At 64.8% G+C, this 57671-nt stretch carries 51 protein-coding genes (2 of these 51 cut by a window edge); 38 read left to right on the top strand and 13 right to left on the bottom strand.

Annotated elements, in window-relative coordinates; translation table 11 throughout:
- The 16 genes from AC0MRV_RS18130 to AC0MRV_RS18055 form a co-directional block, all read left to right on the top strand.
- Positions 1-684 carry the end of a hypothetical protein gene (locus AC0MRV_RS18130; RefSeq protein WP_472765923.1) on the top strand. It extends 1125 nt beyond the left edge of the window, so the window shows 684 of its 1809 coding nt (coding positions 1126-1809); its start codon lies off the left edge, out of view; the stop codon is at positions 682-684.
- The gene (locus AC0MRV_RS18125) at positions 681-2495 is read left to right on the top strand and encodes a hypothetical protein (protein ID WP_472765922.1); all 1815 of its coding nucleotides are present in this window, start codon (positions 681-683) and stop codon (positions 2493-2495) included. Before AC0MRV_RS18130 ends, AC0MRV_RS18125 begins: the two co-directional genes overlap by 4 nt.
- A gap of 33 nt (positions 2496-2528) precedes the next feature.
- Positions 2529-4514, top strand: a complete 1986-nt coding sequence (locus AC0MRV_RS18120) for a DUF1800 domain-containing protein (RefSeq protein WP_472765921.1) — start codon at positions 2529-2531, stop codon at positions 4512-4514.
- Between the two features lie 20 nt (positions 4515-4534).
- A complete protein-coding gene (locus AC0MRV_RS18115) occupies positions 4535-5932 on the top strand; it encodes a DUF1501 domain-containing protein (protein WP_472765920.1) in 1398 nt (465 codons plus the stop codon).
- An 87-nt stretch (positions 5933-6019) separates the two neighbouring features.
- Positions 6020-7081, top strand: a complete 1062-nt coding sequence (locus AC0MRV_RS18110; RefSeq protein WP_472765919.1) for an NAD-dependent epimerase/dehydratase family protein — start codon at positions 6020-6022, stop codon at positions 7079-7081.
- Positions 7082-7114: 33 nt separating this feature from the next.
- A complete protein-coding gene (locus AC0MRV_RS18105; protein WP_472765918.1) occupies positions 7115-7735 on the top strand; it encodes a hypothetical protein in 621 nt (206 codons plus the stop codon).
- On the top strand, positions 7732-9534 hold the full coding sequence (locus tag AC0MRV_RS18100) for a matrixin family metalloprotease (RefSeq protein ID WP_472765917.1): 1803 nt from the start codon (positions 7732-7734) through the stop codon (positions 9532-9534). Before AC0MRV_RS18105 ends, AC0MRV_RS18100 begins: the two co-directional genes overlap by 4 nt.
- 37 nt (positions 9535-9571) lie before the next feature.
- On the top strand, positions 9572-10192 hold the full coding sequence (locus AC0MRV_RS18095) for a hypothetical protein (RefSeq protein WP_472765916.1): 621 nt from the start codon (positions 9572-9574) through the stop codon (positions 10190-10192).
- Between the two features lie 133 nt (positions 10193-10325).
- Positions 10326-11402, top strand: a complete 1077-nt coding sequence (locus AC0MRV_RS18090; RefSeq protein WP_472765915.1) for an NAD-dependent epimerase/dehydratase family protein — start codon at positions 10326-10328, stop codon at positions 11400-11402.
- A 12-nt stretch (positions 11403-11414) separates the two neighbouring features.
- Positions 11415-12194 (top strand): glycosyltransferase family 2 protein, encoded by a 780-nt coding sequence (locus tag AC0MRV_RS18085; RefSeq protein ID WP_472765914.1) that lies wholly within the window; start codon positions 11415-11417, stop codon positions 12192-12194.
- Positions 12195-12242: 48 nt separating this feature from the next.
- Entirely contained in the window at positions 12243-13118 is an 876-nt protein-coding gene (locus tag AC0MRV_RS18080) for a sugar nucleotide-binding protein (protein WP_472765913.1), read from the top strand.
- Positions 13119-13128: 10 nt separating this feature from the next.
- A complete protein-coding gene (rfbB, locus tag AC0MRV_RS18075; protein WP_472765912.1) occupies positions 13129-14181 on the top strand; it encodes a dTDP-glucose 4,6-dehydratase in 1053 nt (350 codons plus the stop codon).
- 10 nt (positions 14182-14191) lie between these two features.
- Positions 14192-15079, top strand: coding sequence for a glucose-1-phosphate thymidylyltransferase RfbA (rfbA, locus tag AC0MRV_RS18070; RefSeq protein ID WP_472765911.1), 888 nt, complete (start codon positions 14192-14194; stop codon positions 15077-15079).
- A 19-nt stretch (positions 15080-15098) separates the two neighbouring features.
- Positions 15099-17711 carry a glycosyltransferase gene (locus tag AC0MRV_RS18065; RefSeq protein ID WP_472765910.1) on the top strand — a complete coding sequence of 871 codons (2613 nt, stop codon included), beginning with the start codon at positions 15099-15101 and terminating at the stop codon, positions 17709-17711.
- Position 17712: 1 nt separating this feature from the next.
- The gene (locus AC0MRV_RS18060; protein WP_472765909.1) at positions 17713-18477 is read left to right on the top strand and encodes a class I SAM-dependent methyltransferase; all 765 of its coding nucleotides are present in this window, start codon (positions 17713-17715) and stop codon (positions 18475-18477) included.
- A 266-nt stretch (positions 18478-18743) separates the two neighbouring features.
- The gene (locus AC0MRV_RS18055; protein WP_472765908.1) at positions 18744-19313 is read left to right on the top strand and encodes a hypothetical protein; all 570 of its coding nucleotides are present in this window, start codon (positions 18744-18746) and stop codon (positions 19311-19313) included.
- A 34-nt stretch (positions 19314-19347) separates the two neighbouring features.
- Here the strand turns inward: AC0MRV_RS18055 and AC0MRV_RS18050 are convergent, their stop codons facing one another.
- Positions 19348-20991 carry a hypothetical protein gene (locus AC0MRV_RS18050; protein WP_472765907.1) on the bottom strand — a complete coding sequence of 548 codons (1644 nt, stop codon included), beginning with the start codon at positions 20989-20991 and terminating at the stop codon, positions 19348-19350.
- Positions 20992-21146: 155 nt separating this feature from the next.
- Between AC0MRV_RS18050 and AC0MRV_RS18045 the strand changes: the two genes are divergently transcribed.
- The 3 genes from AC0MRV_RS18045 to AC0MRV_RS18035 are packed head-to-tail and all read left to right on the top strand — an operon-like array spanning position 21147 to position 24316.
- The gene (locus tag AC0MRV_RS18045) at positions 21147-21845 is read left to right on the top strand and encodes a glycosyltransferase family 2 protein (RefSeq protein ID WP_472765906.1); all 699 of its coding nucleotides are present in this window, start codon (positions 21147-21149) and stop codon (positions 21843-21845) included.
- A gap of 19 nt (positions 21846-21864) precedes the next feature.
- Complete coding sequence (locus AC0MRV_RS18040; RefSeq protein WP_472765905.1) at positions 21865-23070, top strand: glycosyltransferase family 4 protein; 1206 nt, start codon at positions 21865-21867, stop codon at positions 23068-23070.
- A gap of 49 nt (positions 23071-23119) precedes the next feature.
- Positions 23120-24316, top strand: a complete 1197-nt coding sequence (locus tag AC0MRV_RS18035; RefSeq protein ID WP_472765904.1) for an aminotransferase class I/II-fold pyridoxal phosphate-dependent enzyme — start codon at positions 23120-23122, stop codon at positions 24314-24316.
- Between the two features lie 29 nt (positions 24317-24345).
- Here AC0MRV_RS18035 and AC0MRV_RS18030 read toward each other — a convergent pair whose 3' ends face one another.
- The 5 genes from AC0MRV_RS18030 to AC0MRV_RS18010 all read right to left on the bottom strand — a co-directional run bounded on the left by AC0MRV_RS18030 (position 24346) and on the right by AC0MRV_RS18010 (position 30547).
- Positions 24346-25359, bottom strand: a complete 1014-nt coding sequence (locus tag AC0MRV_RS18030) for a glycosyltransferase (protein WP_472765903.1) — start codon at positions 25357-25359, stop codon at positions 24346-24348.
- Positions 25356-26585 carry a glycosyltransferase family 4 protein gene (locus AC0MRV_RS18025; protein WP_472765902.1) on the bottom strand — a complete coding sequence of 410 codons (1230 nt, stop codon included), beginning with the start codon at positions 26583-26585 and terminating at the stop codon, positions 25356-25358. Before AC0MRV_RS18025 ends, AC0MRV_RS18030 begins: the two co-directional genes overlap by 4 nt.
- A gap of 39 nt (positions 26586-26624) precedes the next feature.
- Positions 26625-27863 (bottom strand): glycosyltransferase, encoded by a 1239-nt coding sequence (locus AC0MRV_RS18020; RefSeq protein ID WP_472765901.1) that lies wholly within the window; start codon positions 27861-27863, stop codon positions 26625-26627.
- Between the two features lie 212 nt (positions 27864-28075).
- The gene (locus AC0MRV_RS18015) at positions 28076-29347 is read right to left on the bottom strand and encodes a beta-ketoacyl-[acyl-carrier-protein] synthase family protein (RefSeq protein ID WP_472765900.1); all 1272 of its coding nucleotides are present in this window, start codon (positions 29345-29347) and stop codon (positions 28076-28078) included.
- Between the two features lie 213 nt (positions 29348-29560).
- Positions 29561-30547 carry an ApeI family dehydratase gene (locus AC0MRV_RS18010; RefSeq protein WP_472765899.1) on the bottom strand — a complete coding sequence of 329 codons (987 nt, stop codon included), beginning with the start codon at positions 30545-30547 and terminating at the stop codon, positions 29561-29563.
- A 230-nt stretch (positions 30548-30777) separates the two neighbouring features.
- Between AC0MRV_RS18010 and AC0MRV_RS18005 the strand changes: the two genes are divergently transcribed.
- Both AC0MRV_RS18005 and AC0MRV_RS18000 read left to right on the top strand, forming a co-directional pair.
- The gene (locus AC0MRV_RS18005; protein ID WP_472765898.1) at positions 30778-31938 is read left to right on the top strand and encodes a glycosyltransferase family 4 protein; all 1161 of its coding nucleotides are present in this window, start codon (positions 30778-30780) and stop codon (positions 31936-31938) included.
- A gap of 31 nt (positions 31939-31969) precedes the next feature.
- The gene (locus tag AC0MRV_RS18000; RefSeq protein WP_472765897.1) at positions 31970-32377 is read left to right on the top strand and encodes an acyl-CoA thioesterase; all 408 of its coding nucleotides are present in this window, start codon (positions 31970-31972) and stop codon (positions 32375-32377) included.
- A gap of 145 nt (positions 32378-32522) precedes the next feature.
- On the opposite strand, the gene queG is transcribed toward AC0MRV_RS18000, so the two are convergent.
- Positions 32523-33656, bottom strand: coding sequence for a tRNA epoxyqueuosine(34) reductase QueG (queG, locus tag AC0MRV_RS17995; protein ID WP_472765896.1), 1134 nt, complete (start codon positions 33654-33656; stop codon positions 32523-32525).
- Positions 33646-34224 (bottom strand): shikimate kinase, encoded by a 579-nt coding sequence (locus AC0MRV_RS17990; RefSeq protein ID WP_472765895.1) that lies wholly within the window; start codon positions 34222-34224, stop codon positions 33646-33648. The genes queG and AC0MRV_RS17990 overlap by 11 nt, the downstream gene beginning before the upstream one ends.
- A 380-nt stretch (positions 34225-34604) precedes the next feature.
- On the opposite strand from AC0MRV_RS17990, the gene AC0MRV_RS17985 reads away from it, so the two are divergent.
- The 4 genes from AC0MRV_RS17985 to AC0MRV_RS17970 are packed head-to-tail and all read left to right on the top strand — an operon-like array spanning position 34605 to position 39291.
- Complete coding sequence (locus AC0MRV_RS17985; protein WP_472765894.1) at positions 34605-35669, top strand: threonine aldolase family protein; 1065 nt, start codon at positions 34605-34607, stop codon at positions 35667-35669.
- Positions 35670-35720: 51 nt separating this feature from the next.
- Positions 35721-36620 (top strand): transglutaminase family protein, encoded by a 900-nt coding sequence (locus tag AC0MRV_RS17980; protein ID WP_472765893.1) that lies wholly within the window; start codon positions 35721-35723, stop codon positions 36618-36620.
- A complete protein-coding gene (locus tag AC0MRV_RS17975) occupies positions 36617-38755 on the top strand; it encodes a transglutaminase family protein (RefSeq protein ID WP_472765892.1) in 2139 nt (712 codons plus the stop codon). Before AC0MRV_RS17980 ends, AC0MRV_RS17975 begins: the two co-directional genes overlap by 4 nt.
- Positions 38752-39291 (top strand): hypothetical protein, encoded by a 540-nt coding sequence (locus AC0MRV_RS17970; protein WP_472765891.1) that lies wholly within the window; start codon positions 38752-38754, stop codon positions 39289-39291. The genes AC0MRV_RS17975 and AC0MRV_RS17970 overlap by 4 nt, the downstream gene beginning before the upstream one ends.
- Here the strand turns inward: AC0MRV_RS17970 and AC0MRV_RS17965 are convergent.
- Entirely contained in the window at positions 39242-40378 is a 1137-nt protein-coding gene (locus AC0MRV_RS17965; protein ID WP_472765890.1) for a glycosyltransferase family 4 protein, read from the bottom strand. The genes AC0MRV_RS17970 and AC0MRV_RS17965 overlap by 50 nt on opposite strands.
- An 80-nt stretch (positions 40379-40458) precedes the next feature.
- On the bottom strand, positions 40459-41241 hold the full coding sequence (locus AC0MRV_RS17960; RefSeq protein ID WP_472765889.1) for an FKBP-type peptidyl-prolyl cis-trans isomerase: 783 nt from the start codon (positions 41239-41241) through the stop codon (positions 40459-40461).
- Between the two features lie 100 nt (positions 41242-41341).
- Here AC0MRV_RS17960 and AC0MRV_RS17955 point away from each other — a divergent pair, with 100 nt between their 5' ends.
- The 12 genes from AC0MRV_RS17955 to AC0MRV_RS17900 all read left to right on the top strand — a co-directional run bounded on the left by AC0MRV_RS17955 (position 41342) and on the right by AC0MRV_RS17900 (position 54203).
- Entirely contained in the window at positions 41342-43273 is a 1932-nt protein-coding gene (locus AC0MRV_RS17955; RefSeq protein WP_472765888.1) for an LOG family protein, read from the top strand.
- A gap of 49 nt (positions 43274-43322) precedes the next feature.
- Entirely contained in the window at positions 43323-43550 is a 228-nt protein-coding gene (locus AC0MRV_RS17950) for an addiction module protein (protein WP_472765887.1), read from the top strand.
- Positions 43547-43852, top strand: a complete 306-nt coding sequence (locus AC0MRV_RS17945) for a type II toxin-antitoxin system RelE/ParE family toxin (protein WP_472765886.1) — start codon at positions 43547-43549, stop codon at positions 43850-43852. Before AC0MRV_RS17950 ends, AC0MRV_RS17945 begins: the two co-directional genes overlap by 4 nt.
- Positions 43853-43862: 10 nt before the next feature.
- Positions 43863-45158, top strand: coding sequence for a phosphoribosylamine--glycine ligase (purD, locus tag AC0MRV_RS17940; RefSeq protein ID WP_472765885.1), 1296 nt, complete (start codon positions 43863-43865; stop codon positions 45156-45158).
- Positions 45155-45775 carry a hypothetical protein gene (locus AC0MRV_RS17935; RefSeq protein ID WP_472765884.1) on the top strand — a complete coding sequence of 207 codons (621 nt, stop codon included), beginning with the start codon at positions 45155-45157 and terminating at the stop codon, positions 45773-45775. The genes purD and AC0MRV_RS17935 overlap by 4 nt, the downstream gene beginning before the upstream one ends.
- Before the next feature lie 63 nt (positions 45776-45838).
- Positions 45839-46324: a low molecular weight protein arginine phosphatase gene (locus tag AC0MRV_RS17930; protein WP_472765883.1), complete on the top strand. Its 486-nt coding sequence runs from the start codon at positions 45839-45841 to the stop codon at positions 46322-46324.
- Positions 46325-46357: 33 nt separating this feature from the next.
- Positions 46358-47620 carry a serine hydroxymethyltransferase gene (glyA, locus tag AC0MRV_RS17925; RefSeq protein ID WP_472765882.1) on the top strand — a complete coding sequence of 421 codons (1263 nt, stop codon included), beginning with the start codon at positions 46358-46360 and terminating at the stop codon, positions 47618-47620.
- A gap of 97 nt (positions 47621-47717) precedes the next feature.
- Entirely contained in the window at positions 47718-50360 is a 2643-nt protein-coding gene (locus AC0MRV_RS17920; RefSeq protein ID WP_472765881.1) for a CHASE domain-containing protein, read from the top strand.
- Positions 50361-50504: 144 nt separating this feature from the next.
- Complete coding sequence (locus AC0MRV_RS17915; RefSeq protein ID WP_472765880.1) at positions 50505-51128, top strand: hypothetical protein; 624 nt, start codon at positions 50505-50507, stop codon at positions 51126-51128.
- 53 nt (positions 51129-51181) lie between these two features.
- Positions 51182-52501, top strand: a complete 1320-nt coding sequence (argA, locus tag AC0MRV_RS17910; RefSeq protein WP_472765879.1) for an amino-acid N-acetyltransferase — start codon at positions 51182-51184, stop codon at positions 52499-52501.
- Between the two features lie 4 nt (positions 52502-52505).
- Positions 52506-52961, top strand: coding sequence for a D-aminoacyl-tRNA deacylase (gene dtd, locus AC0MRV_RS17905; protein ID WP_472765878.1), 456 nt, complete (start codon positions 52506-52508; stop codon positions 52959-52961).
- Positions 52962-52964: 3 nt separating this feature from the next.
- Positions 52965-54203: an MFS transporter gene (locus tag AC0MRV_RS17900; protein ID WP_472765877.1), complete on the top strand. Its 1239-nt coding sequence runs from the start codon at positions 52965-52967 to the stop codon at positions 54201-54203.
- Here AC0MRV_RS17900 and AC0MRV_RS17895 read toward each other — a convergent pair.
- Positions 54172-54402: a DUF3253 domain-containing protein gene (locus AC0MRV_RS17895; protein WP_472765876.1), complete on the bottom strand. Its 231-nt coding sequence runs from the start codon at positions 54400-54402 to the stop codon at positions 54172-54174. The two genes, AC0MRV_RS17900 and AC0MRV_RS17895, sit on opposite strands and share 32 nt — an antisense overlap.
- Before the next feature lie 133 nt (positions 54403-54535).
- On the opposite strand from AC0MRV_RS17895, the gene AC0MRV_RS17890 reads away from it, so the two are divergent.
- Positions 54536-55474 (top strand): histone deacetylase family protein, encoded by a 939-nt coding sequence (locus AC0MRV_RS17890; RefSeq protein WP_472765875.1) that lies wholly within the window; start codon positions 54536-54538, stop codon positions 55472-55474.
- 62 nt (positions 55475-55536) lie between these two features.
- Here AC0MRV_RS17890 and AC0MRV_RS17885 read toward each other — a convergent pair whose 3' ends face one another.
- On the bottom strand, positions 55537-57495 hold the full coding sequence (locus AC0MRV_RS17885; protein ID WP_472765874.1) for a phospho-sugar mutase: 1959 nt from the start codon (positions 57493-57495) through the stop codon (positions 55537-55539).
- A 42-nt stretch (positions 57496-57537) separates the two neighbouring features.
- Positions 57538-57671 carry the 3' end of a GxxExxY protein gene (locus AC0MRV_RS17880; protein ID WP_472765873.1) on the bottom strand. 259 nt of this gene lie beyond the right edge of the window, so 134 of the gene's 393 nt are visible here — the last part of the coding sequence; its start codon lies beyond the right edge, outside the window; the stop codon is at positions 57538-57540.

The raw sequence follows: 57671 nt of genomic DNA, 5'->3' as shown, positions 1-57671 counted from the left end.
TTGCCGCTCTTCAAACAGCGGGTCGCGCTGCAGGAGGCCAACACCCGCGCCTTTCTCGCCGATCCCCGCCCCGAGCTGCTGCAAGGCAAGGGCCCCCATGACTTGCCCCATCCGTCGGGCGACGTGCTCTGGCTGCGTTGGCAGTATCCGGAAATTCGTGACATCCTGCCGGCGGCGGTGCGGCCGCCCATTGCCATCCCGGCGGTCGATTCCGCGCTGCTGACCGGCCTGCCCCCCGCCCCTTACCCGGTGATCGCAGCCTCACCGACCGGCACCCAGCAGGAACCCTGGATCTGGCGCAGCGAGCGGCAGTCCGCCGATACCCTGCCCATCCTCCGCTTCCGTTTCAGTGGCGAACTGGGCGATCCCCGCGCCGCCCTGGGCCTGCGGGTCGTCAGCGACGCCTGGGCGGTCGAGGTGCGGCCTGACGGGCCCGCGCCCAACCGGTGGAAAACGATCAACGTGATCCGTCCGCCGGGCGAATGGTGGATCGAGGTCAGCGATCGCGACAGCGCCGCCAACGTGGCGCTGACCGCGCCGGTGGCGATGGGGTGGTTCTCGTGGTCGACCGAGAAGGCGATCAAATACCACTGGTGGTGGATGGGCGTGGGCCTTGCGCTCTTGTTGGCCGGCTTGCTCGGCACCATCCCCGCCCGCGTCACCCAAAACCGCGCCACGGAATGAAGTCGGCCGGCAACGCCCGATGGTGGGACCGCTTGTTCCTGCTCGGCCTGGTGCTGGTGGTATTGGGAGCGAAGTTGACGCTGATCGATCGCGCCGGCAGCAGCTTGCCCATCATTGACCAGATCGACGCCGAGGGCGAGGTCGTGCTCCGGCCATGGCTCGAGGGTCAGCTCTCGTGGCGAAATTTCTGGCATCCGCACAACGAACACCGGGTGGTGCTCACCAAACTGCTCGCGCTCGGTCTGGTGAAACTCAACGGACAGTGGGACGCCTACCTCGAACAGGTGGTCGGCGCCGTCATGCATGCCGTGTTGCTGCCCTGGTTGCTCTGTCTGCTGCGGCCCCTGCTCCCGGATCGGCGCGCCTGGTGGTGGCTGGCCGCCGTGATGACGCTGCTCTGGTCGCTGCCTTTGAATTGGGAGAACACCCTCATCGGCTTTCAAAATCAGTTCTACTTCGTGCTTTGGCTGGCGGTGCTGCAACTGCAGGGCGTGCTGGGCGCCTCCACCTTCTCCTGGCGCTGGGTGGGGGGCAATTTGTGCGGATTGCTGGCGCTCGGAGCGATGTCCTCCGGCTCGGTCGCCTCCGCTGCGGTCGCAGTCGTGATGATGATCGACATCCTGCGCGCGCGCCGTTTCGCGGCCTTCCCCGTGGTCACCCTGCTGGTTTCGCTGCTCTGGGTCGGACTCGGGTCGTGGTGGCGTTTTCACTTCGCCGGCCATGACGCGCTCATGGCGCAATCGGCCGGGCAATTCTTGAACCAAGCCTCACACCTGCTCGCCTGGCCCTACCCGCTCACGGTGCTCGGGCTGGCGTGGTGGCTCGTGACCGTGCCGCTCGCCGTCCTGAAATTCCTGCGGCAAGACCAACTCAACGGCACCGAACGCGTCTTCCTTGGCCTGGCGGCTTGGACCACCCTCATCGCGATCGCCACGGCCTACTTCCGCGCCAACGGCGATGTCTGGGCTTCGCGTTATGTCGATCAACTCAACCTCGTCCTCGTCCTGCAAGCCGTCGCCCTCACGACGATGCGCGCACCACGCTGGCGCTGGACGCTGATCGGCGTATGGTCCGCGGCCTCGGCCTTTCTCCTGATCGGGGCCACGCGGACGATCTGGCGCGAGGAGCTGGCGCAACGTGGGGAGCTCATGCGCCAACAGGAAGCGCACGTGCGGACGTTCCTCGCGACCGACGACCCGACCGTTTTGCGCCAAGCCCCGCCCGCCGAGCTTCCCTTGCAATGGCCCGAGGTCATCATTGATCGCTGGTCGCATCGCTCCATCCAACAGATCATGCCCGCCGCGGTGCGCCGCACCGTGCCGATTGCGCCGGCGCCATCGACCGACGTCAGCGACCTGTCCCCTTCCCCCTATCCGGTCATCGTGCGCACACCGACCGCGGACCAGCGCGAAACGTGGCGCTGGCAAAGCAGGCCCCAAACCGACACCACCCTGCCCGTGCTGCGCTTCCGCTTTTGGGGTGAACTCGGCGCCGACAGTGCCCCCCTGCGCTTTCGCGTCGTCAGTGACGCTGGCAACGTCGAAGTCACGCCGGACCAGCCTTCGCGGGATCGCTGGAAAACCATCAATGTCATTCGCCCAGCCGGCACGTGGTGGCTCGAGGTCAGCGACTCCGACGATCAGGCGTTCTTCGCGCTCACGGCCCCGGTCGAACTCGGCTGGTGGTCCTGGGCGAGCGAAAAACTCATCAAACACCACACTTGGTTCCTCACCGGAGGGGTCGGATTCGTGCTCCTCTCGCTCGCGCTGCTCCGCCCCCACCGGAACGAGCCAAGTCTTGCTACGCCCTAGCTGGGCTGCTGTTTTGCGAACCCTTCGCCGACCATGGGAACTCCCCGCCGATTTGCCCCGTATCTCCTGCTGCCAGCCGTCGCGCTGACGCTTTCCGCCGCTCCAACCCAATCCGTCATCATCGACCTGAATGGCGACGGCGTAAACGACCTCTGGACGCTCTACCACGACGCGGCCCACTTGCCGCCCGATCTCGATGACGATGGTGACGGCGTCGACAACCTGACCGAAAGCCGGCAGTGGTCCGACCCACGCGACCCAGCCGATGCGGTCGCCCACGCCGAACGCCTGCTCGATGGCGATCGCGACGGTCTGAGCGACTTTGAGGAAGGCCTGCTCGGTTTCGACCCCGCGCGCCCGGCGTCCGACGCCACCTTCGCCGGCGGCGATGCGGCCCATGCCGTCGCACTGCTTTCGCAATCGAAATCGTTCCACTTCGCTGGGCGCGATGTTTCCGGCACGGCTCCGACGCCCATCGCCGCCGCCCGTTTCCTGATGCAGGCCACCCACGGTGCCGACATGGCCGAAGTCGACGAAGTCACGGACCTCGGCTTCGCCCCGTGGATTGACGCGCAGGAAGCGATTCCGCCCAGCAACACGTGGCAGGAAGTCCACGCCGTCATCGCCACCGGCAAACATTTTGACCTCCACCACGCGTGGTGGCGCGCGCAACTCACCGCCCCTGACCGCCTGCGCCAGCGCCTCGCCACCGCCTTGACCGAGATCTACGTCATCTCGGAGCAGTCGATCAACTTCGCCCCGTGGGAGATGATGCAATACTACGACAACCTCGGCGGTTTCGCGCTCGGGAGTTGGCGCGAAATGATCGAGCACATTTCGCTCGATCCGCTGATGGGGTATTACCTCAGCCACCTGCGTAACCAGAAGGCTGATCCCGGGCTCGATCGGTATCCGGACGAAAACTACGCCCGCGAAATCATGCAGCTCTTCAGCATTGGCCTCTGGGAGCTCAACGAGGACGGCAGCCATCAACTCGACGACGCGGGCAACGAGATTCCCACTTACGACAACACCGACATCACCGCCTTCGCCCGCGTCTTCACCGGGCTGAGCTACGGCGGTGACCTCGCGGACAACACCAAACCCGCCGACTTCTTCGACGCGCCGATGGACCATGGTTCACCGATGAAGATGTGGGCCGAGCAACACGACGAGGACGAGAAAGTGTTGCTCAACGGCGTGGTGCTCCCCGCTTTCGCTGACGACCCCGGCCGCACCGCCATGGACGACATCGAGGACGCGCTCGATTGCCTTTTCCAACACCCCAACGTCGGCCCCTTCGTCGGCCGTCTGTTGATTCAACGGCTCGTGACCTCCAACCCATCTCCCGGCTACATTCGCCGTGTGGCGCAGGCTTTCGCTGACAACGGCGCCGGTGTGCGGGGTGATATGGCTGCCGTCGTGCGGAGTATTCTGCTCGACCCTGAAGCCCGCAACGCCGGCGCCTCCGTCGACCGCGAAATCGCCGGCCGCCTCCGCGAGCCCTACCTGCGCTACGTGCGTCTCGCCAAAACCTTCGGCGCCCGTTCCGCGGACGGCAGCTTCAAGGTCAATGACCACCAGACCCTCGTCGACATCAGTCAGATCTTCTACAACTCGCCGAGCGTCTTTAACTTCTTCCTGCCCGACTATCGTCCCGCGGGCGCGCTGGCCCGCCGCGACCTCGACGCGCCGGAGTTCCAGATTCTCACCTCCACCACCGCGATCACCACGCTGAACCTCTACCAGCGCATGATCGAGCACGGCTTTGGCGACGATCCCGACGGGCCGGCCACGCTGCGCCTCGACCTGAGCGCAGAGATCGCGCTGGCCGATGACACCGAAGCGCTGCTGCAACAGCTCAACCTCAAGATGGCCGCCGGCGCGCTCAGCGACGCCACGCTCGACATCCTGCGCACCGCCGCCACGGAACTCCCTGCCGACACCTCGGCACGCGACCGGGTGGTCGCCCTCATGCGTCTGATTGTCGTATCCCCCGATTTCGCCGTCGCCCCGTAGCCCGTCAATTCGACCGCGCCATGTCTTCCCCCGCATCCTCTCCCCGCACCTCCCGCCGACAGTTCCTGCGCCAAGCGAGCTGCGCCGCCGTTGGTTCGACCTCGCTGTATTCGGTGTTGCTCAACCTGGCCACCGCCGGTCGCGCGTCCGCCGAAACCTTGTCTCCGTTTGGTGACTACAAGGCCCTTGTCTGCCTCTTCCTCGATGGCGGTAACGACTCCTTCAACATGCTGACGCCGGGCGAACCCGAGGAGTTTCAGCGTTACGCCGCCGCCCGCGCCAACCTCTCCCTCGCCCAGCCGGACGTCTTGCCGATCACCGGACCGCAGGGTCGGCGCTTCGCCCTCCACCCCGGCATGGCGGAAGTCCGCGACCTCTACGACGCCGGCCACCTGTCCTTTGTCGCCAACGTAGGCACCCTGGTCGAGCCGACCACCCTCGACCAAATCAACGCCTACACGGCCAAGCTCCCGCTCGGTCTTTACTCGCACTCCGACCAGTCGATGCACTGGCAGACCTCGACGCCCGACAAACGCGGCAGCGTCGGCTGGGGCGGACGTATGGCGGAGATCCTTCAGTCGGTGAACGAGCGCAACGAGATTTCGATGAACATCTCCCTGTCCGGCACCAGTGTCTTCCAGTCGGGCGAGAATCTCATCCCCTACGCGATCACCCCGCATGGTTCACCGCTGCTCGCCGGCTACGACGACGCCACGCAGCCCTTCTTCCGCAAAGCCGTCGACAGCATGCTGGAGCAGAACTACCAGAACCTGCTCAAACAGACCTACGCGCGGCTCACCCGCAACGCCATCGACTCCTCGGCGGTCTTTCTCGATGCCTGGAACAAAGCCAAACGCGTCGCCACCCGCTTCCCCAACACTGACCTCGGCCGCCGTCTGCGCGGCACCGCCCAAGCCATGGCCACCCGCGACCTGCTCGGGATGCGCCGCCAGGTTTACTTCGTGCGCTACGGCGGCTGGGACCACCACGACGAGGTGCTCGCCACCCAGGCCGGCATGCTCACAACCCTCTCTCAAGCCGTGGGTTCCTTTTGGACGGCGCTGGGCGAACTCGGCCTGCAGGACGACGTGCTGCTCTTCACCGCCTCCGATTTCGGCCGCACCCTCTCCAGCAACGGCGAGGGCTCCGACCACGGTTGGGGCGGCAACCAATTTGTGCTCGGCGGCGGACACCGCGGCGGCCGGATCTATGGCGACTACCCCGAGGATCTCTCGATCGGCAACAACCTCGACACGGGCCGCGGCCGCCTGATTCCGACGACCTCCGTGGACAGCTATTTTGCGGAACTCGCGCTCTGGCTCGGCGTCTCGCCGGGGGACCTGCCCGCCGTGCTGCCCAATATCGAGCGCTTCTACGACCCCGCCAGCACCAGCGCTCCGCTGGGCATGTGGGCCTGAACCGGCCCGTCGGTCGCAGACGGCGCACTCTGAGCCTTGCCAGCCGGCACTCGCCCGTGTTTCGGTGCCGGTTTCACGTCTTTGTCCATGGCTAAATCGATCCTCGTCACCGGCTCTTCCGGCCTCATCGGCTCCGAAGTCTGCACCTACTTCTCCCGCGAACTGGGCTACACCGTCCACGGCGTCGACAACAACCAGCGCGCCGTCTTCTTCGGCCCGCAGGGTGACACCCGTTGGAACCAGCAACGTCTGGCCGAGGGCCTGCCCGGCTTCGAGCACCACGAGGTCGACATCCGCGACCGCCAGGGCGTGCTCGACCTGCTGAAAAAGGTGCAGCCCGACGTCATCGTGCACACCGCCGCCCAGCCCTCGCACGACCGCGCCGCCGCCATTCCCTTCGACGATTTCGACACCAACGCCGTCGGCACACTCAACATGCTGGAGGCCGCCCGCCAAGCCTGCCCGGAGTCGCCCTTCGTGCACATGAGCACCAACAAGGTCTACGGCGACGCCCCGAACCGCATCGAACTCGCCGAGCTCGAGACCCGTTGGGACTATGCCGATCCCGCCTACGAGCACGGCATCGCCGAAACCTTTTCCATCGACCAGTCCAAGCACTCGCTCTTCGGCGCCTCCAAGGTCGCGGCCGACGTCATGGTGCAGGAATACGGCCGCTACTTCGGCCTGCCCACCTGCTGCCTGCGCGGCGGTTGCCTCACCGGCCCCAACCACAGTGGGGTCGAGCTCCACGGCTTCCTCTCCTACCTGGTGAAGTGCAACCTCGAGGGCCGCGAGTATCGCGTTTTTGGCTACAAGGGCAAACAGGTGCGCGACAACATCCACTCGCTCGATGTGGCCCGCTTTATGGCCGCCTTTGTTGAAGCCCCGCGCGCCGGTGAGGTTTACAACCTCGGCGGCGGCAAGGCCAACAGCTGTTCCATCCTCGAGGCCTTCAAGATCGCGGAGTCCTTCTCGAGCCAGGCGCAAAAATACACCTACGTCGACGAGAACCGCATCGGCGACCACATCTGCTACTACTCGGATCTGCGCAAGATGCGGGAACACTATCCGAATTGGGATATCTCAGTTTCGCTGGAGGAAACGATCCGCCAGATTGTCGAAGCTTGGCGGACACGTTCCGTGAAATAAAACCCCTCTTACGCGCGTTCTATTTGGTAGCCCATGAAATCAATCCTCAAGCGGCTGCCAGCCGCGCTATTCCTCCTTTCCGTCGGCCTGCTTGCCAGTGCGCCGACGGTTCACGCCATTTCGGTCCTGCCGCCGAGCTTTGAAGGCTTGGTCGAGAAGTCCGACACCATCGTGCAAGGCACCGTGGTCGATCGGGAAAGTCGCTGGGTGACCAACGCCGCGGGCAACCGGGTCATCAAAACCTATTACACCGTGAGAGTGACGGAGACAGCCAAGGGCATCGCTGCGCACCAGGTCACCCTCGAGTTCCTCGGCGGAACCGTCGGTGACGAAACCCTGGAGGTCGGCGGCATGCCCACCTTTCGCAAAGGGGAGCGAGCTTGGTTCTTCATCAAAAGCAATGGCCGCGTTTTCTGCCCCCTCGCCTACGCCCATCATGGCGCCTATCTGGTTCGAACCGACCCGGTCGATGGCAGCCAGCGTTTGGTGCGCTTGAACGGCTCGCCGCTCGCCAGTGTCGACGCGATCAAACCTGAGACCACTGGAGCGCAGCGCAGGGTCGAACTCCATCAGGCCCTGACCTCGCAGGCGTTCTCCAGCGCGATCTCCCGCGAACTCCTGCGTCAACAAAACCGTCAGGAGGCCGACCGATGACCCGCCGCTTGCTCATCCCGGTGCTCGCCTTCGCAACGCCGCTCTTCGCCTGGGTTTATCGGGGAGCCAGCTGGCCATCGGGCGAAGTCCCCTTGGTCTTGCATGCCGATTCCGCCGGAGCGCCAACCATCACATCCGCCTTGCTGGATGGTTCCACCAGTTGGAATGCCATTCTGCGTGAGTCCATGGCAGAGTGGAACGAACACATGGATCGGACGCAGCTCGTCGAAGCTGAATCCAACGAGCCGCACGCCCGGGCCAACGGGCTGAATGAGATCTTTTTCTCCGATAGCGTGTATGGCGAAGATTGGGGTGAGTTTGCCATCGGGGTCACCCTCTCCTTCAGGAACTCGGCCCGGCCTTTCGAATACTTCGAAGGCGACATCATCTTCAAATCAACCGGCGTGGTCTGGAATTCCTACCGCGGCAACGATCGCGTTTTCTCCAACGACCTTCGCCGGGTCGCGACACACGAGCTTGGTCACCTCATCGGCCTCGACCATCCCGATGAGGACGTGCCCGCCCAGACCGTCGACGCCATCATGAACTCGACCGTTTCGGACACCGACCTGTTGACGGCGGACGACATCGAAGGCGCGGCCACCATCTACGCGATTGGTTCGGCAGTTCCCGTTTTCACCCTGCCGCTCCAAGACCAGACGGTGGACGTCGGCGACATCACAACGTTCCGCTTCGAGGTCGACGGTGAGCCCCCGCCCGCGGAGGGCGGTGACATCAATCTGTCCTACTACTGGTTCTACCCAGAATTGTTGGCGGACAACTTCCTCTTCACGATGCAGGATCCCGAGCTCTTCATCGGCGCCGCTCAACCCTACGACGCCGGGACTTACTCGGTGTTGGTGGCCACCACCTTCGCCTCCCTGGTTTCCGAGGCCGAGCTGACCGTGAATCCCGTCACCACCTCGCCGGATACCACCATGGCCAACATTTCCACCCGAGCCTATGCCGGGACCGGTGCTCAGACCTTGCAGGTGGGCTTTGTGGTCAGTGGCACCGGCACCAAGCGCGTGCTCATCCGTGCCGTCGGCCCGACGCTCGGCACCGCTCCCTACAACCTGCCCGGCGTGCACGCCGACCCCAGCCTCACGCTCATTCGCCGGGACGGTCCCGGCGGCACCATTGCCACGAATGACGACTGGGGAACGGGCAACACCGCCACGCCGGCTGAAATCCGCGACGCCAGCAGCCAAGCTGGCGCTTTCGCCATCCCCGATGGCTCCAAGGATGCCGTGCTCCTGCTCGACCTCGAGCCCGGCGTTTACAGCGCCTTGGTCGAAGGAACCGCCGCCGACGAAGGCCTGGTCATCGTCGAGGCCTACGATGTCGACGAGGGCGCCAGCACCAGCGAACTCGCCAACCTCTCCACCCGCGGGTTCGTCGGCACGGGCTTCAACATCATGATCGCCGGCCTGGTGGTCGACGGCCCGGGGCCACGCACCTACCTCATCCGCGCCATCGGCGACACGCTGCAGGACTACGGCGTGGAGGGCTACCTCGACGACACGCTGCTCAAGGTCTTCAACAGCTCGGGCGAGATCATCCGCATCAAGGACGACTGGGACGACCCCATCGCCCATCAACCCATGCTGGTCGACGCGATGGCCAAGGTCGGCGCGTTCCCCATTCCGCATGACACTTCCGAAGGCGGCATCAACTACCGTCAGGAATCGATCACGCTGCTCACGCTCGACCCCGGCAGCTACTCCCTGCACGTCACGGGGTTTGACGACCTGCAGGGCGTTGCGCTCATTGAAATTTACGACTATCCCGACGATTGAGCGTAGCATTCTGTCGCGCTCGCACGTCTTACCCGGTATGCCCGCCTTCCGTTCCACTGTTCTCCTTCTGGCCTGCACCCTCACGGTGGGTGCATTGTGCGGGCAAACCCCGCCGAAACAGTCGCCCTTCGACGCGCGCAAGGGCGGCGCCGCGTCAGCCGCTGCGACCCCCGCGCCGCCCGCCGACGCCATTCTGGAATACAGCGGGAAGATGAAGCTGGGCACCACGACCATGGTGTGCATCACGACCCTCGCCGACAAACGGACCCGCTGGATCAAGGTCGGGGAAAGCAGCGATGGCATCCACGTTCCCGCCGGCCAGACGCCCGACAACAGCGTGCTTGTGCGCCACGCCGGTCGCGAGGTCACCTTGCCCTTCAAACAGCCGTCCTTCGACGCGTCTGCGATCGCTTCGACCTACCAGGTTTCCGCCTATTCGGAAGGTCCCGCTCCCATGGCGGGCGTCGCTCCGACCGTCGCTCTGACCAACGAGGAAAAAGCCACGGAAGCCCGGATGCTCGTCAGCGATCTGCTCGAAATCGGCATGATCCAGCGCAAGGCCTACCAGGAGGCCAAGGCCAAGGAACTCGAGGAAAAGCGCGCTGAAACCGCCGCCGCCCGCGAGGAAGCCGCCGCCCAGCGCGCCGCGCCGCGTTGAAACTGCTCGGAGCGCCCGCCGCCGCTGTGACTTTACGTTCGACCGGACCGCGTTCGGTCGCTCAGCTTGCACGCTTCCCGGCCGCCGCCCCTCGCGGCGCCCTTCCTTTGTCTCTCACTCGCAAGCACTTCGCATGAAGATCCTCATCACCGGAATTTGTGGATTTGTCGGCAGCACCCTCGCCGAGGCCTTCCACGCAGCCGGCGCCGGTCACGAGCTCATCGGCCTCGACAACTTCATCCGCCCGGGCAGCGAAACCAACCGCGATCGCCTCAAGGCGATGGGCATCCAGCTTTTCCACGGCGACATTCGCGCCGCCTCCGATCTCGAGGGGCTGCCGGCGGTCGACTGGGTGATCGACGCCGCCGCCAATCCCTCTGTGCTCGCTGGCGTCGACGGTAAGACCAGCTCCCGCCAACTCGTGGAGCACAACCTTTCCGGCACCATCAACATGCTGGAGTTCTGCAAAGCCCACGGTGCCGGTTTCACCCTGCTTTCGACCAGCCGGGTGTATTCGATTCCGCCCCTCGCTGACCTCAAGGTCGAGATCCACCGCGGTGCCTTCCGCCCCGATCCGACCGCCGCCCTGCCCGTCGGACTCAGCGCCGCCGGTGTCGATGAAACCTTCCCGACCCTCGCGCCGGTTTCCCTCTACGGCGCGACCAAGGTCGCCAGCGAATCCCTCGCCCTCGAATACGGCGCCACCTTCAACTTCCCGGTCTTCATCAACCGCTGCGGCGTCATGGCCGGCGCCGGTCAGTTCGGCCGCCCCGACCAGGGTATCTTTGCCTTTTGGCTCAACAGCCACCTGCGCCGTCGTCCGCTCAAATACATTGGCTTCGATGGCCAGGGCCATCAGGTGCGCGACTGCCTGCATCCGCGCGACCTCGTGCCCCTGCTCGCGAAGCAGTTCGCCGCCGGCACCGCCACGGCCACCGCCGACCGCATCATCAACGTCGCCGGCGGCACGCCTTCGGCCATGTCCCTGCGCCAACTCACCGCTTGGTGCGACGAACGTTTCGGTGCTCACCCCGTCGCGACTCAGGCCGAACCGCGGCCCTTCGACATTCCGTGGATGGTGCTCGATTCCGCCAAAGCCGAACGCATCTGGGGATGGCGGCCCGAGACCTCCACCTTGTCGATCTTGGAAGAGATCGCCGCGCACGCCGACCAACATCCCGATTGGCTCGACGTTTCCGCCCCGTTTTGATTTCGCCCGACCTTGAGCACGCCCGCCAATCCCAGTCTGCCGCCCCTCAGCCTCTTCTCCGTCGTCATCCCGGCGCGCGATGAAGAGGAGTCGCTGCCCGCCACCGTCACCGACATCTACGAAACCTTCACCCGCGAAGGCATCGCCCACGAGATCGTGGTGGTCGACGACGGCAGCTCCGACCGCACTTGGGAGGTCTTGGCCGAACTGAAACAAAAGGTGCCCACGCTGGCGCAGGTGCAAAACCCCGGCCCCCACGGTTTCGGCCGCGCCATCATTTACGGCCTCAACCACAGCCAGGGCGACGCGGTGGTGATCATGATGGCCGACGCGTCCGACTCTCCGGACGATGCCGTCGCCTACTGGCGCATCCTCAACGAAGGTTACGACTGCGCCTTCGGCAGCCGCTTCGTCAAAGGCGGCAAGGTCGTCGACTACCCGCGGGTGAAACTGATGGTCAACCGCTTGGCCAACTTCCTCGTGCGCATAGGGATGCAGCACGGCCTCAACGACACGACCAACGCGTTCAAGGCCTATCGCCGCACCGTGATCGACGGTTGCCGGCCCCTGATCGCCCCACATTTCAACCTGACCGTGGAGATTCCGCTGAAGGCGATCGTGCGTGGATTCTCTTTTAAAGTCGTCCCGATTTCCTGGCAGAACCGCAAATACGGCGTGGCCAAACTGAAGATCAAGGAGATGGGTTCCCGCTACTTTTTCATCTGCGCCTACGTCTGGCTGGAGAAATACTTCAGTCGCGGCGACTATCGCCGGGCGGATGATCGGCACTGAAATCGGGGTTGCGCTACCCGCCGCGCGTCCAAGCCTAGACCGCTTTCCATGATCTACCTACTCGGAGGCTCCGGCTACGTGGGGCAGGCCTATCAGGACCTGCTCACCCGCAAAAACATCCCGTTCAAAAACCTGCGACGGGCCGATGTCGATTACACCGACGTCGCCACGCTGACTGCGGCGCTGCAGGCGGACCGGCCCGAGTTCCTGATCAATGCCGCCGGCTACACCGGCAAACCCAACGTCGACGCCTGCGAAGACGACAAGGCCGAGTGCCTCTTCGGCAACGCCGTCCTGCCGGGTCGTATCGCCGCCGCCTGCACCGCCGCCGGCGTGCCTTGGGGTCACGTTTCCAGCGGATGCATCTTCACCGGCAAACGGGCCGACGGCAGCGGCTTCACCGAGGAGGACGCGCCGAACTTCTGTTTCCGCACCGACAACTGCTCCTTCTACAGCGGCACCAAAGCCCTCGGCGAAGAGGCGCTCGCGGGCGTCGATAACGTCTACATCTGGCGTCTGCGCATCCCCTTCGATCACCGCGACAACCCGCGCAACTACCTCACCAAGCTCATCCGCTACCAGCGCTTGCTGGAGGCGGAGAACTCGATCTCGCATCTCCACGAGTTTGTCGCCGCCACCTTTGCCTGCTGGGAAAAACGCATTCCCTTCGGCACCTACAACGTCACCAACCCCGGCCATATCACGACCCGCCAGGTCGTCGATCTCATCAAGGCTTCGGGCGTCTGCACCAAGGACTTCGAGTTCTTCAGCGACGAGTCCGAGTTCATGGCCAAGGCCGCCCGCACCCCTCGCTCCAACTGCGTGATGGACTCCAGCAAACTCGCCGTCGCCGGCATCACGATGACACCGGTCATCGAATCCATCCGCGACGCCCTCGCCAACTGGGAAACCGCCTCCGCCTAATCTCTTCGCGATGAAAATTCTCGTCACCGGCGGCGCCGGCTTCATCGGCTCCAACCTCGTTCGTCACTTACTTGCTACGCCAGAGCACACCGTGCTCAACGTCGATGCGCTCACCTACGCGGGTAATCCGCACTCTCTGGCGGACCTGACCCAGGAACCACGCTATCGTTTCTCCCAAACCGATATCTGCGACGGTCCGGCCTTGGCGAACCTGTTCGCCGATTTCCAGCCCGATTGGGTGATGCACCTGGCCGCCGAATCCCATGTCGACCGCTCGATTGATGGCCCCGGCGCCTTCATCCAGACCAACGTCGTCGGCACCTTCACGCTGCTGCAGGCCGCGCGCGCGCACTACGAATCCCTGACGGGGGAAGCCCGCGAACGTTTCCGCTTCCTCCACGTTTCCACCGACGAGGTCTATGGTTCGCTCGGCGCCGAGGGTCTCTTCACCGAAACCACCCCCTACGACCCGCACTCGCCCTACTCCGCGTCGAAGGCGGCCTCCGATCACCTCGCCCGCGCGTGGGCCGACACCTACAAGCTGCCGGTGCTCGTCACCAACTGCTCCAACAACTACGGCCCCTACCAGTTCCCGGAAAAACTGATTCCGGTTGTCATCCTGAAAGCGCTGCGCGGCGACCCCATTCCGGTCTACGGCAAAGGCGAAAACATCCGCGACTGGCTGTATGTCGGTGATCACGCCGACGCGCTGCACACCGTCATCGCCCAGGGCGCTATCGGCGAGACCTACAACATCGGCGGCAACAACGAGCGGCGGAACATCGATCTGGTGCGCCTGCTCTGCGACCTGCTCGACGAGCTCAGACCCCGCGCCGACGGCAAAGCCTACGCCGATCAAATCACCTTCGTGACCGATCGCCCGGGCCACGATCTGCGCTACGCCATCGACGCCACCAAGATCAAAACCGAGCTTGGTTGGACCCCCAAGCAGGACCACACCTCCGGCTTCCGCAAGACCGTGCAATGGTATCTCGATAACGAGCCGTGGACCGAACAAATCCTCAGCGGCGCCTACCAACTCGAACGCCTCGGCCAAGCCTGAGCTCCCCACCATGTCACGCAAAGGAATCATTCTCGCCGGCGGATCCGGCACGCGGCTCTACCCGCTCACCATCGCGGTCTCCAAGCAGCTCATGCCGGTCTACGACAAGCCGATGATCTACTATCCGCTGTCGGTGCTCATGCTCTCCGGCATTCGCGAGGTGCTCATCATCTCCACGCCCCAGGACCTGCCGCTGTTCCGCAAACTCCTTGGCGACGGTTCCGCCTTTGGCCTCCAGCTTTCCTACGCCGAGCAGCCGAGCCCCGACGGACTCGCCCAGGCCTTCCTCATCGCCGCCGACTGCGGCTTCCTTTCGGGTGACGAACCCTGCGCGCTCGTGCTCGGCGACAACCTCTTTTACGGCAATGACTTCAAGCGTTGCCTTGAGTCGGCCGCCGCGCGCACCGACGCCTCCACCATCTTCGGCTACCACGTTTCCAACCCGAAGGCCTACGGCGTGGTCGAGTTCGCCGCCGACGGTCGCGTCGTCTCGCTGGAGGAAAAACCTGCGTCCCCAAAATCCAACTACGCCGTTCCCGGGCTTTATTTCTACGACCGTCAGGTCGTCGCCCTGGCGCGTTCGCTCAAGCCCTCCGCCCGCGGCGAACTCGAAATCACCGATCTGAACCGCCTCTACCTCGAGCGCGGTGAACTCCACGTCGAGCTCCTCGGCCGCGGCACCGCGTGGCTCGACACTGGCACGCACGACTCGCTGCTCGAAGCGGCCGAGTTCGTGAAGGTCATCGAATCGCGCCAAGGCCTGAAGATCGCCTGCCTCGAAGAGATTGCCTACGAACAGGGCTGGATCGATGACGCCGAGCTCGACGCCCAGATTGAACGCCTCGGCAAATCGTCCTACGGCGCCTACCTGCGCAACTGGTCGCGTCGCCGCGACTGAGTTTTTCCACCGGCGAACCGTGCCCAAGGTCTCGTTCATCATCCCGCTCTACAATGGTCTGCCACTGACCCAGGCCTGCCTGCGCACCCTGCGCGAGACCCTGCCGAGTGGGCTCGATCACGAGATCATCTTCGTCGACGATTGCAGCACCGATGGCACCCGCGACTGGTTGGCCACCCTGGCCGACGATCCCTCGATTCAGGTCGTCCTCAACGAAACCAACCGCGGCTACGCCGAGACCAACAACAACGGCGCGCGCCTCGCGACGGGCGATTATTTTGCGCTGATCAACAGCGACCTCGAGTTCCTGCCCGGCTGGTTGGAACCCATGATCGCCGCACTCGACCAAGACCCGTCGCTCGCAATCGTCGGCAATGTGCAGCGCCGCGTGATCGACGACACGATCGACCACGCCGGCATCAAGTTTTGCGCCAACGCCAAACTTGAGCACATCCGCGAGCTCCCTTCCGCCGCCAGCATCCGGCGCCAACCCCTGCGGTTCGTGCCCGCTGTCACCGCGGCTTGCTGCCTGGTGCGCCGCGAGGTCTTCATGGCGCCACGCCGCGATGGCATCATTCCAGGGCAACCCGGCTTTCGCGTGTCGTATAAAAACGGCGGCGAAGATGTCGACCTGTGCCTGGAGCAGATCCAGCGCGGCTACCGGGTCGGCGTGCTGCTCAACAGCGTCGTGCGCCACCACGTCAGCGCGTCGCGCGGCACGGCTCGCCCGCACGACGAGGCCAACAGCCGCAACCTCTTCGGTTACTGGCGCGGCCTCATCATCAACCTCTGTGCCAAGGATTGGGCCCGCCAAAAGATCGCCCAATGGCGCGCCGATCGCTCGAGCGTTCCACTCAGCACCCTGTTTGCCGCCCTCGCCTGCCGCACCGGCTTCACCAACCAAACGCCCCGCATCGCCTGGCTCGAGATCGGCAGCGCCATCTTCTACGAGGAGCTGCACTGGCGTCGCACCCTCGGTCTACCGCGCCCGCCGGCTTCGGAAGATGCCGGCGACTACCAGCTCAAGGGCCTGCGCACCGATAGCCTGCAGCACGAAACCCAGGCCCTGCGCGAATGCTTCACCCTGCGACTGCCGCCTGGCACGGTGGAAAAAAACCTCTTCGTGAACGGCTTCGTCCTGCCGCCGACCAAGGGACGACCAGAGACGGAGGGTTCACTCGGCCTGCGCCTCAAGGTCAACGGGCAGGTTGCCGCGACTTACTTCCCCTTACCCGACGGGCACTTCAACGCGGGCGTCGACCGGCCGATGATCGTCACCGACGAACCGGTCGACTTTGAGGTCGAGTTGCTCGGCGCCGATCGCGAAAACCTGCTCGCCTGGCTTGCCCGCGTGACGCGCGCGCTCCCCCTGCCTTCCGGCTGGCGCCAACACCTCGAGGCGCATCGGCCGCAGCTCAAAAACCGCCGCGTGCGCTTCTCGCAGATCCTTGCCGACGACGCCGTCATCTACGACTTCAAGCGCCGTCGTCCGCTGCGCATCAATCGCCGGGAAACCAAAGACTACCCGCTCGGTTTGAACGTCGTCGGTTGGTTCCGCGCCGAGCTCGGCATCGGCGAGAGCGCCCGTTGCATGGCCCGCGCCACGGCGGCCGCCGGTCTCAACCACGCCTTCGTCGACATGAAGCTTCCCTGCCTCAACCGCATGGGCGACGACACCTTCACCGCGCAGTTGCAGAAGACCAATCCCTACCGGGTGAACGTGTTTCACATCGACCCGCCGGTCTCGCGCGACATCGACCATCACCACGGCGAACGCTTCCGCCACGAACGTTACAACGTCGCCTACTGGGCCTGGGAGTTGCCGGAGTTTCCCGACGACTGGGTGGCCGCCTGCGAATTCTACGACGAGATCTGGACGCCGTCCGCTTTCTGTCGCGACGCCATCGCGGCGAAGACGCCCTTGCCCGTGCACGTGATGCCGCACGCCATCGAGTTTGCCGAGCCGGTCGGAGACCAACGCGGCCGCTTCGGACTGCCCACCGATCGCACCACCTTCCTCTTTCTCTACGACCTCAACTCCTATCAGGAGCGCAAAAACCCGCACGCCGTGATCGAGGCCTACCGCCAGGCGTTTCCCGACGAGGCCGGCGTGCATCTGGTGATCAAAACGCAGAATCCCGAGCGCAACCCGGAGACCTACGCCCGTCTGCAGAAGGCGCTCACTGGCCTCACCCACACCACGCTCATCACCGAAACGCTGTCCCGCGAGGATGTGCACAACCTGGAGGCCGCCTGCGATGTGTTCGTCTCGCTGCACCGCTCCGAGGGCTTCGGTCTCGCCGTCGCCGAATGCATGTATCTCGGCAAACCCGTGATCAGCACCGATTGGTCGGCCACCGCCGAATTTGTGGACGACAACAATGGCTGCCCGGTGCCCTTCGATCTCATCGAGCTCACCGAGACCCATGGTCCTTACCAGCAGGGCCAGATCTGGGCCAATCCCCGCGTGGCCGCCGCCGCCGAAGCCATGCGCCGCCTCGCCGCCGACCCGGACTTGCGCGCCCGGCTCGGCGCCAACGCGGCCCGGACCATTCGCGAACGTTTCGCCCCGGCCGTCGTGGGCGGACTCTACGCCAAGCGCCTCGACGCGATGCGCCTTTGGCCCGACTGAGATGAACATCCTTCGCCTGCGCATGGTGTGGGAGCGCCTCGCCAAAGAGGATCCGTATTGGGCCGTGCTCACCGCCCCGGACAAAGCCGGCAACCGGTGGCAGCTGGAGGAGTTTTTCCAAACCGGCCGCGATGAGGTCGACGCCTGCCTCGCCGAAATGGAGCGACACCGGCCGAGCTTCCGGCGCGGCGCCGCCCTCGACTTTGGGTGCGGCGTCGGCCGTCTCAGTCAAGCCCTGGCCCGCAGCTTCGACCACGTCACCGGCATCGACGTGGCCGAAAACATGCTCGAGCTCGCCGAGCGTCACCGCCCTGCGGATACGGCTGAACGGATTCGTTTCGTGCACAACGCCCGCAGCGACTTGCGCGTGTTCTCCGACGACCACTTCGACCTGACCTTCAGCCTCATCACCCTGCAGCACATTCCGCCACCGCTCATCGAAAGCTACCTCGGCGAGTTTGCCCGCATCACCAAACCCGGCGGCTTGATCTATTTCCAACTGCCCTCCTTTGCGCCCAACGCCGCGCCCGAGGTGAAGAAGTGGTCCTGGTATCCACCGACGCTCTACAAGCGACTGAAACGCTGGACCGGTCGCTGGTTTCGTCGCTTCACCGGCATCGGCGACACCATGCACATGAACACGCTGCCCGAGGCCCGCGTGCGCGAGCTGCTGCGCGCCGCCGGGGCCGAGGTCATCAGCGCCCGCCAACAAACCGAACAAGACGGCTGCATCAGCATCATCTACCTCGCCGAGGTGGACCGCTAAACCCGTCGTTTTCACCTTTTCAGTAAAAGACCGCCTGCGCACTCTTGAGGCTATGACCCACCCGTCAGACAGCTCCGATTCGGTAGCCGACGTCGCGTCGCCCGAACAGATCGCAGCGTGGCGGCGGATGGGACCGGCATCGCGTCTGGAAATAGCCGATCGCTTGCTGAGGCAGGTCTACGCCATGCAACGCGCCGCGATTGCCGCGAAGCATCCGGATTGGAATCCGGCACAAGTTCAACGGGCCACTGCTCGCCACTTCCTCCATGCCCGAACTTGAGCTCATTACGCTTTTCGTGCGCCCGCTGGAACGCGCCAAAATCAACTACATGATTTCGGGTTCTCTGGCCTCCATGCACTACGGCGAGCCCCGCCTCACGCTGGACGTCGATTTGGTGGTGCACATGGCAGAGTCCGACCTAAACGACCTCGCCGACGCTTTTCCAGAATCCGACTACTACTTGCCACCGCGCGATGTCTTGGCGGTCGAGCTTCGCCGCCCGTCGCGGGGGCATTTTAACATCATCCACCACGAGACCGGGATGAAGGCGGACTGCTACCCTTCGAGGTCTCACCCTTATTGGGATTGGGCATGGGAGCATCGTCGCTCCACAATTGCCGCGACCGAAGATTCCGCTCCACTGTCGTTCGCTCCGCCCGAATACGTCATCTTGTGGAAACTGGAATTCTACCGGGAAGGCGGCGGCGACAAGCACCTGCGCGATATCCGCAGTATGCTCGCCGTGAGCGCGGAAGACATCGACCGGGCATGGCTCGAAAAAGCCGCCTCAGATCTAGGTCTGTCTGCTTATTGGCAGAAAGTTTCGGCTCGCTGACCGTTTTGCAGCCGACCGGTAGAACGTAGTCGACTCACTGATCGAGCAGCACCTGCCCCTTGACCGAGAAGCGGAGCAGGCGCACCGAGAGCAAGCGTGAGTCGGCCGGATTGGAGCGGGCCGGTTCCTGGTCCGAGGTGATCCACAACTCGTTTTCGCCGGGCTGCAGCACGACGCCCGTCACCCGCCAATCTGACGATTCGCGCGTGAGGTTCTCCTGCCAAAGCACCCGGTCAGCCTGCTTCAATTGCGCGAGGCGTTCGGTGTGGGCCGCCCATTGACCGCGAATCTCCACCACGACCGGATGGCTGTAGGGGTTCTCGACCACGATCGCGGCGTCGCGCTCCGACCAGCGCCACTGCCGGTTGCCGTCACTCTCGGCCCGATGCCACGGACGCGGGAATGAGACGCTGACCTCCCTCCGCGGGGTCTCGTCGCCAAGTTGGCTGCGATTGGTGATGAGAACCGTGTGAATCTCGCGCGTGCGCGGTTCCAGTGAGGTCGGCCCGAAAAACATCGTCAGGTTCCCCAACAGCAGCAGCGCCCACCACTTTCGGCCCCTGGGCAGCAGCAGATTGAAGCCAAACAACAGGGGTAGCAGCACGCGGCTGGACGCCCCGGGGTGTCCCTCCCAAACCGCGATACCGAGCACGAAGGCCAACACCGCAAAAGGCACCGTGAGTCGCCACGCCGCGCTGCTCCAACGCCACCACACGAGCAGGAAGACCGCCTGCACCGTCACGCTGATGTGTGTCGCCAAGCCGCCCGCGAGATATTTCCACGCCACACTCCCGTCGATGACGGCCTTGACCAATTCCGCCCAGCGTTCGCCAAAGGCCACAAACGGCAGCGAGAAATTGCGCACGCCCGCCAGCGACCCGCCGGTGTCGCCAAAACGCCAACGCAGGATCGCAAACCAAATCACAAAGGGCAGCGCGACCAACAGGCCCCGCACCATCGCCATGCCCCAACCGCGCGCCGATTTCCACTGGTCAGGCGCCAGTCCTGCCGCGCCCAACAAGTTGGTCTCTTTCGCCAGTCCGCCCACCGCCAACACCGCCGTCGCCCGCCAGGGGTGCCCCGTTTCGATCCACCGCAGGCCCAGCGCCAGCAACAGCAAACTGGGCGCATCCACCAGCGCCGCGAAGACGCTGAAGAGCACGCCGATCGACAACATGATCCCCAGCCAGCGCACCGCGCGGTCGAAGTCGGTGGGCGGGAACCAGCGCAACATCAGCAACCCGAGCACGAACCAGCAGACGAGGTTCTGCAGCGCGAACACGTTGAGCACCCAGTTGGGCTGCCCCAGCCCGAACACATAGGCCATCCACGGCAGCAGGATGCGACGCGCGCGATACGGCAGGTTGTCGATCGACTTGGCCAACACCGGATCCTGAAGCGCCGGATCGATTGCGATTTGCGCATAATACTGCGCGTCGTAACCGGGCGAACGGAAATGCCGATACACCACCACGTCGCGATCGTTCACCCAATCGATGCCCTGCGGCGGCTCCTCACCGACCCCGATCAGGTAGGTGAACCCAAAGTGCGGCACGTGATACTCGCTGATCTTCGTGACGATCCACCCGGCCGACAGCAGGTAAAGCAACACGAGCCCCGGACGCACGCCCGCCTTGCCGACGGGGTTTTGGATCCATGACCAGACGCGTTGCAACATAGGTGAATTCGGGAAGCCCCCTACGCAGGACGAGTCATCCGCCAGCGTCAACCGCTGTGAACACCAGGCCGCTACGCACTTGGGCCCATGCCTGCCTCCGCAACCTCCGGCGTTGCACCCGGCCATCGCATCCCCCTCAATTCCCGCCGCTTCCGATGCCCACCTTATCGATCGTCATTCCCTGCTACAACGAACGCGACACCGTCGCCTCGCTCATCGCCGCCGTCCGGGCCGCCCCGATCGAGATCGAGACCGAGATCATCATCGTCAACGACTGCTCGACCGACGGGACCGACAAGGTGCTCGACGAGGAAATCGCGCCCCTCGTGTCCAAGGTGATTCACCAACCGGTCAACCAAGGGAAAGGCGCCGCGTTGCGCACCGGCTTCGAGGCCGCCACCGGCGATTTTGTGATCATCCAGGACGCCGACCTCGAATACGATCCGCAGGACTACCCGCGCCTCCTCAAGCCCCTGCTCGACGGCAAGGCCGACGTCGTTTTCGGCTCCCGCTTCATGGGCGGCGAACCCCACCGCGTGCTCTACTACTGGCACTCGCTGGGCAACCAGTTCCTCACCCTCGTCTCCAACATGTTCACCAACCTGAACCTCACCGACATGGAGTGCTGCTATAAGCTCTTCCGCCGGGACATCCTGGACAAGGTGAAGGTCGAGGAGAACCGCTTTGGCGTGGAGCCCGAGCTCACCGCCAAGGTCGCACGTCTCAATTGCCGCATCTATGAGGTCGGCGTGAGCTACGCCGGCCGCACCTACGCCGAGGGCAAGAAGATCGGATGGCGCGACGGTTTCCGCGCCATTTACGCGATCCTCAAATACAATCTCTGGCATCGCTGAGGCGTCGCCGGGCCGCCTCATGCTCCTGCTCGATCTCTCGCACACGAGCCACTCCCGGGCCCGCACCGGAGTGCAGCGCGTCGCCTTGGAGTTGCGCCGGGCCCTCCATAAAACTGCGGCGGTCACCGACATCACCCACGACCCGCACGCGCGCTCATGGCGACCGCTGCAAGCCTGGGAAAGTGCTTCCCTCGCTGCCGCGCCCACGCCCACCGGCAAACGCGGCACCACCTGGCCGCTCTCCGCCCAACTGCGCGGCTGGTGGCAATCACGCGGCCGCACCAACGCCGCGGCCGTCGTCGCCGGCCTGCCCGCCGCCCCTCGGGCCATCCTTTTTCCCGAGATCTTCACCGCTCGGACCGCCGCGGCCCTGCCGGCCCTCTTCGCGGCCACCACCGCGCCCAAAATCGCGGTCTTCCACGACGCCATTCCGCTGCGCCTGCCAGAGTTTTCGCCGCCGTCCACGGTGGGCCGTTTTCCGCGCTACCTCGATGAGCTGCGCGCCTTCGACGGCATTGCCGCCGTTTCGGAGGATTCCCGGCAATCCCTGCTCGACTACTGGGCTTGGTCCGGCGCCGAGCACCAACCGCCGGTGATCGCGTTGCCACTCGGCACCGACCACCTGAAAGTCTCGCCCACCGCCACCTCCTTGGCCGCGCCGAACAAACGTCCGCGCGTGCTCTGCGTGGGCTCACTCGAGGGCCGGAAAAACCACCTCACGCTCCTTCAAGCTGCCGAACAGTTGTGGGCGGCCGGCCATGACTTTGAGCTGGAATTGATCGGCGGTCTGCAACGCGAGACCGGTGCCGCCGCGCACGCCATGCTCCGACGCCTTCAAACCGACGGACGCCCGCTGCATTACCGCGGCTGGCTCAGTGACGCCGAGCTCTCCGCCGCCTACGACCGTTGCGCCTTCACGGTCTATCCGTCTCTCCTCGAGGGATTTGGACTGCCGGTGTGGGAAAGCTTGTTGCACGGCAAACCCTGCGTGTGCTCCGACCGTGGCGCCATCGCCGAGACCGCTCGCGACGGCGGCTGCCTGACCACCGACACCGCGGATCCCGTCGCCTTGGCGCGGGCCATCGTGACGTTCCTGCAATCCCCGTCCCTTCTCGGCGACCTGACCACCGCCGCCCGCGCCCGCCGCCCGCGTCCCTGGGCCTCCTACGCGAGCGAGTTGCTGGCATGGATCGATACGCTGCCGACCTCGCCACAATCACCGTAATTTGACCTTTCCCCACGCCGTTTCGCCCGGCTAGTTTCCTCCCCTTCGCATGGCTCTTACGTTCTTCAAGCGCAGCCCCAAAGCTATCCTCCAACGTGCGCGTGACGATTACGCGACCAAGATGCGCCTGAAATACGCGCCGTATTACTTGGCGATGGAGTCGCAGCAGGGCACTGAAATCCGCCTTAACGGGCGCGACATGATTATGCTCTCGAGCAACGATTATCTGGGGCTCTCCTTCCACCCCAAGGTCATCGAAGCCGGGCAGCAGGCTATGCTGAAATGGGGCACCAGCCCGACGGGCGCTCGCTCCTCCAACGGCTCGCGCCGTTACCATACCGAGCTCGAGGAAAAACTCGCCGCCTTCCTCAACCGCGAGGCCTGCCACATCCACGCCGCGGGTTACCTTTCCTGCCTCACCAGCGTCGCCGCCTTCGGGCAAAAGGGCGACGTGATCCTGGCCGACAAGAACATCCACTCGTGCCTCTGGGACGGTGTGCGTCTCTCGATGGCCACCGTGGAGCGTTTCTCGCACAACAACCCGGAGGATCTGCGCGACGTCATCACCAGCATCGACTCCCGCCGCGCCAAGATGCTCGTCATCGAGGGCGTGTATTCGATGGAGGGACACATCGCCAAGATGCCCGACCTCATCGGTATCGGTGAAGAGTTTGGCTGCTTCAGTGTGGTCGACGACGCCCATGGCTTCGGGGTGCTCGGCGAACAAGGTCGCGGCACGGTCGATCACTTTGGCCTCAACGACCAGGTCGATATCATCTGCGGCAGCATGTCCAAGTCGCTGGCCAGCACCGGCGGCTTCATCGCTGCCTCCAAGGATGTCATCGAGTATCTGCGCACCAATTCCAAGCAGACCATTTTCAGCGCCGCCGTGCCGCCTTCCCAGGCCGCCGTCGCCAGCGCCGCGCTCGACGTGATGCAGAGCGAGCCCGAGCACCACGAACGCCTCTGGCGCAACACCAAGCGCTACACCGACATTCTGCGCTCGCTCGGTCTCGACATGTGGGGCTCCGAAACCCCGGCCGTGCCCATCGTGCTCGGTTCGCGCGAGGCGGTGTATCGTTTCTGGAAGGCCCTGCTCGATAAGGGCGTCTTCACCGTCATGTCCATCGCCCCGGCGGTGCCGCCCGGTAAGGACCTCATCCGCACCGCCATCTCCGCGCTGCACACCGACGATCAGATCGACCGCATTGGCGAGGCCATGGCCTACGCCGTGAAAAAGCTCTGACGGCGCTGTCGGACTCTTGTCCGACAGTCCTACGTCAACACCCGCCGCACTTCCGCGGCGGCGTCCGCCCAAGTCGGCAAGGGTCGCTCCGCCGCGCGATCCGCCAGCGCCCGCCAATGCGTATCGTCGGTCAGCACCCGCTCGAGACCGTCGGCCCAGGCCGCAGCGTTATTCTTCGGCAACACCACACATCCTCCGTCGTTGGTATTCTCCCGCAAGACCGGCAGGTCGGTGCAGACACATGGCAACCCGCGCCAGAGCGCTTCCAGCACCGGTAGTCCGCAACCCTCCGCGATGGTCGGGAACACCACCGCCCTCGCCCGGCCGAGCAAGGCCGCCAGCGTGTCATCCGCTGCCGCTTCATGAAAGCTGATGCCCACGCCGTCCGTCGCGGCCGCTTTGATCCGCTGCGCGATCGGCCCGCCAAAATGGGGGTTCACCCGCCCCACCACGTGCAGCTCAAACGCCACGCCCCGGGCCCGCAGTTGTTCGGCCACCTCGATCAGAAACCCCTGGTTTTTGCGCGGCTCCACGATGCCGACGCAGAGCAACACCGGTGGCGGAACCTCAACCCGTCGCGGCTGACGCGGCGAGCCATCGAAGTCAGCGCCCAGCGGTAGCACCGAGACTTCGGTTTTGGTGTGACGTCCCTGCCAGCGCCAAAACTCGACCAAATCGCGCCGCACCGCCGCAGAGATCGCAAACACGTGTTCGAAGCGCGCCAGCGCCGACATGTAACCGGGATGCCGCGCGACCGAATGCGGCCACGTGACCTGCGGCAGGTGCAGCGGAATCGCATCGGGAAACAACGCCGCCAAACGGCAGGGCGGTTCCGCCAGGAAGGCTTCGAATCCATCCCGCTGCGCGACATCGAAAGTCTCGGTGGTGAAATACCAATCGTCCGGTCGAAACGCCGGCCGGTCCTTGCCCCACACCACGGGCGTAATCGCATCACCCAATTCCTCGCGCAGCCGTCGATTGACCCGCATGAGCCCCGACGCGTGGCGCGCTTTGCCCGACTTGGTGACGTCGAAATAAATCATGGCTGCGGGGACGACGAAGCAACCGCTTCCTCAAAGCAGGCATGCAACACCGCCGCGTTGCGGTGCGCATCAAAATTTTCCTCCGTCCACCGTCGCGCCGCAGTCCGCAGCCGTTCGGTGATTGCGTCATCGGACATGACCTGCCGGAAGGCCGTCAGCCACTCCGCCGGCACGTCCTCGCGACACACAAAACCGGTCTCGCCCGCCGTGATGGCCTCGGTCGTCGCCGCATGCGGTGAGGTCAGCACCACGACCCCGGCCGCCATCGCTTCCGGGATGACATTGGGCAATCCATCCCGATCGCCGCTCGGCGCGACCACGCCGGTGTGCAGCAAACAATCCGCCCAGGCGAGCTGCTCCCACACCGCCGGTTGCGGCAGGTGCCCCGTGAGCTCGACCCGTTCCTCCAACCCGAGCTCGCGGCGCAAGGCCTCCACCCGAGCGCGCTCCGGACCTTCCCCGATGATTCGGGCTTGGAACGCGATGCCGGCGTCCCGCATCGCCGCGTAAATGCGCAGTTGATGATCGAGCCCCTTCTTGGCGACCAGCCGCGCGATGCAGACCAGCCGCAACGCCGAGCGATCGGCGCGCAGCGCTTTGAAATTTGGGAAACGCTCCAGCCCACGACGAATCAAACGCACCTTGTCGGCGGCGTGCCCCCGGGCGACCAAGGACGCCCGCCCCATGCCGGTGGAGGTGTGAATGAAACACGCGTCCACCAGTTTCTCGTCGAGCCACCAGTCGCCGCCGTGTTCGTAGATGTCATACGCATGCGCCGCCGCGCTGAAGCGATGACCGTTGAGCCGGCGCAGAATCCAGGCGCCCGTCGCGGGCGCCCCACCCCACGCGGCATGAATCAGGTCCGGTGGATCGTCGCGAAACTCGCGCTGAAACACCCCGGCGAAACCGGCACCGAGCATGTTTTCCCAGAAGTTGAGCCAGCTCGGCGCGCGGCGGGTCCAGAGTCCGCGCCACAGGATGCCGAACACATCCCAACGCGTCATCGCCACCCACGGGATGATCCAGATGAGCTCCAGCAGGCGCCACATGGAGAAGCGCCGCACCGCGATGCCGTGAAAATCGCCGCCGCCACCAAAAAGTGAATACACCCGCAGATCCAATCCGCGGGCCTGCATGGCCAGCACCTCCCGTTGCAGGAACGTTTCGGTCGACTGCGGAAACGTCGTGAACAGGTAGGCGAGCTTGATCGGCGGCGGCGACGGCACGGGGCGAACTTGGTTGCTCACAAGGAACGGGCCAAGCGCTTAGATGGCGGCACCGCTTTCCAGCGTGCCATCGCCCGCGCCTTCCGGCCAGGCATGGGGCTCGGCGGTCCAGCCCGCCGCCGCTTCGGCCAGCCCCACGAGATCGGCGATGAGCGTGGTCTGGTCATCCGGATAACGCAGCGAGACGAAGTCCCGGCGGTAGTTTTCGTAGGTGGCCGGATTGGCCATCCACTGGTCGATGATCGCGGCGAAATCTTCGGCCGATTCGATTTTGTGCGAGCCGGCGCCGTTGCGGAAAAATTTCCAGGTCAACTTCTCCTGCGGCATGATGCCACCGAAGGCGTTGAAGACGATCGGACAGGCATAGTGCAGCGCCTTTGCGCAGGTGGTGGTGCCGCCACGCGTTACGATCACATCGGAGGCCATCACGAGTTCGTGCATGATGTCGGAGTAGCCTTCCAAGTAGAGCGGCAATTCCGCGTGCGTGGTGCGCCAGTGGGCGAGCTGGTTGTAGCACTCCTGGTTGCGACCGCAGACCACGATGACCTGCAGCTTGTCCGCATGTCGGCGCAGGGCTTCGAGCAGCACGAGGTGGTTGTTGGCGCCATTCGTGCCGGTGGCGAGGAAGACGGTGAAACGATCGGGATGCAGGCGCAGTTGTTTCTGGCGGTAGCGCGCCCGCTGCGTGGCATCCATGTGCTGCCGCGACGCGGCCGGTCGCATGAGGTGACCGCGCACAATGGCGCGCTCGGGCGGGATTCCACACTTCACCGCATAGTCGCGCGCCGTCGGCGTGCGCGAGATGTAGAGGTCGACGCTCGGTTCGATCCAGTTGCGACTGTAGCCCCAGCCCCCGGAGAACTCCCCGCAGTAGGTCGCGCAGCGGACGTTGCCGGCGCCGAGCACCTGGCGGGCAAAGGGGAAATAACCGCGGTTCAGGCAGTCGTGCACACTGAGGATGAGGTGCGGACGATATTGCTCCAGGACATCGCGGTAATAACCGCGACCGAGGGATACGCTGCTGCGATTGAGGAAACTGAGCAGCTCCACAAAGGCATAGAACGCGTTGTGGAACCACGGCATGTTGACCTGGATCCAGTTGTAGAAATTCACCCCGGTGCGGTTCACCATCGAGGACTTCTCCAGCATTTGCTCGATGCGCACATCGACCTGGTGGCGATAGCGGGCGAAACACCACTCGGCGAAAGCCTTCGCCCGGGCATCGTGTCCGCCGCCCGTGCTGGAGGTGAGAACCAGAATACGAAGTTGGGACGCCACGAATTAGCGGGAGGGTGTCCGAGTGGGACGAACCGCCCTGCCCCGACGGGACATGGACGCGAATGCGGAACGGGCGAAGGAAGAACCCGGAGCGGTCAAATTGACTGGGCGTTGCATGGAGGTGTTCAGACCACGCCAAAATCGACGGCGGGCCACGTGGATGAACGTGGCTTATGCGACGCCGGTTTCAATCTTCGATCTTGGCGATCGACTCAGTTGGCCGAGGGCACCGCCCGCATGACGATGGCGACGTTGGCCCCGCCAAATCCGCTGCTGTTGTTGATCACCACCTGTGGCCGCTCGGCCTGGGTTTCGCGCAGAATGTTGAGGTCGGAAACCTCGGGGTCGAGGTGCTCGATGTTGGCCGATCCCGGCATGAATCCTTCGCGCAGCGCCAGCGCGCAGAAGCCCGTTTCCATTGCGCCGGCGAGTGAGAGTCCGTGACCGGTCAGCGCCTTGGTCGAACTGATCGCGGGCCGCGAGCCGGACGGGCCGAATACGGTGCGGATCGCTTTGCCCTCCGAAATGTCGCCGATCGGGGTCGAGGTGGCGTGGGCGTTGATGTAGTCCACCGCCTCCGGACTGACGCCGGAATACTTGAGCGCACGCTGGAGCGCGTTGGCCAGGCCGGTGCCCTCCGGATGAGAAATGGCGACGTTGTGCCCGTCGGAGGCCTGCCCCCAACCGGCGATTTCGCAATACGGCACCACGCCGCGGCGTTGCACCTCTTCCTCGCTTTCAAGGACCAGCACCGTGGCGCCGCCCGTGCCGACGAAGCCGTCGCGGGCCCGATCAAAGGGGCGCGAGGCGGTGTCGGGATCGGCGTTGAGCGACAGCGCCCGCATGCCGGCGAAAGGCAGGATCGTCTCCACGTTTCCGTCTTCCGCGCCGACCACGAACATGCGCTTCTGACGCCCCAGCGAGATCTCGTCAAAGGCGTAGCCCAGCGCGTGGGACGAGGAGGCGCAGGCCGAGGCAAATCCGGTCGATGCCCCCTTGATCTTAAAATGGGCGACGAGATTGAACTGCACCGTGCCGGCGATCGACGCGACGATGCCCAGCGGTGAGCAGCGCATCACCCCCTCGTTGTGCATCTTCTGCACGTAGTAGGTCAGAAAATTCGGCGAGCCCGCCGAGGCGCCGAACAATCCCGTGTCGTCGTTGGAAACGTCTTCCGCGGACAAACCGGCATCCTCGATCGCCTGGGTCATCGCGCAATAGCTGTAGAGCCCATGGGGACCCATGCTGCGCAAGTATTCGCGCCGCACCCGGTAGCGCGCGGGATAGGTCCAATCCTCCGGATCGAGGGAGGCGGTGTCGAAGCCCTTCACCGGCGCGGCGACTTTCACCGGGATGCCGGCCGCGGCGAATGGTGGGTAGAGCTCCACCCCGTGTCGAAGCTCTCGCAGGCTCTGCGAGACCTCTTTCGTGTCGTTGCCGATGCTCGTGATGACACCCAGGCCGGTGAGAAATACTTTCGCCATAATTCGATGCTGATCCACCCGTTTCGAAAAAGGAACGCACTCGGATGATTGGCCGAGGCTGTTCACTTCACCTACACGGGTGAGGAGCCAGCTAAGGTCATGCGCCAACGCGGGTCAACGCGGTGAACCGCCCAAATTCAGCTATTCGGATCGGTAACCCACCGCAGCTGCGGCGTTAATCTTTCCCGGGCCGCTTGCGGGGCGCGGGGACGGTCAAGCGTTGACGGCGGCCGCCACCGGCGGGCGCATGTCGTCGTCGTTCTTGCCCTGCCCGGCCGGTTTGGCCGCGGCCGAAGCCGACTTCTGCTCTGGCACGGCCTTGGAATCGGCGTAGGCGAAGGTGAGCGTGATCTCCTCCGCCATGGCGGCCTTTTCCTGGCCGACGCGAATGGAGCCTTCGAAGGTCGCCAAGGGCATCTTCGTCCGCTTCGGCTTCACGCTCATCGAGAGCAGATCGCCCGGACGACAGATACGGTGGCAACGGACACCTTCGCAGGAGGTGAAGAAAATCTTGGACGGGTCGATCGCCTTGCCTTCATCGGCCCCAGCGCCCTCCAGCAAATAGAGCACGGCAAGCTGTCCGAGCGCCTCAAGCATCAGGGAGGCCGGCATCACCGGGTTGTCCTTGAAGTGGCCCTGCAGGAAGAACTCCTGGCCGGTGATCTTGTATTTGCCCTGCGCGCCGTTGCCCACGATCGAGGCCTCGTTGAGGAACAGGAACGGTGCCTGGATCGGCATGACCGACACAATCTGTTCGATCGGGAGAAACTTCGTCGGCTTTGGCGGCGGCAGACCACGGACCTTGCAGTCGATGAACACCTTGATGTCCCCGACCGTGCGCAGGTTGCGCAGATCCTCGTTGTTGATCTGCATCTGGAGCACGTCCTCCACGAGGATGACGATTTCCATCATGGTGAGGGAATCGATGCCAAGATCTTCGACCAAGCGCAGCTCATCGTCCGCTTCCTTGAGTTTCGCCCGCAAGTCCGGCTCCACAAAGCGCTCGATCACGCCGATGATGACCGCCGGTAAGTGGCTGGCTTCCTGAGTCTTACGAAAGGCAATCGCGGCCTCAATGGTCGCGGGGGAACACCGCTTGAGCGATTCGCGCAGCGTAGACTCATCTTCTACTGAGAACGGCTTGGGGGCCGCCTCCGGGGCCACCTGGCCCTCATGACCGTCGAGGTCTCCTTTTGGCATGATTTCGGGTAGTTAGGTTTCGGTATTTTGAATGTAAACGCTATTCTTGGAGCCCTGCGTGCTCTCCCGACCGCCAAAACCGCAACCGTTTTGTCACCGAATCGTAAGCGCCAGCCGCTGAAGACCTGAGCGCTCACATTTGGTTCAACCATCAGTTGCCTTCATCCCGCCTAAGCGCCAAAAGCACGGTCTTATCTCTTCAAGCGGTCCCTCTTCCGGCCGCTTTCGCAATGTCGAGCCCAGCCCTCAAATCCCTCTCTTCCCAGTCGCTTTACCTCATCACGCATGAGTTTTACCCAAAGCGAGGAGGCATCGCGACCTTCACCGAGGAGATGGCCAAGGCATCCGCGCAACTCGGCCTCGATGTCGAAGTCTGGGCGCAGGAGGCTCCGACCACCCGTGACGCCGGCCAGTGGCCTTTCCGCGTCTGGCGCATGCCGCTCAAGGGCACACATGACCTTTCCTGCCAACTGCGCCTGGCCTGGCAACTGATTCGCCGCCGGCGCGACTTGCGCTATGCCACGGTCTATCTGCCGGAGCCGGGGCCGATGCTCACGCTCATGTTGCTGCAGCGCTTTCACGCCTTTCGCCCCAAGCACCTCGTGCTCACGTTTCACGGGTCGGAGGTGCTCAAGTTCTACCGCAATCCCTTTATCCGCCCCCTCGCCCGCCGGCTCATCGGTTACGCCAACCGCATCAGCGTGCTGTCCGGCTACACGCGTGACCTGCTCCGCACCCACTTTCCCGAGTCGCGCTCCAAAATCCTGCTCACGCCCGGCGCGTTGCGCTCCGACTTCGCCGTGGTGGAGCAAACCCCCTCCGAGCCAAACTCCAAAGTCATCGTCCTCACCGTCGGTCGCCTGCATCCCCGCAAGGGCCAACTGCTCACCCTCCAAGCGCTGCAGGCCCTCGCTCCCCGCTTCCGCGACCAGATCGAATACTGGCTCGTCGGTTCCACCGCCAAACCCTCCTACGAACAAACGCTGCGCGCCGCCGCCACCACCGCCGATTTTCCGGTGCGGTTTTTCGGCGACATACCCGACAACGAGCTGAGCCGCATCTACGACCGGGCCGACATCTTCGGCATGACCAGCATCGACTTCGGCAACAGCGTCGAGGGTTTCGGTTTGGTTTACCTCGAAGCGGCCGCCCATGGTTTGCCCGTTGTCGCGCACGCGGTCGGTGGCGTCGCCGAAGCTGTGGCCGACGGGGAGACCGGATTGCTCGTGCCGCCGCATCATCCGGCCCAGCTCACCGCCGCCTTCGAAAAACTCATCAGCGATCGCGAGCTGCGCGAACGCCTCGGCCGCGCCGGCTGGAACTGGGCCCGGCGCAACAACTGGTCGCACTCCGCCCGCGTCCTGTTTGGCGAAGCTCTGGCCGATTCCTAAGTCCGCGCCCGACCAGCCTGCTCCGTTTTCCATGCTCGAGTCCCGCACCACCGTTCGTGTCCGCTACGCCGAAACCGATGCCATGGCCGTCGTCTACCATGGCAGTTACCTGCCGTGGCTCGAGGTCGGCCGCACCAATCTGCTGCGGGAGCACGGTTTCAACTACCGCGATCTTGAACACGCCGGCTACAACCTGCCGGTGCTCGATCTGAACATCAAATACCTCCGACCGGCGGTGTATGATGACGAGGTCACGATTCACACCGTGATCAAGGAATGCCCGACGATCCGCGTGCGCATCGATTACGAGGTGCGCCGCGGCGACGAATTGCTCGCGACCGCCTCCACGACCCACGCGTTTGTCGATCGCAAGGGCCAGCCGACCCGGCCACCGGCAGACTTCCGCACCGCCATGCAGGCCAAGTTCGCGCATCGCTGATGCATCAGGTGCGACGTGCTGCCGATTAAAAAAGCAGCCCCCGATGACCCGGATTGGCACGGATCCGGGGTGATCAGTGCACCTCGTTTGTCCGGGGCCATCCGTGAGTTCCTTGGCCTAATAAAAGCCAATCAGCCCGAGCGGGTCAGTCGAACTCCGCCCGCACCATCGGATCCACTTCCTTCGACCGCTGCGCCTCAAGAAACGCGTGTTCGTCCAGCTCCCGCAACGCCGCCACCGCGTGTGCCCGCACCATCGGCTCCGGGTGATCCGCCGCGAGATCGCGCAATCGCGGCACGCACTCGAGCGCCCGCGTATTCGCCGCGACGATACACGCGTTGCGCAGCAGTCCGCGCAACTTCAGGCGTTTCACCGCCGTGCCCTTGAAGACCGCGGCGAAACGTTCGGGGGTGAGTTGCAGGATTTCGCGCAAACTCAAAGCCGCCAGCTCGGGCCGGGGCTTCAGCAACCCGGACCGCGCGGTCTGCGCGAAGCGGTTCCACGGGCAGACCTCGGCGCAGATGTCGCAACCGTAGAGCCGGTCGCCGATCCCGCGGCGCAACTGGCGCGGAATGATGCCGCGGTTTTCGATCGTTTGGTAGGAAATGCAGCGACGCGCATCCAGCACGCCCGGCGCCGTCAGCGCCTGCGTCGGGCAGGCGTCGAGGCAGCGGGTGCATTGCCCGCACAAGGTGCCCACCGGCCGCTGCGCCGCGGCCCGACTCACCGGGGTGTCGGGTTCGATTTCCGCCCGCACCACCATCGCCGCCAGGAACAGCCAGTTGCCGAAATCCCGAGAAATCAGCATCGCGTTCTTACCGGTGAAGCCCACGCCGGCCGTCGCCGCCCAACTGCGTTCGAGAACCGGCCCCGTATCCACGTAATACCGGTAATCCGTCGGCCCGATGCCGGCCCATGTCTCCAGTTCCCGACCGGCCGCGACCAAACCCGGTTTGATCGTGTCGTGATAGTCGTCGTGCAGCGCGTAACGCGCCCAGATGCCCTGCCCGCTCCCGTTCGGCTTCCCGGTCTCCTCCATCCCGTAATTGACGCCGAGCATCACCAAACTTCGCGCCCCGGCCACCACTTGGGTCACATCCAGGCGCTTCGCCGCCCCGCGCTCGATCCACGCCATGTCGGCCTGGTTTCCCGCTTTTAGCCAACGCTGGAACGCTTCGCTGCCCGGGCTCTCGCTGTCCTCATCCACGCGGGCGAAGCGCACCACGTCGAAACCCAGCGCGCGCAAACGGGCGCGCAGTTCTTCGCGGTCAGCGGCCATGGCGCGAGGCCGCGCGGGCGAGGTCGGCGGCTTCGCGGCGATACACCCGGAGCACGTGGGAGATGATGTCGCTCGTCGGCCGATGGTCCGTCAGGATCACCGCGCCCGCCCGCTTGTAGACCGGCTCCCGCTCTTTGTAGAGCGCTTGAATCCGCTCCATCGGGTTATCCACGTTGAGGAGCGGTCGATTCCGGTTTGCCGAGGTGCGGGCGAGAATCGTTTCCAAGGACGCATGCAGGCAAACCACGACGCCGCGCGACTTGAGCAGTTCGAGCATGCCTGGCTGCACCACCAGTCCACCACCGCAGGCCACCACGCAGCGCTCGGACGGATGTCCCGCGTCGATGAACGTCCGTTCGAGCTGGCGGAAGTGATCCTGACCTTCGTCGGCAAAAATCTCGGGGATCGTGCGATTCTGCTCCCGTTCGATTTCGTGATCACTGTCGAGCAAACGAAATTTCAGCCGCTGCGCCACGGACCGACCAATCGTCGTCTTGCCGGTGCCCATGAAACCTACGAGATAAAGGTTCGGGGCGAAGTCGGGCGATGGCTGGCTCGGCGGGGGCATGGGAGGTCTGGGGTGTGTTTTGAAAATAGGAGGGTCCATCGCCGGGAACGCAGCCCGTGGAGGACAAGGCGGAGCCGAGAAAGCTGTGCCAGTCGGCACCGCTTTTCGGTCAACAACGCCGGCCGCCACGGGCTCCGTCCCGGCCCGAAGGGTGGATCAGTGAAGTGGCTGGCGCGGCGTTGTCCACAACGGTATGGCCCGCTGGGCCACCTCCGTTGCGTCCGCCTGGCGCAAGCCACTTCACTGGTCCACGATGGTCTCGCTTATTTCCAAAACACACCCTGGCAAGGCACCACAGCGGCGCTTGCCAAACCACAAAAATCTTCGCCTTTCGTCCGGCACGGTTTGCGGACAAGCTCCATTCATCCGTCCACCCTTATATGTCCGATCACGTCCATCATCACTTCGCCAGCGACAATACTTCCGGCATTTGCCCCGAAGCCTGGGCCGCCCTCGCCGCCGCCAACTCCGGTCGCGTGCCTTCCTACGGCGAGGACGATTGGACCAAACGCGCCTGCGACCAGATCCGGCGCATTTTCGACAAACCGGACGCCGAGATCTTTTTCGTTTTCAACGGCACCGCCGCCAATTCGCTCGCTCTCGGCTCGCTGTGCCAAAGTTACCACAGCGTGGTTTGCCACGAGGTCGCGCACGTCGAAACCGATGAATGCGGCGCACCGGAGTTTTTCTCCAACGGGACCAAGATCCTCACCGCCACCGGTGCCAACGGCAAACTCGACCCCGCCGCCGTCGAACAGGTGATCCGCAAACGCACCGACATTCATTACCCGAAGCCACGCGTGCTTTCGCTCACGCAGTCGACCGAGTTCGGCACCGTCTACTCGACGGCCGAGGTCAACGCGCTCTGCACCCTCGCCCATGCCCATCAGCTCCATGTCCACATGGACGGCGCCCGTTTCGCCAACGCCGCCGCCGCGCTCCAGGAGCGCGAGGGCGCCACCCCGGCCGACTTCACCTGGCGCGCCGGCGTCGACGTGCTTTGCTTTGGCGGCACCAAGAACGGCATGAACACGTCCGAAGCGGTCGTGTTCTTCCGCCCCGAGCTCGCCCGCGAGTTTGACTACCGCTGCAAACAGGCCGGCCAACTCGCCTCCAAGATGCGCTTTCTCAGCTCGCAGTGGACCGGGGTCCTGCAAAACGACGTCTGGCTCAAACACGCCGCCCACGCCAACGCCATGACCCGCCGGCTCGTCGAGGCCATCCGCGACCTGCCCGGGGTTTCCCCCTTCCTCGAACCCGAGGTCAATGCCGCCTTCATCGACATGCCGCCCGCCGTCGCCGCCCGCATGCACGAGCGCGGCTGGCATTTTCACAATTTTCTCGGACCCGAGCGCTACCGGCTCATGTGCAACTGGGACACCACCGAGGCCGACATCACCGCCTTTGCCGCCGACTTGCGCGACATCACGACGGGTGGCGCGTAGGCCCGATCCCTGCTAAGCCTCCCTGCCTTTCCCCTGCCGGCGCCGCCGCCCATGAATCTTCGCATCACCCACGAAACCCGCTACCGCTACGCCAAGTCGGTTTCGCTCTCGCCCCACGTTCTCTACCTGCGCCCACGCGAAAACTCCCGTCAGCGCCTGCGCCATTTTGAGGTCACCATCGATCCGGCGCCGCACCTTTCGCGCACCGCCGATCCGCTCGATAACGAGGTGTGGACCGCCCTCTTTCCGGAGAACACCGATCACCTGGTCATCCGCACCCACGCGCACGTCGAAACCTTCGAAACCAATCCCTTCGACTTCGTGCTCAAGGACTACGCGATCAACTCGCCCTTCGCCTACGAACCCAGCCTCAAGTTCGGCCTCGGCCCCTACCTCGCCCCGCCCTTCGATGAAACCCAGCGCGAACTCAAGGCCTGGGTCGACGCCAATTTCACCGAGCGCCCGACCGGCACGGTCGACTGTCTCACCGCCTTCAGCCGCCTGATCTACGAGCGCCTCACCTACGTGCGCCGCGAGGAACGCGGTATCCAATCTTCCCTTACCACGCTCCGGCTCGGCAGCGGCGCCTGCCGCGACTTTGCGGTGCTGTTCACCGAGCTGTGCCGCACCCTCGGCCTGGCCGCCCGTTTTGTGAGCGGTTACCTCTACGCCCCCGACGGCGATGACCACCGCACCGTGGGCGCGATGCACGCCTGGGCCGAGGTCTTCCTGCCCGGCGCCGGCTGGAAGGGCATCGACCCCACCCACGGCATCTGGTGCGACGACCGCTTCGTGCCCGTCGCCCACGACGCCCAGGCCGAATCGGTGAACCCGATTCAGGGCAACTATTACAGCCCCGTCCCCGTCGACTCCGACCTCGACGTCCAGGTCGTCGTCGAGCCCCTCGACCATTCCGCTTCCCAAACCTCCCACCAATCCTCCTCCGCGTGAGCACCTCCATCTCTTCCTGCGCCGCCGCCGTCGAAGCCTCCCTCCGCCGCACCGACGTCGCCATCACCATGGGCGGCGAACCCACCTTTGTGCCACTGCAGCCGGAGGGAGCCGAGTGGGCCACCGCCGCACTCGGTCCGACCAAGCTCGACTACGCCCGTCGCCTCGCGCTGCGCCTCATCCGCGACACCTACCGCGGCGCGGTCCTGCTGGAAACCTCGGGCAAGCACTACCCCGGCGAACCGCTCCCGCGCTGGACCCTGCTCATTCAACGCCGCGCCGACGGGGTGCCGGTCTGGAAAAATCCGCGCCGCCTGCGCGGCGACACCAAACCCGGCAAACACCGTCTCCTCGACGCGCGCGCGGTCACCCAAAAACTCGCCCGTCTCCTTGGACTGGGCACCAAAACCATCCGCCCTTTGGCCACCGGCAAAAAGGCCTGCGGCTACGTTTTGCCGCTGGACCACGTCGAGGGCGCCTGGATCACCGACGACTGGAGCGCGGACTTCGATGGACCGATCCAACTCTTCCCGGGCGACGGTTTCGCCGGCCTGCGCCTACCGCTCGGCCAGCTCGCCGAGGGTCGCCTCCGCCGTGCGCTCACCGTCGAATTGCGCGACGGCGCGGTCAGCGTCTTCGTGCCGCCGCTGCTCACCGACGCTTACCTCGCCTTGCTCGAGCAGATCGAAGCGGCGTTCGCCGCGGTCAAACTCACCGGCTGCACCCTCTCCGGCTACGCCCCACCTTCCGATCCCAACCTGCCGACCATGGGCCTCGCCTCCGACCCGGGCGTCCTGGAGATCAACCTAGCCCCCTGCCCGGATTGGACCGCCTACGATCGCCAGCTCAAGGACCTCTACGCCGCCGCGACCAAGGTCGGCCTCATCGCCCGCAAACTGAATTTCAATGGCCGCGAATCCGGCACCGGCGGCGGTGCCCACGTCGTCTTCGGCGGCCCCGATGGACTCTACTCCCCCTTCTTCGCCTTCCCGCATTTTCTGCCGTCGGTCATTCGCTATTTCCAGCACCACCCGGCGCTGAGTTTTGCCTTCACCGGACTCTACATGGGACCGAGTTCCCAGGCTCCGCGCATCGACGAATCGACCTACGAGGCGCTCTACGAACTCGAGATCGCCTGCGCCGGCGCCGAAAGCATGGGCCACCCGCCGAACCTCCCGCAGTTCGACCTGCTCTTCCGCGACCTGCTGATGGACCGTTCCGGCAACACTCACCGCGCCGAAATCAGCGTCGACAAACTCTACAACCCTTACGCCCCCAACGGCCGCCTCGGTCTGGTTGAACTGCGCGCCTTCGAAACCCACCCGGAGGCCGCAACCCTCAGCCTCATCGGCCTGTTCCTGCGCGCCATCTTCGCGCGCCTCGTGGGCGATCCGTTCAAGACCCCCTTCATACGCTGGGCCGGCGAACTGCACGATCGTTTTCTGCTCCCGTCCTTCATCTGGCAGGATCTGCAGGCCATCGCCGCCGACCTCGCCGCGCACGACATCCCTTTCGACGTCGAGTGGCTGCGCCCCTACTGGGAATGGCGCTTCCCCCAACTGGGCGCCTTTAAACTCGCCTACCAGGACAAGGCCAAAAAATCGCACGACGCCGAAGTGGTCTTCCGCCAGGCGCTCGAAGCTTGGCCGCTGCTCGGCGAGTCGCCCAATGCCGGCACGGTCGCCCGCACCGTGGATTCGAGCATGGACCGCATCGAAGTGGCCGTATCCGATCCGGAACTACTCGAACGCGGCATCATGCTCGCCAACGGCTTTCCCTGCGAATTCCGCTCCGCCGACGACACCACCGCCTGCGGCATCCGCTTCCGCGCCTTCCACCTCTACCCTTCGCTCCATCCGCACATTCCCGTTCATGCGCCGCTGCTGCTGGAGTGGGTCGACAAGGCGACGCTCACCGTCGTGGCCGCCGCCCGCTGGCACGTCTGGAACCCCGTGGGCACGCCCTACGCGACCCGACCGACCGACGAAAAGGAAGCCCGCGCCCGTCACGCCGCCCGTTGGGAAGACTGGCCCCACACCATTGGCCAATCGCGCTGGATTCCCGAAATTTCCTTCCCGCCGGAAGGCCGCTACACGCTGGATCTGCGTCGCTATCACGCCCAATCTCGGGCGTGAACCTCGCGTTGCCCTCGCCCCGCTTCATCGTCACCGCCTTCCTCGCCGCCGTTTTGCTCGACGGATGCACGAACCAGGGGGTGAACCGTTCCGGTCCGCCAAACAGCCTCGCGTCCAATCCGGACGCTCCCACTCGTCTGCTGTCCAAACGCTACGGCAAGACGTGGCACAACATCGCCAACCATCGCTACGACGCCTTTCTGTTTCTCGACGGATTTATCTCCCCGGACGGACAGGTCCGGAGCTTGAGGGTCGATCAAGCCTACCCCGACACCTCGCGACTGGCGTTGGCCTATCGGCTCGTTGAACAGGTGACGTTGCCCGGCTCCACCGCCGCTTCGCACGTGCGACAACGAGCCAAAGTTCAACTCTACTTCTACGAGTCGAATCGCATGGAGCCGGAGGTGCTCATTGTCGCTTGGCGACAAAGCAGTGTGGGCTTCAACGACTTCCAAGGCAACGAGCTCTACACCTCGCTGACCACCTTCACTCCACCGGCTGATCCGTCGCCCGCCGCAGATCAGTCTGAAAAGTAGCCACAATCGCGGTCCAGGTGAGGCCTTCGGCCGTGGCTCGAGCGGCCCTGCGCACCCGTTCCCAACCTGACTGCTGCGCGACGACTTCGCCTGCCTTCGTCACAAAAGCGCGGCCGTCATCATAGGGCGTCAGGTAGCCGTTTTCCCCCTCGCGAATGTGCTCCCGCGGCGCCGCGTAATCGTAGCCCAAAACGACCAGCCCGCTCGCCATCGCTTCGGTGACCACGTTGCCAAAGGTTTCGGTCACGCTCGGAAACAAAAACAAATCGGCCGAAGCATAGTGCGCCGCCAGCGCTTCGCCGCGCTGCATGCCGGCGTAGTGATAATCTGGATGCGCAGCTTCCAAAGCCGCCCGTTCCGGTCCGTCGCCGACCAATACAAACCGGGCGCGCGGATCACGTTGTTTGATCGCCTCAAACCCCTCCACCGCCAGCCGGATGTTTTTCTCCGCCGCCATTCGCCCGACATGAATCACGACCAGGTCGTCCGGCGCCGCACCCCAACTCGCGCGCAGGGTGTTGTCGCGGCGACCGGGGTGAAACAGCGCCGTGTCCACGCCACGCGAGAGGATGCCGAGCCGTTCAAACCCATCCGCCGCGAGTTCGTCCCTCATCTGATGGGTCGGCACGAGGGTGCAGCGCGTCGCGTTGTGAAAACGCCGCATCCATGCCAGCGCCAATGAGCGGAACAAGCCGATCCCGTAGTGCGCCCCGTATTGGTGAAAGTTGGTGTGGTAGCTTGAGGTCACCGGAATCTTCAGCGCGCGAGCCGCCCGCAGGGCAGCCCAGCCCAAGGGTCCCTCGGTCGCGACATGCACCACATCGGGCCGGCGCTCGGTCCAGCGCCGACGCAGGCGGCCCACCACCGGCAGACCGACGCGCAAACTGCGATAAAAGGGGATCGGCATACCCGGCACCACCCACTCTCCGGCCGGCACCCCGGATGCCTGCGTCTCGTGCAGCTGCTGGGGTCGGATCACTTCGACCTGATCGCCCGACTCCCGCAGACCGGTGACCAAACGCCCCCAGGTCATGGCAACGCCATTCACCTCGGGCGGGAAGGTTTCGGTCACCAACGTGATGCGCACGGTCCCTTTCTCCTTCGCGTAACCCGGCACGCAAACGAATTACCGCCCGGCCAGGTTACAACCGGGTTACGTTCCGAAGATCACGGTGTCGCCGGCGCGGGCGCCGGCGGTGGCGCGGCCGGCGTCAGGATGGCCAACAGCTCCACATCGAAGATCAAGGTCGCGCCCGGCGGGATGTCACCGCTGCCGTAATCACCGTAGCCCAGTTGCGGCGGAACGTAGAGGCGGATCTTGCCGCCTTCGCCGATCGCCTGCACGCCCTCCGTCCAGCCCGGAATCACTTGATTGAGTGCGGTTTCGTAGGGTTCCCCTCGCTCAACCGAAGAATCGAAGACTTTTCCGTTCAACAGGCTGCCATGGTAGTGCACGCGCACGCGGTCGGTGGCCGTCGGCTTGCGTTCGCCGCCCGCCGCTTGGATTTCGTAGCCGAGGCCGCTCGGCGTGATCACCACGTTGGAGTTGCCAGCCAGTTCCGTCCAGAACGCCGCCGCCTGCTCCACCTGGGCCGCTTTCTCCGCCGCCATGTGGGCGTCGAATTTCGCCTGCATGAACTGCGCGATCGCACCGCCCACCGCCTGCAGGTCGACATCGGTTTCTTCACCCCGTCGCGCCATTTCCAGGCCGCGGATGAAGGCCTGCGCCTCCTCGTCGTTCAGCCCGAGCTGACTGATACCCGTGCGCATACCGGTCATCCAGCCAAACACCTCCAGCATCTTCGCTTCGCTGATCTGCGGCGCCGCCGGCGCGGTTTCGGCCGTTGCCTGGGCCAGACCGCTTGAGGCGGCTCCGCCCCAAAGCGCGAAGCCGAGGGTGAGAGCCGACAGTTGACGTGATGGGGACCAGCAAAAGGGGTGTGCGCTCATGGGTGGACGCCACGCTGCGGGCCCTGCCCCCAGCCTGCAATCTCCGACTCCTCCCTTGTAAGCCGACCAAAACTGGCCTTGGTTTCCCGCCCCCTTTCCCATGAACGCCGATTCCTTCTGGACCAGCCAAGATGGCCAAATCCTTTCCGTGCGCCCCCCGGCCAGCGATGACCAACCCGTATCGCTCACCCTCGCCTTCTGGCCCCGCCACGCCAAGGAGTTCGAATTCCTCAAAACCCACCTCGCTGACCTCAAGTTCTCCGAGCGCTCCACCCTCGCGCGGATCGGCATTGAAATGCTCACCGAGGGCCCGCCGCGCATCGACGGCAACCGCGTCGTGCTGGAGGCCGAGGCCTTCATCTACGACCACAGTTTCCCGCACGCCGCCTACTGGCGCAAACTGCTGCGCCTCGGCAGCCCGGTGGGCCGCCTCTTCTTCGCGCCGCCCGAGGCCAAGCTGACCACCGCCGAAATTTGGGAAGCCGTTCGCGCCAACACGATCAAGCTGCCCAACACCATCTCGATCGATCGCGAGGGTCACGTTTTCCTCACGCCGCACCACGTCCGCTACACGCTCAAGCCGGACCTCGACCGTCCGTCCTTCGAGCGGCTCGTCTCCGGCACCGCCGGCCGCAGCTTCCTCGACAAGGTGCAGGTGCGCCACGCCGCTTCGCCGCTCACCATCCCGCCGCACTCCGGCGTCCTCACCAGCTGCTCGATGTATCTGAAGGAGCATTACGTGGTGCTCAACCAGGGCGCGGGCAACTTCGGCATCCACACCAGCGCCATCCTGCTCGACCCGGTGAAAACCTTCGGCACCAACATCATGTTGGAGATTTACAACCAAGGCAGCGAGCCGGTGGTCAATCCGATGGTGTCGGTTGAGATTTTCCGCGCGCCCGAGCGCGACGACTCCCGCACCCAGGCGCTCACCCAAAAACGCGAACGCCTCATCTCCATCGCCCGCGACACCTTCGAGTGCCTTGACGCCCGCCCTCCCGAACCCGGCGCCGCCAAGGACGCGCCGAAACCGCGCCTCCGCGTATCTCTCCGCGGCCAACATGCGCAGATGGAGAACCCGTCCCACTTCCTCAGCGTCGGCGGCAACGGCAGCGGTCTGAAGGAGGTCCTCACCGACACCGACGGCACCTGCGGTTACCCGACCCTGCTGCACGCCCTGGAACACGCCCCGGCCAACGCCGACACCCTCGTTACGCGCTATTTCCCCAACCTGCCGGAACAGGTGGAGCTGCTCGCCCGCCTGCCGGACCTGAAGCTCAAGCGGCTCATTTTCCGCGATGCCTCGCGCACCCACGGCTTCTTCCTTTCGCACAATGCCCAGGGGCGCCTCGACACCCTCGATGCCCTCGGCATCGACGTCTATTGGTTCAACCCCTCGCTCGGCGACCTGTTCCTCCACAGCTACAAAAAGAACCACGGCTTCTTCCTCCGGGAGGAAATGCAGCGCCGCTTCCAGGAGTCGACCATCCTCGCCTTCTACGGCAGCGCCGTCGGCCTCGACGAAGTGCAGACCAAGAGTATCTCCACGCTCATCGAAAGCCTCACCGACTACATGTCGCCCAACGTCGGCGTGCTCACCGGCGGCGGTGGCGGCGTGATGGGCCTCGCCTGCGAACAGGCCCGCGCCAAGGGCGCGCTCACCGGCGCCTGCTTCCTCGAACTCGAGGCCCAACCCCCCAAACTCGGCGTGGACTTCTTCAACACCTTCCAGGAGTCATCCCGCCACTTCCGCCAAAAGTGGTTCGAGGTGGCCGATTTTTGCATCTTCAACGTCGGCGGCGTCGGCACTCTGGAGGAGATCGGCATCGAGCTGTGCAACCTCAAGCTCGGCATCCGCCCGCGCGTGCCGATGGTCTTCTTCGGCGCCGACTATTTTGGCTACCTGCGCAAGCAGATCACCCACATGGTCACCGCCGGCCGCGCCCCGGCCTGGATGCTCGACTACATGCTCTTCACCGACGACCCCAACGCCGTCGTGCAATTCTATCGCGAAAAGCTGCAAGTGCTCTGACCCAAACTCCGACCTCGCGCCGCTCCCGAAATCACTCCACTTTCCGCCAATGCCGAACGACTTCGCTACGATTTCCGACGCGGCCTTGAAAATGCCCGAAGAACAGCAGCGTGAGCTGGCCGCATTGCTTGAAGAGCAACTGCTTCGAGGCGAGAGCCACTATGCGAGATCATGGCGGACCGAAATTGATCGGCGTAAAAACTTGGTGGCGGAAGGGAAGGCGAGCTTCGTATCGCTCGACCAACTCAAGGGTGACCTGCGGAACAGTGGTCAATGATGCCGGTTGAAATTGTCTCCTTGGCGCAGGAGGAGCTTTTCGAGGAGATCGCTTACTATGAAGCGCAGCGCTTGACTGCCGGTGTGGCGCTGCGGGAGGACGTCTTGGCCGCATTGGAGCAGCTGAAGAAGTTTCCTGGACCAGGGCGTGCTGATCCAAACGACCCGACGATCCATCGACTGGTCACGAACCGGTTCCGTTTCGTGATTCACTACGAAATCCTCGACGACTGCGTCCGGGTTTGGGCAATTTCCCACCCTGCGCGTTTGCCCGGCCACTGGTCGGGTCGACGTTCCAATTGATTTTCGATCCATGAGCAACCTTCCCCAAAACGTCCTCGTTGTTGGTTCCGGCGGTCGCGAACATTCTCTCGTTCGCGCCATCGCCGCCTCTCCTGCGGCGCCGCGCCTGCACGCCGCTCCGGGCAATCCCGGCATGGCCGCCGACGGCGCGTCCTGCCACGCCGTGAAGGCCGACGATATCCCCGGCCTCGTCGCCCTCGCCCAAAGCGAATCGATCGACTTTGTTGTCGTTGGCCCCGAGGTCCCGCTCGCCCTCGGTTTGGTCGACGCCCTGGCCAAGGTGGGCATCCCCGCTTACGGCCCGAAAAAGGACGGGGGCGAACTCGAGGCCTCCAAGATTCTCACCAAACAGATCCTGCTCAAATACGGCATCCCCACCGCACCCGCCGGCATTTTTGAGGAGGTCGAACCCGCCCTCACCTACCTGCGGGAGCGCGGCGCGCCCATCGTGGTGAAGGCCGACGGTCTCGCCGCCGGCAAGGGCGTGATCGTCGCCCAAACCCTGGCCGAGGCCGAGGACGCCGTGCGCGACATGCTCTCGGGCAACAAGTTTGGCGATGCCGGTTCCCGCGTGCTCATCGAGGACTGCCTCACCGGCGAGGAGACCTCCATTCTCGTCGTCGTTTCCGGCACCGACTACCTCATCCTGCCCACTTCGCAGGACCACAAACGCATCGGCGAGGGCGACACTGGCCCCAACACCGGCGGCATGGGCACCTACTCGCCGGCCGAGGTCGTCACCCCCGAACTGCTCGCCCGGATCGATCGCGAGATCGTGCTGCCGTCCGTCGAAGCCATTGCCAACGAAGGCATCGATTTCCGCGGCACGCTCTTCATTGGCATCATGCTCACCGCCGAGGGACCGTCGGTCCTCGAATACAACACCCGCTTCGGCGACCCGGAAACGCAGGTTGTCCTGCCCCGCCTCGGCTGCGACGTGCTCGAGCTGCTCTGGCGCGCGACCCAAGGCCAACTCGCCGGCTTCGACCTGCAGGTGATCGAGGACTCGGCCGCCATGTGCGTCGTCATTGCCGCCGACGGTTACCCCGGCAGCTACCCGAAGGGTGACCCGATTTCACTTCCCGAACCCTTGCCCAGCGGCGTCGCCGTGATTCACGCCGGCACCGGCACCAATGACGCCGGCCAACTCGTTTCCGCCGGCGGCCGGGTCCTCGGTGTCACCGCGCTCGCCCCCACGCTGCGCGCCGCCGCCGACGCCGCCTACGAGACCTGCGACGCCATCGGCATGGTCACCAAGGTCTACCGCCGCGACATCGGCGCTCGCCAATTCGGCCGCATCGCATGAGGCGTTCACGTCACCTGGGCGGCGTTTTCTCCGCCGCCATCTTGCTCGCCGCGCTCACCCGCGGTGCCCCGGTCGATCTTGGCCACGGACTCGTCTACACCGACGCCGAATCCGCGGCCGAACTCGCCGCCACGCAGCGCGCGGTCATCGACCTGCGTTTCGTCCCGGCCGACATCGACGTGCCGGCGGTCGTGACCTCGCCCGTTCCCTCCGCCAAAGTTGTCCTGCTGGCCGGGCCGAGCGCCGCATCGTGGATCGAGCGCCTCGCTGCCCGCGCTCCGACCCTCCTGCTGCTGGCTCCGGCCGACGCCGGTCTCGCCAGCGATCTCACCGTCGCCGTCTCCGCGGCCGAAGTCCGGGAGGCGGTGGACGCCATCGCCGCGGGGACCGATCTGGTCGCGCTGACTCGTCCGCCCGTGGACAAGGAACGTTTTGATGAGTCGGCCCTCGTCCGCCACCACAACGGCGATTTGCCCGCCGACTCCGCCGACTCCGCCGAGGACGTTCCGGACGACGCCCCTGACGAGACTCCGGCGAAGGCAACCACGCCCACCGATCCGATGCTTCAGCGGGCCGTGCAGGTTCTGCTCGGCCTCAAGGCGTTGGGGCGCGGCTGATCCCCGATTACGCGCAAACCCGCCTTGCCCCCGGCCCAGAGTCGCCCTAAGTCCGTCCCCTTCATGGCCGAATCGCAACCCGGACTCCTCCTCGCCATCTGCACCGCCAACATCTGTCGTTCGCCGATGGTGGAAGCGCTCCTCGCCCACGCCCTCAAAGCCGAGGATGGCCCGCTGGCCCAGTTTCGCGTCGCTTCCGCCGGGGTGGCCGCCCGCGACGGCGATCCGGCTTCCGCCAACTCCGTCACCGCGCTCAAGAAGGTGGGCCTCGATATTTCGCAGCACCGCAGCCAGGCCCTCACCCCCGAGCTGCTCAGCGAGGCCACCGCGGTCTTTGTGATGACCGAGTCCCACCGCGACATCATTCACGCCATGTTCGAGCCGACGCCGCAGAACATCTTCCTGCTGCGCGAATTCATGCCGCCCGAGGCCGACCAACAGATCGCCGATCCCTACGGCGGCCCACTGTCGCTCTACGAACAATGCCGCGACGAGATCGTCGAAGCCATTCCCTCGGTCCTCGCCTTCCTGCGTCGCGAAATCAAATAAGCCCCCGGCCGCCGTCTCCCTTTCTCTGCATCCATGAACAACGCCTCCCTCGCCACCCTCGATCCACAAATCGCCGCCGCCATCGCGGCCGAACGCTCCCGCCAGGAGAGCCACATCGAGCTGATCGCTTCGGAAAACTTCACCTACCCTGCCGTCATCGAGGCCCAGGGCAGCGTGCTGACCAACAAGTATGCCGAGGGTTACCCGGCCAAACGCTGGTATGGTGGTTGTGAACACGTCGACGTCGTCGAGAATCTCGCCATCGAACGCGCCAAGACCCTCTTCGGCGCCGAACACGCCAACGTCCAGCCGCACTCCGGTTCGCAGGCCAACTTCGCCGTCTACACCGCCGTGCTCCAGCCCGGCGACAAGGTTCTGGGCATGAACCTCGCCCACGGCGGCCACCTCACCCACGGCAACCCGGTCAACTTCTCCGGCAAGCTGTATCAGTTTGTGCAATACGGCGTGCGCGAGGACACTGGACTCATCGACTACGAGGAGCTCGCCGCCGTTGCGGAGCGCGAGAAACCGAAGATGATCACCGTCGGCGCCTCCGCCTACTCCCGCGTCATCGACTTCGAGCGCATGGGTCAGATCGCGAAATCGGTCGGGGCCTACCTCTTCGCCGACATCGCCCACATCGCGGGCTTGGTCGCCGCCGGCGTGCACCCGTCGCCCGTGCCGCACGCCGACTTCGTCACCACCACCACGCACAAGACGCTGCGCGGTCCGCGCGGTGGTCTCATCCTCTGCAAGGAGGAGCACGCCAAGGCCATCAACTCCGCCATGTTCCCGGGCGGCCAGGGCGGCCCGCTCATGCACGTCATCGCCGCCAAGGCCGTCTGCTTCGCCGAGGCCATGAAGCCCGAGTTCAAAACCTACGCGCAGCAGATCGTGAAAAACTCCCAGGCGCTCGCCGCCGCCATGATCGCCCGCGGCTACAAGCTCGTTTCGGGCGGCTCCGACAACCACCTCTTTCTCGTCGACTTGCGCGACAACCTCCCGGACCTCACCGCGAAGAAGGCCCAGGAGACCCTCGATCTGGCCCACATCACCTGCAACAAGAACACCGTGCCCTTCGAAACCCGCTCGCCCTTCCAGGCGTCCGGGATTCGTCTCGGCACCCCGGCGGTCACCACCCGCGGCTTCGTCGAAGCCGATATGGAGGAGATCGCCGATTGCATCGACACGGTCCTCAAGGCCATCGACACCGACGGACTCGACTCGGCGCTCGATGCTGTGAAGGCCCGGGTCGCCCAACTGACCCAGAAACACCCGTTGCCCTACCCGGCCTAAGGCCCGCCGCCCAAGACCTTTTCGTCGCTTCCGCCTCGGTTCGCCGCGGCGGCATGCTGCTTGCGTCGGCCGAGTAGGAAAACGCCTTGCCTACCCGATGAACCCTGCTGCGCCCGCGCCCGGACCTCGACGTGCTTCGCTGCGACTCGGCCTCAGCACCCTGCAGTCGCGCATCGTGATCGCGACCGTGGTGGCGCTGGGACTGGGCCTCAGTGCCTGGTTTGCTCAGCGCGCCCGCCGCGCCGAAAACGCCCGCATCAACGAGAGTTTCCGCAGCCTCACCAGCTATCAAACCGCCGCGAACAACGAGCGCGTGCGCTTGCTCGCCGAAATCCTCAAGGGCCTGCGCCGGGGCATCGCCTACCAACCCGATCTCTCGCGCGAGGCCTTCGAAGGCATGTGCTTCGAGATCCTCGCCGCTTACGAGGGCTTCCAGTCCCTGCAGTGGGTGCAGCAGGTCGAGGCCGCCGACCGGCCGGCGGTGGAACGACAAATGCGTGCCGACTACGGATATCCCATCGAATTTAAATGGCGGACCGAGGCCGACGGTTTTCGCAATGCCGAACCACGGGACAACTACCGCGTCATCCGCTTCGCCACCCCGCTTGAATCCAACGCCATCGTGCTCGGCTACGATGTGCAAACCGCCCCGACCGCCGTCTTCCAGGATCGCGCGATCGAAACCCGGGATATGGTCGTGACCGCCCCCTTTCGGCTCGCCCAATCCACCGCCGAGAACGAGGAGCTCGGCATCATCTTCATTCTGCCGGTATTCTGGCCCGGTGAGGGCGAAACCCCATTGCGCGGCTTCGTGCAGGGGGTATTTCGGGCCAGCGGCATCTTCGAACCCTCCGTCTTGCCGGAGAATCGCGAACACGCGATCTACCGCTACTTCGACCAAACCGACTCCGCGGAAAATCCGGTTTTGCTTCTCTCCACGGACCGACGCGGCGGCAACACCCGCTTCGAACACCCGCCGGTTACTCCCGGGGCCCCACCGCCTCGTTTTGAACAACAGGTGATTTCCATCGGCGGCCGCGAATGGCTCTTCGTCGCGCAGGCCCGACCGGAGTGGATCAGTAGCCTCGGCAACCACCAGTCGGAACTCATCATCGGCGGCGGCTTTACGACGACGCTGCTGGCCGCCTTCTTGTTGCTCGGCTTTTTTCGCCGCTCCCGCTGGGTCAACCAATTGGTGGCCGAGCGCACCCAGGCCTTGCTCACCCAACAAGGCGAGCTGCAGGCCATCCTCGACCACAGCCCCAACGCCATCTGGATCAAGGACCTCACCGGCCGCTACATCCTCGCCAACCGCGAGCTGGAACAGATCTACAACCGTCCCCTCGACACCGTGCTCGGCGCAACGGATGACCTCTTTTATCCCGCCGAGGTCGCGGCCGAGATGCGGGCGGCCGACGAACGCGCGCTGCGGTCCGATTCCCACATCCTCATCGACGGAAAATACGACATCGGCGGCGAGGAGCGCCACTACTACACGGTCAAATTCCCCGTGCGGCGCGAGAATGGCGAAGTGTTTGGGGTCGGCGGTATCGCCACCGATGTGACCACCTTCAAACGCGTCGAGGCCCAGCTGGCGGAAACCCAGAAGCTCGAAAGCCTCGGCGTGCTCGCCGGCGGCATTGCCCACGATTTCAACAACCTGCTCACCGGCATGCTCGGCAACGCCTCCCTCATTGCCCACGGGTTGCCGCCGGAAAACGACATCAGTGAATCCGCCCGCGAGATCGAGACCGCCGCCCGCCGCGCCGCCGAACTCTGTCGCCAAATGCTCGCCTACTCCGGCCGGGGCAAATTTGTCATCGAGCGTCTCGACCTCAGCAAGGCCGTCGAGGAGCTGGTGCCTTTGGTGAAATCGTCGATCGGTTCCAAGGCGGTCCTGAACCTCTGCCTCGCCAGCGACCTCCCGCCCGTGGACGTTGACCCCTCGCAACTCCGGCAGATCATCATGAACCTGGTCATCAACGCCGCCGAGGCGCAGCCCCCCGAAGGCGGTCCCGTCTTCGTGACGACCTCCAGTCGGCAGGTGGATGCAGCCACCCTCAGCCAGGGCGTCGGGCACCCCGACCTGCGGTCCGGTCCCTACGTTTCTTTTGTGGTCGAAGACCACGGCCACGGCATGGATACCGACACCCTGCGGCGCATTTTTGAGCCCTTCTTCACCACCAAGTTCACCGGGCGCGGCCTCGGTCTGTCGGCCGTGCTCGGCATCGTGCGCAGCCACCAGGGAGCACTGCTCGTCGACTCAAAGCCCGGTGCGGGCACCACCTTCGAATTGCTGCTGCCCGCGGCCGAAGGCGACTTGGATCACCGCCTCGACACCGCCCTGCCCCCCTCGGCGCTACCGCCCATGCAAGGCCTGCGCCTCTTCCTGGTCGAAGATGAACCCACCGTCTACAAGCTGGTCAGTCGCGTCCTCGTCCAAGCCGGGGCCCAGGTCACCGCCTACCAGGACGGCGCACAAGCGGCCGCGGAATTTGACCCCAGCAAATTTGACCTCGCCGTGCTCGATCTCACGGTGCCCGGCCTCAGCGGCCGCGATGTGTTCCATCGCTTGCGAGCGCTCCAGCCCGACCTGCCCGTGCTGCTCATCAGTGGCTACACCGAACAAGAGGCGGCCGACCAGTTCAGCGATGTTCGCCCCAGCGGTTTCCTGCAAAAACCCTTCACCTCCCGCGAACTCATTCGCGCGATCGACACCATCCGCGACGACGCGATCTAAGCCCCGCGCAAGCACCGGCCCTACCGCCGCCTGCCTGCCGCCCCCGCGTCCACTTCAACGTTCCCCTTCAATTCAGCGGCCGCCCGGCGGCCCGGCGAGTTTCCGCTTTCAGCGCGGGGCAATGTGATTTTTGATCCGCCCTCCATGCCTACGCCGCCGCCACAGTTTAATCGCAAGCCCTGGCCCATGAAGTGGGTCGTGCTCGCCATCGTGGCCTGCCTCGTGCCCTACACCTGGCTCACCCTGGCGTATCGCAAAGACGGCAAGGCCTACGAGCCGTATCAGGATAACAAGGACCGCGCTCAGGTGCTGCGCCTGCTCGACGCCGGTTTCCGCCGCGTCGACCTGCAACTCGAACGCCTCGTCGAACCCGCCGCCGGCTCCGGCACCCCGGCCGAAACCCAGGCCATCGCCGGTGGCCTGCCGCCCCTGCTGGCTGATGTCTTGATCGACAAGCCTCCCGTGCCGTCCGCCTTTCAGACCGTGACCGCCCCCGCCGCCCAGCTCGCCGGCGCGCCTTACACGCTCCTGCTGACCGCTGAGCAACCGGATCACGACGAACGCCCCGCCGCCTCCACCCTTTACCTGCGTGGCACCGAGGCGGTGTTCATCGTTGGCTACGACGCCTTACCCGGCGAACTGCAGGCCCGCGACCTCACTGCCCGCATTCGCCTGACGGTGCCCCCGCAGACCTTCGCCGCCGGCACCTACCACGGCACCCTCATTGGTGCTCGCGAATCGCGGCGCTGGACCTTCGAGGTCCGCTGACCGTAGTCCCCCTTTCTGCTTTTCCGCGTTTCAGTTTTTCAGCGTTTCCCAACATGTCCTCCCCGACCGCCAATTCCGCCGCCGACACGATGATCAAACCGACCGATCTGCGCGGCATCCTGAAATACATTCCGCGGTTCCGGGATCAGATCTTCGTCGTCGCCCTCGACGGTGCGGTCATCGCCGATGACAACCTGTCCAACCTGCTGGTCGACATCGCCGTCCTGCGCAGCCTCACGATCAAGGTCGTGCTGGTGCATGGCATTTCGGTGCAGCTCAAGGAACTCTCCGAGTCGCGGGCCATCGCCATCACCAACGCCGACGGCACCGGCGTGACCGACAAGGCCACCCTGGATCTCGCCGTCCGCGCCTCCTCCCGCGTGTCGCACCTGGTGCTCGAAGGCCTCACCCAAAACGGCCTGAAGTGCGCCATCACCAACGCCATTCGCGCCCTGCCCGTGGGCATCCTCAAAGGCGTCGACCAACAGTTCACCGGCCGAGTCGACCGCATCGACAAGGATACCCTGCACCACCTCATCGCGGCCGACATCATTCCGATCATTCAGCCCATCGGTTTCGCGCCCAACGGCCACACCCTGCGGATCAACTCCGACCTGCTCGCCATCGAAATCGCCGAGGCCCTCGACGCGACCAAGGTCATCTACCTGAGCAATCAGGACGGTCTGCTCATCAACGACGAGCTCCGCCGCGACATCTCAGTCGAAACCCTCTCCAAGACCCTCGAAACTTCCCCCGATTCGATCGCCGCCGCCGCCCGCTCCAAGGCGGTGCATGCGGTGAAGGCCATTGAGAGCGGCATCCCGCGTGTCCACCTCGTCGACGGCCGCATCTACGACGGCTTGCTCAACGAAATCTTTTCCAGCGAGGGCGTCGGCACCCTCGTTTACGGCAACGACTATCAACAGATCCGCAAGGCCACCCGCAGCGACGTGCGTTTCATCCACAGCCTCACCCGCAGTGCGGTGAAGCGCGAGGAACTGCTTCATCGCACCCAGCAGGCGATCGAGAAAAACATCGACCAATTCTACGTCTTCGAAGTCGACGAAAACATCATCGCCTGCGTGACCCTGCAGTTCTACCCGGACCGCCCGGAGATCGCCGAGCTCGGCTCCCTCTACGTCATGCCCTTCCACCACAAGCGGGGCGTCGGGCGCAAGATGGTGGAGTTCGCCGCCCTCCGCGCCAAGGAGCACGGCGCGTCCCAACTGCTGGCCCTCTCCACCCAGAACCCCGGCTTTTTCACCAACACCTGCGGTTTCACCGAGGCCGAAAAGACCGCCCTGCCCGCCGACCGCCTGAAGACCTACGAGGCCAGCGGCCGCAACGCCAAGGTGCTGGTGCGCTCACTCTGAGGGCATGCGCGCCGTCGTTCAACGCGTCACCCAGGCCAAGGTCACCGTCGACAAGCGCGTGGTCGGCGAGATCGGCCCCGGCGTGTTGATCCTGCTGGGTATCACACATCCGGATACCAAGACCGACGGCCAGTGGCTGGCCGACAAGATCGCCAAACTGCGCATCTTTCCCGATGAGGGCGGCAACATGAACCGCTCGCTCCTCGATACCGGCGGCGAGGCGCTGGTGGTCAGTCAATTCACCCTGCACGCCCGCGTGCGCAAGGGCACGCGCCCGTCCTTCAACGACGCCGCGCCGCCCGCGCAGGCCGAGCCGCTTTACGAAGCGTTCCGCCAGCAACTCTCCGCCGCCCTCGGCGGCCGCCCGGTGCCTGGCGGCGAATTCGGCGCCATGATGGCGGTAGACCTCTGCAACGACGGCCCGGTGACCCTCATCCTCGACACGCCGCAAAAGGCCTGAGCGATGGGCTATCTGCGCTTCATCCGCGAGCAGCCGGTCGAAGCCGCCTTCGGTTTCGGCACCACGCTGTTCACCAGCGTCGGCCAAACCTTCTTCATCTCGATGTTCGTGCCTTCGCTGGTCGCGGCGCTGCCGCTGACCGAGGGGCAGTTCGGCACCGTCTACGCCGCCGGCACTCTCGTCGGGGCGCTTATGCTTCCTTTTGCCGCGGCCTCCTATGACACCACCCCGCTCGCGCCCTACACCCGGCGGGTATTCCTCGGACTCGGTCTCGCCGCCCTGGTCATGGCCGCCACGGTGCACCCGGCGATTCTGTTCCTGGCGGTCGTTGGCCTGCGCTTGTGCGGCCCCGGTCTCGTCACCCACATCGCGAACACCACGATGGCCAAGGGCTTCGAACGCCGGCGCGGACTCGCTCTCGGACTGACCTCCTTGGGCTACCCGCTCGGCGAGGCCGTGTTGCCCCCCTTGGCCGCCGCCCTACTCATTTGGATCGACTGGCGGCTGCTGTGGATCGCCATCGGCGTCTTTTATCTCACCGCCTTGCCGTGGGCGTCGACCCGACTGATCGCCCGCGCGCGGTTTGAAACCTTTGTCGCCGCCGACTTCCAGGCCGGCCCCAGACGTTCAACGCGCCGCCAATTGGTCGACGCGTTCAAACTCATGGGACGGGATCCACGCTTCTGGTGGATGCTGCCCATTCAGGTGCTTCTCCCCATGTTGGTGACGGCCGCGTTCCTCTACCAGGCCCCCATCGCCGTCAGCAAGGGCTGGAGCACCACCTTCATGGCTTCGCTGTTCACGCTGTTTGCGATCTTCCGTGCCGGCACCTCGCTGACCTCCGGTCATCGCATCGACCGGCTGGGCGCCATCCGGCTCGCGCCGTGGGTCGCGTTGCCGGTCACGCTCGGGTTCCTTCTCCTGGCGTGGGGACAGCATCCGGCCATGGGCGTAGGGTTCTTCGTGCTCACCGGACTCACCGCCGGTTCCTCCGGCAATGTGCTCACCGCCATCTGGGCCGAACTCTACGGTCCCGCACAACTCGGCACCATCAAAGGCCTCACCGGCTCGCTGGCGGTGTTTTCCTCCGCCGCCGGTCCGGCCCTCGCCGGTCTGCTGCTGGAGTTCGGCGTCAGTTACAGCGCCATGCTGACCGGCTTCGCCGTTGCCACGGGCTTGGCCTGTTTGAGCGCCACGCAGGTCGTGCGCCTCACTCGGACCTGGGCTTTGCCGACAGCGTGATCCGAAACGGTCCCCGCAAGGTCGCGAGATCAGCAGGTTCGCCGCGCTGGGTGACGCAAAGTTCGCCGCGCTCCGCCATGGTCCGATAGGTCGGCCGTAGTTTCGACAAGGTCGTGCCCAGCCGCCGCGCCAGCATGCCCGGACACATCGTGGTGCCAGGTTTGAGCTTCGCCAGTTCCGTCCAGATCGCCTCTTCCACGCTCGCAGCGAAATCTGCTCAAACCCATTCGCAAGTCCCGCCTGAACGTGGCCAAATTTTGCGAACCGGCTTACCTTTTGCGTCTTTTGCGCCTTCCTGCGGCCATACATCACGTTTTCCGCGAACCGTTCGCATGCGCTGCTTTTACCACCCTGACTACGTTTTCCCGCTGCCTCCCGAGCATCCCTTTCCGATGGACAAGTTCTGGCGCGCGGAAGCGATGTTGCGCGAAGCCGCCCACCCGCGCGTCGTCATCGAATCGCACGCCCCCGCGAGCGCAGAGCAATTGCACCGCATCCACACGGCGGAGTATCTCCAGTCGATCCGTGCCAACACCCTCGACAAGGCGGCGGCTGTGCGACTCGGTCTCCCCGCCAGCCCGGCCCTGCTGGCCCGCTCCGCGCTTGAGGTCGGCGGCACCCTGGCTGGCACGGCTGCAGCGATGCAGGACGGTCTGGCCTGCAACCTCGCCGGTGGCACCCACCACGCCTTTGCCGATCGTGGCCTGGGTTACTGCGTGCTCAACGACGTCGCGATCGCGATCCGAGAGCTGCAGGCGCATCGGCCGGAGTGGCGTATCTTCGTGATCGATACCGACGCCCACCAAGGCAACGGCACGCACGGCCTTTTCGCACGTGATCCCAACGTCTTCACCTACTCCAACCACGTGGGGAAGAACTATCCGGCCGAAAAAACCCCCGGGGACCTCGACGTGCCCCTGCCGCGCTACGTAACCGGCGCCGACTACCTGGACCAACTCGAGGCGACGCTGCGTCCCGCGTTCGAGGACTTTGCCCCGGACTTTGTCTTTTGGATCGCGGGCGCCGACCTGCACGTGGACGACCGCTTCGGCCAAATGCGCCTGCACGACGAACATTTCGCGGCGCGGGATCACCACGTGCTCGACCTCGTCACCCAGCACCACGTGCCGACCGCCGTGCTCTACGGCGGCGGCTACAATCGCGACCGCGTCAAAACCGCGCGGCTGCACGCGGACACGGTCTTGCGGGTGGCGGACTACGCGAGCAAACCGGGCTCACCGAGCCCGGCTACAGTCCGGACTCCGCTGTAGCCCGGGTCGGTGACCCCGGTTCGTGTGAACGCTGTAGCCGGGGTCGGTGACCCCGGTGGCGCTCAACCTTCGGCGCGGGCCTTGGCGTCGGCTTCGATCGCGGCCTTCACCTTGCCCAGCTCCTCGGCCACGGCCGCCTTGGCGGTTGCGAGATCGGAGCCCTCGCCGACCGGCGCCTGCGCGAAAACGTAGAACTTCATCTTCGGCTCGGTGCCGCTACCGCGGGCGGCGAACGAGTAGCCGTTGCTGAGCGTCACGAAATAGAGGTCCTGCTTCGGGATGAGCTCGCCGTCAGCGTCGCTGATATCCTGCACGCCGAAGTCTTCGAACTTCGTCACCTTCACGTCGCCGAACGCTTCCGGCGGATTCGAACGGTAGGTATCGAGGATCCGCTTGATCTTTTGCGCACCGGTGGCGCCCTCGTAATAGAGGTTGATGGTGCCTTCGGTGAAGTAACCGTGCTGCTGATACAAGGCATCGAGTCGATCGAGGATCGACTCCCCCTTGGCCTTGGCGGCGGCGCAAAGTTCGGCGAACATGAGGCAGGCGGCGTTGCCGTCCTTGTCGCGCACGTAGTCGTTGGGCAGGTAGCCGTAGCTCTCCTCGGAACCGAAGGCATAAAAGGTCGAATGCTCCTGCAGCAGTTTCGCCCGGGAAGCGAACGGCGTGGCGTCGTAGTCGAGGCCGATGCCTTGCTTGAGCAACGCTGCCTTCAACTGCTCCTCGTAGCCGCGCATCTTGGAGGCAATCCACTTAAAACCGGTGAGCGTGTTGATGACCTTCACGCCGTGGCCCTTGCCGATCGCGTCCTGCAGCGGCGAGGTGACGAAGGTCTTCACGAGTGCGACCTTTCCCGAGCCTTCAGCCGGAATCCAGCCGAGCTCCTTGTATTTGCCGATGCGGTAGTCAGCCAACAAGGCACCGATCTGGTTGCCGGTCAGCAGGTGCATCTTGCCGTCGTTGCCGCGCACGGCGCAGCCCATGCGATCGCAGTCGGGGTCCGTCGCCACGATGACGTCGAGGTTCTTTTCCTCCGCCATCTTCACCGCCAACGCGAGGGCTTCGGCGTTTTCCGGATTGGGCGATTTCACGGTGGGGAAACGGGAATCAAAACCCGCCTGTTCCGGCACCTCGTGGACGTCGCAGCCAGCGTGCGCCAACAGGGGCACGGAGGCCACGCCGCCGACGCCGTGGATGTTGGTGAAACCGATGGAGAGTTTGGTCTGCTTGAAGACCTCGGTGTCGATCGCAGCCTGGGACGCCGCCGCGAGGTAGGCGTCGTCGGCCACCCGGCCCAAAGTGATGACCCGATCGGGCGACACCTCGAGGAACTGGGACAGCTCCGTCAACGGCACCTGACCCACTTGCGAAACGATGCCCTTGTCGTGCGGCGCGACCACCTGGGCACCGTCCTCGAAGTAGGCTTTGAAGCCGTTGTCGTGCGGCGGATTGTGCGAGGCCGTGATCACGACGCCGCAGTGGGCACCGAGCCAACGCACGCTGAAGCTGAGTTGGGGCGTCGAGCGCGGACCATCAAAGATGAACGCATTGCCGCCGAGTTGGATCCAGGTCGAGGCCGCCAGTTCGCAGAAGTGACGCGAAAAGTGACGAACGTCATGCGCGATCACGATGGTCGGCACCTCGGGACGATCGGACTCCTGGAGAAAACCGCTCACGTAGCGGAAGAGCCCCACGGTCGCCCGCACCAGGGTGAAGTCGTTGAGGATGTTGCAGCCCGCCGCCGCATGCTCGGGCGTGCCCTGCGGACCGAGCGTGCCCTCTTCGACGGAAGTCACAATTCGCCCAATGGTGCGTCCGCGCATGCCGCCGGTGCCGAAGGCAAGGTCGCGGTAGAAGCGGTCATTGAGTTCGTCCCAGGCCTGCTGCCCCACCAGTTCGTCGACACTCTGGTTCACCCACGCCGGCAAACCGGCCTGAAGCCAGGTCGAAAGATTCTCGACCGTGGAAGGAAGCAATTGTCCGGCCTCACCGGCCGCTTTGATGGATTCGAGGGTGCTCATGAAATGAAGTTGAACCGCTGATTACGCAGATGAACGCAGATTTTAGGAAGTGCTTTTGGCGACACGCTTCACCTGAAGCTTGGCGTGTTTGAAGTTGAGGAGAAGGGCCAGGTCCAAGCCAGTCACAGCCAGGTAGCCCAGCATTTGGGCAACATGCGTTTCGGAGAACGATTCTG

Origin of the sequence: Actomonas spartinae (assembly GCF_051209155.1) — a bacterium.
GTDB lineage: Bacteria > Verrucomicrobiota > Verrucomicrobiia > Opitutales > Opitutaceae > Actomonas.
The sequence above is the reverse complement of the archived record's forward strand: the minus strand, read 5'-3'. Positions and strand labels throughout refer to the sequence as shown.

Coding starts and splice junctions, on each gene's coding strand:
- AC0MRV_RS18095 (WP_472765916.1), top strand. CDS start 9,572: ATGCCCGCCTTCCGTTCCACTGTTCTCCTTCTGGCCTGCACCCTCACG.
- queG (WP_472765896.1), bottom strand. CDS start 33,656: ATGGCCGCTGACCGCGAAGAACTGCGCGCCCGTTTGCGCGCGCTGGGT.
- dtd (WP_472765878.1), top strand. CDS start 52,506: ATGCGCGCCGTCGTTCAACGCGTCACCCAGGCCAAGGTCACCGTCGAC.
- AC0MRV_RS17985 (WP_472765894.1), top strand. CDS start 34,605: ATGTCCGATCACGTCCATCATCACTTCGCCAGCGACAATACTTCCGGC.
- AC0MRV_RS18125 (WP_472765922.1), top strand. CDS start 681: ATGAAGTCGGCCGGCAACGCCCGATGGTGGGACCGCTTGTTCCTGCTC.
- AC0MRV_RS17945 (WP_472765886.1), top strand. CDS start 43,547: ATGATGCCGGTTGAAATTGTCTCCTTGGCGCAGGAGGAGCTTTTCGAG.
- AC0MRV_RS18015 (WP_472765900.1), bottom strand. CDS start 29,347: ATGGCGAAAGTATTTCTCACCGGCCTGGGTGTCATCACGAGCATCGGC.
- AC0MRV_RS18050 (WP_472765907.1), bottom strand. CDS start 20,991: ATGTTGCAACGCGTCTGGTCATGGATCCAAAACCCCGTCGGCAAGGCG.
- AC0MRV_RS18100 (WP_472765917.1), top strand. CDS start 7,732: ATGACCCGCCGCTTGCTCATCCCGGTGCTCGCCTTCGCAACGCCGCTC.
- AC0MRV_RS18035 (WP_472765904.1), top strand. CDS start 23,120: ATGGCTCTTACGTTCTTCAAGCGCAGCCCCAAAGCTATCCTCCAACGT.
- glyA (WP_472765882.1), top strand. CDS start 46,358: ATGAACAACGCCTCCCTCGCCACCCTCGATCCACAAATCGCCGCCGCC.
- AC0MRV_RS18060 (WP_472765909.1), top strand. CDS start 17,713: ATGAACATCCTTCGCCTGCGCATGGTGTGGGAGCGCCTCGCCAAAGAG.
- AC0MRV_RS18040 (WP_472765905.1), top strand. CDS start 21,865: ATGCTCCTGCTCGATCTCTCGCACACGAGCCACTCCCGGGCCCGCACC.
- AC0MRV_RS18010 (WP_472765899.1), bottom strand. CDS start 30,547: ATGCCAAAAGGAGACCTCGACGGTCATGAGGGCCAGGTGGCCCCGGAG.
- rfbA (WP_472765911.1), top strand. CDS start 14,192: ATGTCACGCAAAGGAATCATTCTCGCCGGCGGATCCGGCACGCGGCTC.
- AC0MRV_RS18000 (WP_472765897.1), top strand. CDS start 31,970: ATGCTCGAGTCCCGCACCACCGTTCGTGTCCGCTACGCCGAAACCGAT.
- AC0MRV_RS18115 (WP_472765920.1), top strand. CDS start 4,535: ATGTCTTCCCCCGCATCCTCTCCCCGCACCTCCCGCCGACAGTTCCTG.
- AC0MRV_RS17950 (WP_472765887.1), top strand. CDS start 43,323: ATGCCGAACGACTTCGCTACGATTTCCGACGCGGCCTTGAAAATGCCC.
- AC0MRV_RS18005 (WP_472765898.1), top strand. CDS start 30,778: ATGTCGAGCCCAGCCCTCAAATCCCTCTCTTCCCAGTCGCTTTACCTC.
- AC0MRV_RS18110 (WP_472765919.1), top strand. CDS start 6,020: ATGGCTAAATCGATCCTCGTCACCGGCTCTTCCGGCCTCATCGGCTCC.
- AC0MRV_RS17900 (WP_472765877.1), top strand. CDS start 52,965: ATGGGCTATCTGCGCTTCATCCGCGAGCAGCCGGTCGAAGCCGCCTTC.
- argA (WP_472765879.1), top strand. CDS start 51,182: ATGTCCTCCCCGACCGCCAATTCCGCCGCCGACACGATGATCAAACCG.
- AC0MRV_RS17885 (WP_472765874.1), bottom strand. CDS start 57,495: ATGAGCACCCTCGAATCCATCAAAGCGGCCGGTGAGGCCGGACAATTG.
- AC0MRV_RS18055 (WP_472765908.1), top strand. CDS start 18,744: ATGCCCGAACTTGAGCTCATTACGCTTTTCGTGCGCCCGCTGGAACGC.
- AC0MRV_RS18090 (WP_472765915.1), top strand. CDS start 10,326: ATGAAGATCCTCATCACCGGAATTTGTGGATTTGTCGGCAGCACCCTC.
- AC0MRV_RS17935 (WP_472765884.1), top strand. CDS start 45,155: ATGAGGCGTTCACGTCACCTGGGCGGCGTTTTCTCCGCCGCCATCTTG.
- AC0MRV_RS17980 (WP_472765893.1), top strand. CDS start 35,721: ATGAATCTTCGCATCACCCACGAAACCCGCTACCGCTACGCCAAGTCG.
- AC0MRV_RS17955 (WP_472765888.1), top strand. CDS start 41,342: ATGAACGCCGATTCCTTCTGGACCAGCCAAGATGGCCAAATCCTTTCC.
- AC0MRV_RS17930 (WP_472765883.1), top strand. CDS start 45,839: ATGGCCGAATCGCAACCCGGACTCCTCCTCGCCATCTGCACCGCCAAC.
- AC0MRV_RS18030 (WP_472765903.1), bottom strand. CDS start 25,359: ATGATTTATTTCGACGTCACCAAGTCGGGCAAAGCGCGCCACGCGTCG.
- AC0MRV_RS17990 (WP_472765895.1), bottom strand. CDS start 34,224: ATGCCCCCGCCGAGCCAGCCATCGCCCGACTTCGCCCCGAACCTTTAT.
- AC0MRV_RS17920 (WP_472765881.1), top strand. CDS start 47,718: ATGAACCCTGCTGCGCCCGCGCCCGGACCTCGACGTGCTTCGCTGCGA.
- AC0MRV_RS18045 (WP_472765906.1), top strand. CDS start 21,147: ATGCCCACCTTATCGATCGTCATTCCCTGCTACAACGAACGCGACACC.
- AC0MRV_RS18105 (WP_472765918.1), top strand. CDS start 7,115: ATGAAATCAATCCTCAAGCGGCTGCCAGCCGCGCTATTCCTCCTTTCC.
- AC0MRV_RS17890 (WP_472765875.1), top strand. CDS start 54,536: ATGCGCTGCTTTTACCACCCTGACTACGTTTTCCCGCTGCCTCCCGAG.
- rfbB (WP_472765912.1), top strand. CDS start 13,129: ATGAAAATTCTCGTCACCGGCGGCGCCGGCTTCATCGGCTCCAACCTC.
- purD (WP_472765885.1), top strand. CDS start 43,863: ATGAGCAACCTTCCCCAAAACGTCCTCGTTGTTGGTTCCGGCGGTCGC.
- AC0MRV_RS18080 (WP_472765913.1), top strand. CDS start 12,243: ATGATCTACCTACTCGGAGGCTCCGGCTACGTGGGGCAGGCCTATCAG.
- AC0MRV_RS18120 (WP_472765921.1), top strand. CDS start 2,529: ATGGGAACTCCCCGCCGATTTGCCCCGTATCTCCTGCTGCCAGCCGTC.
- AC0MRV_RS17960 (WP_472765889.1), bottom strand. CDS start 41,241: ATGAGCGCACACCCCTTTTGCTGGTCCCCATCACGTCAACTGTCGGCT.
- AC0MRV_RS17915 (WP_472765880.1), top strand. CDS start 50,505: ATGCCTACGCCGCCGCCACAGTTTAATCGCAAGCCCTGGCCCATGAAG.